Raw genomic sequence first — 57,671 nt, 5'->3', positions numbered from 1 at the left:
GGCAACGTGGACGCGATCGAGGCCCTGGACGACGCGGACAAGCAGTGGCTGCACGAAGTGGTGCGCCGCCACGCCGAGGACACCGGCTCGACGGTCGCCGAGAAGCTGCTCGCCGACTGGGACACGGCCGTGCAGCGGTTCAGCAAGATCATCCCCAGCACGTACAAGGCAGTGCTCGCCGCCAAGGACGCCGCCGAGCGAGCGGGTCTCTCCGAGACCGAGACCCACGAGAAGATGATGGAGGCGGCGATCAATGGCTGACCCGAAGGGCTTCCTGAACCACGGCCGTGAGGTCGCCAAGACCCGTCCCGTCGCCGACCGCGTCAAGGACTGGAACGAGGTCTACGTCCCGGGCTCGCTGCTGCCGATCATCAGCAAGCAGGCCAGCAGGTGCATGGACTGCGGCATCCCGTTCTGCCACAACGGCTGTCCGCTCGGGAACCTGATCCCCGAGTGGAACGACTTCGCCTACCGCGAGGACTGGCCGGCCGCGTCGGAGCGCCTGCACGCCACGAACAACTTCCCGGAGTTCACGGGCCGCCTGTGCCCGGCGCCCTGCGAGTCGGCGTGCGTGCTCGGCATCAACCAGCCGGCCGTCACCATCAAGAACGTCGAGGTCTCCATCATCGACCAGGCGTGGGAGGCCGGGACCGTCGCCCCGCAAGCCCCCGAGCGCCTGTCCGGCAAGACCGTCGCCGTCATCGGCTCGGGCCCCGCGGGCCTGGCCGCCGCCCAGCAGCTGACCCGGGCCGGCCACACCGTCGCCGTCTACGAGCGCGCCGACCGCATCGGCGGCCTGCTCCGCTACGGCATCCCCGAGTTCAAGATGGAGAAGCGGCACATCAACCGCCGTATCGAGCAGATGCGCGCGGAGGGCACCCGCTTCCGTACCGGTATCGAGATCGGCATCGACCTCAAGGCGACCGACCTGAAGAAGCGGTACGACGCGGTCGTCATCGCCGCCGGTGCCACCACCGCCCGTGACCTCCCCGTCCCCGGGCGGGAGCTGAAGGGCGTGTACCAGGCGATGGAGTACCTCCCCCTGGCCAACAAGGTGCAGGAGGGCGACTACGTCACGTCCCCCGTCTCGGCCGAGGGCAAGCACGTGGTCGTGATCGGCGGCGGCGACACCGGCGCGGACTGCGTGGGCACCGCCCACCGCCAGGGCGCGGCCTCCGTCACCCAGCTGGAGATCATGCCCCGTCCGGGCGAGGACCGCGCGCCGAACCAGCCGTGGCCGACCTTCCCGATGCTCTACAAGGTCACCTCGGCGCACGAGGAGGGCGGCGAGCGGGTCTACTCCGTCTCCACCACCCACTTCGAGGGCGACGAGGACGGCAACGTCCAGTGGCTGCACCTCACCGAGGTGGAGTTCGTCGACGGCAAGCTGACCTCGAAGCCGGGCACCGAGCGCAGGATCCCGGCCCAGCTGGTCACCCTCGCCATGGGCTTCACCGGCACCGACCGGGTCAACGGCGTGGTCGAGCAGTTCGGTCTCGACCTCGACGAGCGCGGCAACGTCGCCCGCGACGCCGACTTCCAGACCAACGTCCCCGGTGTCTTCGTCGCCGGTGACGCCGGCCGCGGCCAGTCCCTGATCGTCTGGGCGATCGCCGAGGGCCGCTCGGCCGCCAAGGGCGTCGACCGCTTCCTCACCGGAGCGAGCGACCTCCCGGCCCCGATCCGCCCGACGGACCGCTCGCTGATGGTCTGACCCGTCACCCCACAGAACGTCCCGTACAACGGCGTACGGAACACTGACGGCGCCTGCCCCACAGTCCCCGACCGGACGACTGGGCAGGCGCCGCCGCCTTTCGCCGATCAAGTAACCTCGGCCTCCTGAACCACGGGTGAGGGGGAGCAGGGCATGGCCGCGATCAGTCTCAGCAAGGTGGAGCAGACCGCGCCCGCGCTGGTCGACGCATACAAGTCGGCCGGAATCTCCCTCACCAAGCACGGACTCGACGGACTCCGTGCCGCCGTCTACCTGGTCGTCGACTACTCCGGCTCGATGAAGCCGTACTACGCCGACGGCAGTGTGCAGGCCCTCGCGGACCGGGTGCTGGGGCTCTCCGCGCACCTGGACGACGACGGCCGGGTCCCTGTCGTCTTCTTCAGCACCGACATCGACGCGGTCACCGACATCGAGCTGGCCGGCCACACGGGCCGGATCGAGAAGATCGCGGCCGGGCTCGGGCACATGGGCAAGACCAGCTACCACCTGGCCATGGACGCCGTGATCGACCACTACCTCGACAGCGGCGCGACCGCCCCCGCCCTGGTCGTCTTCCAGACCGACGGCGGCCCGATCAACAAGCTCGCCGCGGAACGCTACCTGTGCAAGGCGGCCAGGCTGCCGCTGTTCTGGCAGTTCGTCGGCTTCGGCGACCCGCACAGCAAACAGTTCGACTTCCTGCGCAAGCTCGACGAACTGGCGGTGCCGGGCAGGCGGGCGGTGGACAACGCGGGCTTCTTCCACGCCGGCTCGGATCCGGCGAAGGTGCCGGACGGCGAGCTGTACGACCGTCTCGTCGGCGAGTTCCCGCAGTGGCTGGCGGCGGCGCGGGCGGCGGGGATCGTCGGGGCGGGCTGACTTTACGCGGCACCGTTGGCTGTAGCGCTCCGGCATGCCACCCTGAGGGGTGATCCGGCGGGGAGGCGACGCGACGTATGGACGACGCGGCACGAACGGTGAACGGTCAGGCACGGGTGGGGAGTTCGGCACAGCGAGCGGAGCCGCCCGGCAAGGGTGAGAAGCTCGCGGACTGGGCCGACAGCCGGCTGGGGATCTACGGCCTGGCCAAGGCGAACATGCGCAAGGTGTTCCCGGACCACTGGTCCTTCATGCTGGGCGAGATCTGCCTCTACAGCTTCCTCATCCTGATCCTCACGGGCATCTACCTCACCCTGTTCTTCGAGCCCAGCGGTGCCGAGGTCGTCTACCACGGCACCTACCAGCCGTTGAACGGCATCATCATGACCAAGGCGTACGAGTCGACGCTGCACATCAGCTTCGACGTGCGCGGCGGCCTGCTGATCCGGCAGATCCACCACTGGGCGGCGCTGGTCTTCGTGGCCGGCATGCTCGTCCACATGATGCGGGTGTTCTTCACCGGCGCCTTCCGCAAGCCCCGCGAGGTCAACTGGCTGTTCGGCTGGCTCCTGCTGTTCCTGGCCATCCTCACCGGCCTGACCGGCTACTCGCTCCCCGACGACCTGCTCTCCGGCACCGGCGTCCGGTTCGCCGACGGCGCGATCCTGTCGATCCCGATCGTCGGCTCGTACATCTCGATGTTCCTGTTCGGCGGGGAGTTCCCGGGCCACGACATCATCTCGCGGTTCTTCCCGATCCACGTGCTGCTGCTGCCCGGGATCATGCTGGGCCTGGTGGTCGCCCACCTGATCCTGGTCTTCTACCACAAGCACACCCAGTACCCGGCGCCCGGACGCGACCAGAAGAGCGTGGTCGGCATGCCCTTCCTGCCGGTCTACATGGCCAAGGCCGGCGGCTTCTTCTTCCTCGTCTTCGGCATCCTCGCGTTCATCGGCGGCATCGCCACCATCAACCCGGTGTGGGCCTTCGGCCCCTACCGCCCCGACCTGGTGACCACCGGTGCCCAGCCCGACTGGTACCTGGGCTTCTCCGAGGGCCTGATCCGCGTCATGCCCGGCTGGGAGATCAACGCCTGGGGCCACACCCTGGAACTGGGCGTCTTCATCCCCTTCTCGGTCTTCCCGCTGTTCCTGCTCGCCATCGGCGTCTACCCGTTCATCGAGGCGTGGATCACCGGCGACAAACGCGAGCACCACATCCTCGACCGCCCGCGCAACGCCCCCGTCCGCACCGCCCTCGGCGTGGCCTGGCTCAGCCTCTACTTCGTCCTCCTGATCGGCGGCGGCAACGACGTCGTGGCCACCCATCTCCATCTCTCCATCAACTCGATCACCTGGTTCGTCCGGATCTCCGTCTTCGTCGTCCCCGTCCTCGCCTTCATCGCCACCAAACGGATCTGCCTCGGCCTGCAGCGCCGGGACCGCGACAAGGTCCTGCACGGCAGGGAGACCGGCCTCATCAAGCTGCTCCCGCACGGCGAGTACATCGAGGTCCACGAACCCCTCAGCCAGGGAAGCCTGTTCGTCCTGACCCAGCACGAACAGAACCCGCCCTACGAGATAGGGCCGCTGGAGGACGCGAACGGCGTACGGCGCAAGGTCACCGTCGCACAGCGGGTACGGGCGAGCCTGGCGAAGGGGATGTTCGGTCCCGACACCCACATCCCGAAGCCGACGAAGGAGGAGTACCGGGAGATCACGAGCGGGGACCACCACTAGAACGCCCCGAGGGCAGGCGCCCCGGAAGGGGCGCGGGGAACTGCGCGACCAGCCCCCACCGGCCCGCAGCCTAACGACGACCGAGAACCGTCTCTCGGCACTCCTCCGGCGTCCCCCAGGCACCCCGCAACGTCCGCGCCTTGGTCACCCACAACGACAGGTCGTACTCCGCCGTGTAACCGATCGCCCCGTGCAGTTGCAGCGCGGCCCGCGCCCCGGCGTACGCCGCCTCGCACGCGCTGAGCTTCGCCGCGGCCACATCCGACGGAGTCATCGTCACCGCCGCCCCGAAGACCAGCGGACGGGCGAACTCCAGCGCGATCCTCACGTCGGCCAGCCGATGCCGGACCGCCTGGAACGACCCGACGGGCACGCCGAACTGAGTCCGCTGCCTCACGTACGCCACCGTTCTGTCGAGCAGGGCCAGCCCCACCCCCAGCGCCTGCGCGGCCGTGGCCAGCCGGGCCCAGGTCAGTGCCTCGGCCCACGGCGGCTCCGTGCTGATCAGGTCACCGACGGGAAAGAGCGGTGTGAGCCGGCGGGCGGGGTCCAGGGACCGGCGTACCGCCCCGGCGCCGGGGGACAGCCGCAGGCCCTCCGGTGTGGCCGCCAGCCGCACATCGGCCGCGTCCCCGTCCAGCCCGAACCCGTACCCGTGCCTCTCGAACGCGACCGTCGCCACCGTCTCTCCCGACGCGATCCCCGGCAGGAACCTCTTGGCGAGGCCCTCGCCGTCATCGAGCAGTACGGCCGCCGCCACCGTCTCCGCCACCGGCCCCGGCACCGCGAACCGCCCCAACTCGGTCAAGGCCACCGCGAGTTCGACAGGCCGGCGGCCCATCCCGCCGTACTCCTCCGGCACCGCCAGCCCGAACACCCCCGCCTCGCCGATACGACCCCACAACGCCCGCCCGCCCGCATGCTCGCCCCGGCTCCACTCGCGTACCACCCTCGGCGTGTCCGCTGCCGTCAGCAGCCCCCGCAGGGCGTCGGCGAAGTCCCGCTGCTCGGTGTCGAGGAGGAAACGCATGTCAGCGGCGTCCCTTCGGCAGGCCGAGCAGCCGCTCGGCGATGATGTCGCGCTGGATCTCGTTGGTGCCCGCGTAGATCGGGCCGGCGAGGGAGAAGACGTAGCCCTCCGACCACGGCGTGTCCGCCAGCTCGCCCTCGGCGCCCAGCAGATCGAGCGCCGTCTCGTGCAGCGCCAGGTCCAGCTCCGACCAGAACACCTTGTTCAGACTCGACTCCGGGCCGAGCGACTCGCCGTCCAGGAAGCGGGCCGCGGCCGCATAGGTGAACAGCTGGTACGCGCGGGCGCCGACGACCGCGTCGGCCACCCGGGCCGCGGCGGACTCCGGTTCGCCCCGGGCCTGCCAGAGGTCCCGCAACCGGTCGGCGGCGGCCAGGAACCGTCCCGGCGACCGCAGGGTCAGCCCCCGCTCGTTCCCCGCCGTCGACATCGCGATCCGCCAGCCCTGGCCCGGCTCGCCGATCACGTCCTCGTCGGGCACGAACACCTCGTCCAGGAACAGCTCCGCGAACGCCGGTTTCCCGTCCACGCGGCCGATCGGGCGGACGGTCACCCCCGGCGCGCGCAGATCGAACATCAGGTAGGTGAGCCCCTGATGCGGCTTGGGCAGGTGCGGCTCGCTGCGGAAGAGGCCGAACGCGCGGTCGGCGAAGGCCGCCCGTGACGACCAGGTCTTCTGGCCGGTCAGCAGCCAGCCGCCGTCCGTCCGCACGGCCCTGGAGGTGAGGGAGGCAAGGTCGGAACCGGCCCCGGGCTCGGACCACGCCTGCGCCCAGACCACCTCCCCGGTGGCCATCTGCGGCAGCACCCGCGCCCGCTGCTCCTCGGTCCCGTGCTCGAACAGGGTCGGGGCGAGCAGGCTGACGCCGTTCTGCCCTACTCGGCCCGGCGCGCCCGCCGCCCAGTACTCCTCCTCGAAGACCAGCCACCGCAGCAGCCCGGCGGCCCGGCCGCCGTACTCCTCGGGCCAGGACACCACCGACCAGCGGTCCACGGCCAGTTCGGCCTCCCAGGCGCGGTGCGCCGCGAAGCCCTCGGCCGTCTCCAGGGAGGGGAGCGGACCGCGCGGCACATGCGCCCGGAGCCAGCTGCGGGCCTCGGCGCGGAACTCCTCGTCCGCCGGGCTGTGGGTCAGGTCCACGGTCGCCGTCACCGTCCTTCCCTAACAAGTGTTTGGTAGGTTAGCGTGGGCCCATGACAGGCGTCGAGAGGCCGGAGTACGTGCCCGGGCACGGGCTGCTCAAGGGGCGCACCGCCGTCATCACGGCCGCGGCCGGGGCGGGGATCGGCGGGGCGACCGCGCGCCGTTTCCTGGAGGAGGGCGCCCGCGTGCTGATCAGTGACGCACACGCGCGGCGGCTGAAGGAGTACGAGGCCGAGCTGGCCGGCCGCCATCCGGGAGCCGTGACCGCCCTGCCCTGCGACGTCACCGACGAGACCCAGGTGCAGGCCCTGTTCGACACCGCCGTGCGGGCGCACGGACGGTTGGACATCGTCGTCAACAACGCCGGCCTCGGCGGGACCTCGGCGCTCGTCGACATGGGCGACGAACAATGGTCGCGGGTGCTCGACGTCACCCTCAACGGCACCTTCCGGTGCGTGCGCGCCGCCCTGCGGCTCTTCCGCGAGAGCGGGCACGGCGGGGTGATCGTCAACAACTCCTCCGTCGTCGGCTGGCGGGCCCAGGCCGGACAGGCCCACTACGCCGCCGCCAAGGCCGGGGTGATGGCGCTGACCCGGTGCGCGGCGATCGAGGCGGCCGGGTACGGCGTGCGGGTCAACGCCGTGGCACCGAGCCTCGCCATGCACCCGCACCTGGTGAAGGTGACGTCGGCCGAGCTGCTGGAGGAGCTCACCGCCCGCGAGGCCTTCGGGCGGTACGCCGAGCCGTGGGAGGTGGCCAACGCCATCGTCTTCCTGGCGTCCGGCTACTCCTCCTACCTCACCGGAGAGGTCCTCTCCGTCAGCAGCCAGCATCCGTAGGACGAGAATGTGCCCGTGCCGACCAAGAAGAAGCCCCAGGTGACCGCCGCGAGAAGGCCCGCGGCCGCCGCCGCTCAGGCTCGACGCCGCGAACTCCTCGAAACCGCCGCCGAGGTCTTCGCCGAGCAGGGCTACAACGCCACCACCGTACGCAAGATCGCGGACCACGCGGGCATGCTCGCGGGCAGCCTCTACTACCACTTCGACTCCAAGGAGTCGATGCTGGAGGAGATCCTGCGGACCTTCCTCGACGAGCTCTGGAACGGCTACGACACCGTCCTGGACGCCGGACTCGGTCCCCGCGAGACCCTCGAAGCCCTGGTCACCGAGTCCTTCCGGGAGATCGACCGGCACCGCGCCGCCGTCGCCATCTACCAGAAGGAGAGCAAGCAGCTGGTCGCGCAGGAGCGGTTCGGCTTCCTCGCCGAGTCGCAGCGCAGGTTCGAGAAGGCATGGCTGTCGACGCTGGAGCGCGGGGTCGCCGCGCACGTCTTCCGCGCCGACCTCGACGTCCGCCTCACCTACCGGTTCGTGCGCGACACGGTGTGGGTCGCCGCCTCCTGGTACCGGCCCGGCGGGCAGCACAGCCCGGAGGAGATCGCCCGGCAGTACCTGTCGATGGTGCTGGACGGGATCGCCGTCCGTGAGTAGCTCATCCATTCGTTGAAAGCCCCTTTCTGCCGAGGGAGTTGCTGACATGGCCGAGGCCTACATCGTCGAAGCGGTGCGCACGCCGGTCGGGCGGCGCAAGGGCGGACTGAGCGGGGTCCACCCGGCCGATCTGGGCGCCCATGTGCTGACCGCCCTGGTGGCACGGTCGGGCGTGGACCCGGCCGCCGTCGAGGACGTCGTCTTCGGCTGCCTCGACGCCGTGGGGCCGCAGGCCGGTGACATCGCCCGGACCTGCTGGCTCGCGGCCGGGCTGCCCGAGGAGGTGCCGGGCGTCACCGTCGACCGCCAGTGCGGCTCCTCGCAGCAGGCCGTGCACTTCGCCGCCCAGGCCGTCCTGTCCGGCACCCAGGACCTGGTGGTCGCCGGCGGTGTCCAGAACATGTCCCAGATCCCCATCGCCTTCGCCTCCCGGCAGGCCGCCGAGCCGCTGGGACTGACCGAGGGCCCCTTCCTGGGCAGCGAGGGCTGGCGGGCCCGGTACGGCAGGCAGCCCGTCAACCAGTTCGCCGGCGCCGAGATGATCGCCGCCAAGTGGGGCATCAGCCGCCGGGACCAGGAGGAGTTCGCCCTGCGCTCCCACCGGCGGGCGCTGCGCGCCATCGACGAGGGCCGCTTCGAGCGGGAGACGGTCCCCTACGGGCCGGTCGCGGTGGACGAGGGGCCGCGCCGGGACACCTCCCTGGAGAAGATGGCCGCCCTGAAACCGGTCCTCGACGGCGGCACCATCACCGCCGCCTGCTCCTCCCAGGTCTCCGACGGCGCCGCCGCCATGCTCCTCGCCTCCGAACGGGCGGTCCGCGAACACGGGCTGCGCCCCCGCGCCCGCGTCCACCACCTCTCCGTCCGCGGCGAGGACCCCATCCGGATGCTCTCCGCCCCGATCCCGGCCACCGCCCACGCCCTGAAGAAGACCGGCCTCACCATCGACGCCATCGACCTGGTCGAGATCAACGAGGCCTTCGCCCCGGTCGTCCTCGCCTGGCTCAAGGAGACCGGCGCCGACCCCGCCAAGGTCAACGTCAACGGCGGCGCGATAGCCCTCGGCCACCCGCTCGGCGCGACCGGCGTCAAGCTGATGACGACCCTCCTGCACGAACTGGAACGCACCGGCGGCCGGTACGGCCTCCAAACCATGTGCGAGGGCGGTGGGCAGGCGAACGTGACGATCATCGAGCGGCTGTGAGTCCTCACTTGAGGGCCATGAGCCGTTCCCGTGTCTCCTCCGCCTCCTTCATGATCCGGTCCACCAGTTCGGCGCACGACGGCAGGTCGTCGATCACCCCGGCGACCTGCCCGGACGCCATCACCCCGAGATCCGTACGGCCGTCCACCATCGCCGACCTGAGCAGCATCGGCGTGTTCGCGGCCAGCAGGACCTGACTCCAGGACAGCTCCTTCCCGTGCCGCAGGGCCAGGCCGTCCTGGACCAGCTGCCGCCAGGTGAGCCCGGACAGCTTCCGGAACCCCGCCGCACGGCGGATCGCGTGCAGCAGGCTCCGGGCCCGGCCCGAACGCTCCAGCCCGGCCACCAGATCGGTCCGCAGCATCCGGTGCGGCAGCCCGTCCACCGCCCTGGTCACCGTGACGTCCTTGACCGTCGCCGCCAGATACCTCGCCTTCACCGCGTCCGGCACCGTCGAGTCCGAGGTGAGCAGGAACCGCGTGCCCATCGCGACCCCCGCCGCCCCGTACGCCAGCGCCGCCACCAGCCCCCGGCCGTCGAAGAACCCCCCGGCGGCCACCACCGGTATCCGCACCGCGTCCACCACCTGCGGCAGCAGCACGCTGGTCGCCACCTCGCCGGTGTGCCCGCCGCCCTCGCCGCCCTGCACGATCACCGCGTCCGCGCCCCACGCCGCCACCTTCTCGGCGTGCCGCCGCGCCCCCACGGACGGGATCACCACCACACCCGCCGCCTTCAGCTCGGCGATCAGCTCGGGGGAGGGGGCGAGCGCGAAGGACGCCACCCGCACACCCCCGTCGATGATCAGCCGGACCCGGTCGCCGGCGTCGGCCGCGTCCGCCCGCAGGTTCACCCCGAACGGGGCCTCCGTACGGCAGCGCACCTCGGCTATCGCGGTACGCAACCGGTCGAGGGTCATCGTGGCGGAGGCCAGGATGCCGAGCGCTCCGGCGTTGGCGGTGGCCGAGACCAGGCGGGGGCCCGCCACCCAGCCCATCCCCGTCTGCACGATCGGATGCCGGACCCCGACCAGCCGGGTCAGTGCGGTGTCCATCAGCCGGCGACCTCCCTCGTCCGCGCACCGGCCGGATCGAGCACCTCGCGGATCAGCCGCAGCTCCGCCGCGCTCGGTTCGCGGGTGTACGGCACCTCGTCCGGGACGGCGAGCTCGAAGTCCGTCGCCTCCCGCACCTGGTCGACGCTCACCCCCGGATGCAGTGCGGCCAGCCGCATCGAGCGGTCGGGGGTCTCGAAGTCGAGGACGCCCAGATCGGTGACGACTCTCGGGATGCGGTGGAAGCGGTCCGTGCCGGGATGCGCGGCGACCCGGTCGTACCCCAGCCCGCACACCATGTCGACCTTCGCCACGAACACCCGCCGGGAGTGCTTCGGGACCCAGTAACTCGTCGGGTTGTTCAGCGTGTTGAGGGTCGCTCCGCGCACCCCGAGCAGTTGGCGGCGGGGCCGGGTCCAGTCGCCGATGCAGGAGATGTTCTGGTTGCCGTACCGGTCGAGCTGGCTCGCGCCCATCATCACGTGCCGCCGCCCGCCGGCCACCAGGGCGAGGTGCTGCCGGTAGGGCAGCCAGCCCTCGGGTGTCCCGTCCGGGCGGACCAGCAGGGCCTCGCCGTCGGTCAGCAGCAGGTCCGGTGTGAAGGTCAGCCGGGCCAGGCGTGCGCCCAGGGAGGGGATCAGGCCCATCGGGCTCGCCAGGATCTCACCGGAACCCCGCCAGGCCTCGGCGCAGGCGATGACGCAGTAGTCGGAGCGCAGTACCTCCATCAGCCCTGTCCCTCCTGCCAGTTCCGCACCGCCGACCGGTACGCCTCCTCGTCCCCGGCCAGGAACCGCCCGGAGAACTCTGCCCACGACGTCGTCGCGTACAGCCGCTGGAACTTCTCGTCCCGTCCGTAGTCGGGAGCGCAGGAGGTGAAGTGAGCGCCGCCCGGCGCCTCCACCACCCCCGTCACGTTCAGCCGCTTGACGAGCAGCGACTGCGGGGCCGCCTCCTTCGTCAGCTCGGCCGTGTCCACGATCCGTTCGCAGGAGACATAGGCTGCGTCCGCCGCCTCGCAGAACAGGTCGTCGAAGTACGGGTCCGGGCCCAGGTACTGGCCGTTGCCCAGCCGGTCGGCGCGGTTGACGTGGACCAGCGCTGCGTCCAGGCGCAGGGCGGGCATCGCCACGAACGTCTCCCCGTCGTCGTACGGCGAAGTGACCGTCCGCAGACCGGGGTTGACCCGCATGACGTCCGAGCCGATCCCGGCGCGCACCGGCAGGAAGGGCAGCCGGTTCGCGGCCGCGTGCAGGCCCCACATGAACATGCCCTCGTCGACCTCCATGAGCTCGAACGCCCCGCGTTCGCGTGCCGCGCGGTAGTGCGGTTCGAGCGGGACGGAGTCGAGGGTGACGAAGGCCGTCACCAGCTTGCGCACCCGGCCGGCGGCGACCAGCATCCCGACGTCCGGGCCGCCGTACGAGACCAGGGTGAGATCGTCGATGCCGCTCCGGAGCACTGCTCTGACCAGGGACATCGGCTTGCGCCGGGAACCCCAGCCGCCGACGCCGAGGGTCATGCCGCTCGCCAGCCCGGAGACGGCCTCGTCGGCGGTCATCGTCTTGTCAGTCACTCCCAGCACCCTCCTTCCCGAAGGTGTCGCGGACCCGGTCGGCCACCCCGCTGAGGGCGGCCTCGAAGGTGAAGCCCTGTTCGAAGCGGTAGCTCCGCCGCACGTCGACGGGGTCGATGCCGTTGATGGCGGCCTTGGCGAGGCGCAGCAGCCGGCCGTCCTTGGCGGCTATCTCCCGCGCCAGCTCCAGTGCCGCGGAGCCGAGGTCCTCGCGGGGCACGACCCGCCAGACCGAGCCGTGCGCATGCAGTTCGGCCGCGGTCGCCGTGCGCGAGGTGTAGTACAGCGTCCGCATCAGATGCGGCGGCACCAGACGGGCCAGATGGGTGGCCGCGCCCAGGGCGCCCCGGTCCAGCTCCGGCAGCCCGAAGACGGCGTCCTCGCTCGCCACGATCGCGTCCGCGTTGCCCACCAGGCCTATCCCGCCGCCCAGACAGAAACCGTGCACCGCGGCCACCACCGGGGTCTCGCACTCGTACACCGCCGCGAAGGCCTCCGCGCAGCCCCGGTTGGCGCCGAGCAGCGCCTCGTGCCCGTCCTGCTGTATCTCCTTGATGTCCACGCCCGCGTTGAAGCCCCGGCCTCGCGCGGTCAGCACGACGCACCGGGTCCCGGGGTCGCGGCCCGCCGCGCGCACCGCGTCCGCCAGCGCGAACCAGCCGTGCACCGGCAGTGCGTTCACCGGCGGGTGGTCGACCGTGACGAGCGCGATTCCCTTTTCCGGACACGAGGTGGAGACACCCATGGACGCATCAGCTACCTTCGCACTCAGCTGCCTTTCCACCAAACATTTGTTAGGTGTGAGGCTTCGAAGCTAGCAGTCGGCGCTGACAAGCGGGAGGCCCTGTGGATAACTCGCAGAGCGGCAGGACTGTCGTCGTCACCGGCGGTACCAGGGGCGTGGGCGCCGGGATCGCACGGGCCTTCGCCGAGGCCGGTGCCCACGTCGTGGCCTGTGCCCGCCGGCCACCCGAACAACACCTCGAAGGCGTCGAGTTCACCCCCCTCGACCTGCGCGACCCACCCGCCGTACGCGCCTTCTTCGACGCCCTGCCCCGGGTCGACGTGCTCGTCAACAACGCGGGCGGCACCCCCTACCGGCGGCTCGCCGACGCGGACCCCGAGCGGCACGCCCGGGTGATCGAGCTGAACCTCGTCACCCCGCTGACCGCCTCCCTCGCCGCGTACGAGCACCTCCGGCGGGCCCGGGGAGCGGTGGTGATGATCAGCAGCGTCAGCGGCGGCCGCCCCTCGCCGGGCTCCGCCGCCTACGGCGCGGCCAAGGCGGGGCTGGAGAACCTCGCCCGGTCCATGGCGGTGGAGTGGGCGCCGGAGGTCCGCGTCAACACCCTCGTGGTCGGCATGGTCCGCACCGAGCTGGCCCACCTCCACTACGGCGGCCCGGACGGTGTCGACGCCGTCTCCCGGACCGTCCCGCTCGGCCGCCTCGCCGCCCCGTCCGACGTCGGTGCCGCCGCCGTCTTCCTCGCCTCCGACGCGGCCGCCTACATCAGCGGGGCGAGTCTGCTCGTGCACGGAGGCGGGGAGCGGCCGCCCTTCCTGGACGCGGCGACTGCCAACAAGCCATCCGACAAGGAGGACTGAGATGAGCGGAATCTGCGCGGGCCGGGTCGTGGTCGTCACCGGCGCCGGGCGCGGGCTCGGCCGGGCCCATGCGCTGGCCTTCGCCGCCGAGGGCGCCCGGGTCGTCGTCAACGACCTCGGCGTCGGCCTCGACGGCGCGCCGGGCGCGGACGGTCCCGCCAGTCCCGCCACCCCTGCCGGCCCCGCCACCCCTGCCAGTCCCGCCGAGGCCGTCGTGGACGAGATCCGGGCGGCCGGCGGCGAGGCGGTGGCACACGGCGGCGACATCGCGACGGCCGCCGGTGCCGAGTCCCTGGTGGCGGCGGCCCTGGACGCGTACGGCCGCCTGGACACCCTCGTCAACAACGCCGGCTTCCTGCGCGACCGGATGCTGGTCAACCTCGCGGAGGACGACTGGGACGCGGTCATGCGGGTGCATCTCAAGGGCCACTTCCTGCCGCTGCGGCACGCGGCCGCGCACTGGCGGGCCGAGGCCAAGGCGGGCCGCACCCCGGTCGCCCGCATCGTCAACACCAGCAGCGGCGCGGGCCTGCTGGGCTCGGTCGGGCAGGGCAACTACAGCGCCGCCAAGGCCGGCATCATCGGTCTCACCCTGGTCGCGGCGGCCGAACTCGCCCGCTACGGCGTCCAGGTCAACGCCATCGCCCCGGCCGCCCGCACCCGGATGACCGAGCGCGCCTTCGCCGAGACCATGGCCGCCCCCGACACCGGCTTCGACGCCATGGCCCCCGGGAACGTCTCCCCGCTCGTCGTCTGGCTCGGCTCCGCCGCGAGCGCCGGCGTCACCGGGCGGGTGTTCGAGACGGAGGGCGGCCGGATCACCGTCATGGAGGGATGGCGGCCCGGCCCGACCGCCGACAAGGGGGCCCGGTGGACCCCGGCGGAGGCGGGGGAGACGGCGCTGAAACTGCTGGCCGGGGCGGGGGTGCCGGGAGCGGTGTACGGGGCGTGAGGCCGGGAGGGAGGGTCTAGGTGTCGCACTCCAGTACCGTCCGGCACAGCGAGCAGCGGGCCCGGACCCGGCCCCGTACCGGCACCCTGATCCGCTGGTGGCAGGTCGGGCACGGGAACGAGACCCGCAGCCGGCCGCCGCTGTCGGGGGTGAAGGCGTAGGAGGCGCCGGGCTGCGGGGGCGGCGCCGCGGGGGCGTGGCGGCGGTCGCGGGCGTAGCGGCGGCGGCCCGCCCAGCCGGCCGAGCTCAGCGGTGGCTGCTCCTCGTCCTGGCGGGCCCGGGCCATGCCCTTCTGGTACGCCGTGTAGGCCTGCGGGCTGGTGAACCACACCGACGGATCCTCGTGGAAGACGAGGGAGCGCTTGGCCAGCACGTAGCCGAACTCCTCCGGGGTGAGGTAGCCGAGCTTCTGGGACGCCTCGCCGTGCTCCCGGTAGGCGTCCAGGAGCAGCCAGCCGGCCCCCAGGTAGGTGGTCGCCGTGTCCGTGAGGATCTCGTTCTCCCGGACGCTCGGGAAGGACAGGTCCAGACGGTGCAGGTAGACGTGCATCACCTCGTGGGCGAGGGCCGCGCCGATGTCCCTGCGGTGGGTGCGGAAACGGTCGTTCAGCTCGACGAAGTACTCGGGGCCCGCGGTCAGTTCGACGTTCGCCGCGTGGGCCATGTCCTTGAAGCCGACGATCATGCGGGCGTCGGGCAGGCGGAAGTGCCGGACCATCTCGCGGGCGACGCGCTGCGAGCCGAGGTGGAGGTCGTCGGTGTCACAGAACGCGACGTCGGCGGGGAGCACGCTGGTGGCGAAGGTCTGGACGGTGTCGTACGAAAGGCGCCGGTACAACGCCGTGATGGCGGCCCGCACGGTGTCCAGGTGCGGGTAGCCGTGCTCTACCGGGCCGCCGTTCGCCACGTCCCTTACCCCCACAGACGCCGCTGGAGCTGTCTTTCACAGTATGCGGGGGATGGGGGAAATTGGGGGGCGGAAGGTTGTTCGGACACCGCGGGCCGGTGGGGGTTGATCGCGCCCACGCGGCGGCAGCCGCAAATCGATACAGCCCCGCGCCCCTAACGGGGCGCTAGCCGTACCGTTGCCTGATTCGATTCCTGGAGTTCCAGGACCCAGACCTCGTTCTCGCCCTCCTTCAGGACCGGGCCCGGTACGTACAGCGACTGCTGCGGGCCCGTCGACCAGTAGCGGCCCAGGTTGAAGCCGTTGATCCAGACGAAGCCCCTCGTCCAGCCGGGCAGTTCCAGGCGGGCGTCACCGGCCCCGCGTACCGTCACCGTGCCTCGGTACAGGCCCGGCGCGCCGTCCCCCGGAAGCGGAGCGAAGGGCACCTCACCCACGCCCCCCTCGAACGCGTCCAGATCGAGCCCCCGCGCGCGTACCCCGTGCAGGAACTGGCGTTCGTGCAGGAGGCCTCCGGTGATGCCCTTCGGCTCGCCGGAGCGGGGACCGTAGTTGACGCGGCCCAGGGACTCCACCCAGAGCTCCACGCGCGCGGGGCCGGCGACCGGCTTCTTGAGCTGGGGTTCCTCCTCGGTGAGGACCCCGGCCCGCTCGCCGTCGACGTACACGACCGCGAGGTCGCGCAGGCCCCGCGCGGTGAGCGGGTACGGCTGGCGCGGGCCCGGTACGTCCACCTCGTAGCGGACCAGGCCGCGGGCGATGTCCAGCTCCTCGAAGGTGGACGGGACCGGGTGGACGCGTTCCGGGGTGCCGAGGGTCTCCAGGACGCCGGCCAGGGATGCCCAGGCGGTCAGCTCCACGTCCGTGGGCGAAGCCAACGGGACGGGTGCCGACGGCGGTTCGGGCAGCGGGTCGGCATGGTATTCGGCGAGCACCTCACGGAAGCGCCAGAACTTCTCCGTGGGGCGGCCGTACTCGTCGATCGGCGCGTCGTAGTCGTACGACGTCACGTCCGCCTCCAGCGGGCCCTCGTGCAGCTCGCCGCCGGGGCGGTTGGCGCCCGCCCAGCCGGCGAAGTTGGTGCCGCCGTGCGCCATGTAGACGTTGACCGACGCCCCGCACTCCAGGATCTCCCGGAGCGCCGCCGCCGCGTCCTCGGCGTCCCGTACGACGTGCTCGCCGCCCCAGTGGTCGAACCAGCCGCACCAGAACTCCATGCACATCAGCGGGCCCCGCGGCTGGTGGCGGCGCAGCGTCTCGAAGGCCACGCGCGCGTGCGAGCCGAAGTTCACCGTCGCGAGCAGCCCGGGGACCGAGCCGCCGGTGAGCATGTGGTCCTCGGGGCCGTCCGAGGTGACCAGCGGCATCGTGACACCCTCGGCCCGCAGCAGGTCGGTGAGGTGGGCCAGGTAGGCGGCGTCGGAGCCGTAGCTGCCGTACTCGTTCTCGACCTGCACCATGATCACCGGGCCGCCCCGGTCCAGCTGCCGGGACGTGATCTCGGGCAGCAGCCGGCGGAACCAGCGGTCCACGTACTCGAGGAAACGCTCGTCACGCGTGCGTGCCCGCGCACCCAGCTCACCCGTCACCCAGTGCGGCAGGCCACCGTTCTCCCACTCCGCGCAGATGTACGGCCCCGGCCGCACGATCGCCCACAGGCCCGCCTCCCGGGCCGCGTCCAGGAACCGGCCGAGGGCCCCGACGTCCCGGAAGGCGCCTGGGTGCGGCTCGTGCAGGTTCCACGGGACGTACGTCTCCACGCAGTTCAGCCCCATGGCGCGCAGCAGCGCCAGCCTGTGGTCCCACTGGTCCTCGTGCACCCGGAAGTAGTGCAGCGCGCCGGACAGCAGCCGTACCGGCCGGCCGTCCAGCTGGAAATCGGTTTCGCCCACCGTGAAGTCGCTCATACGCTCACCTTGGCCTGCTGGCGTGCGCCGAAACCATGGACAAAGATCAGCAGCACTTGGACGGAAGAGACGCATGGAAGGGGCGCGCAGTGCCCGGAGAAGCGCCGATCTTCCGCACCTGGATGCGGTTCTTCACGCCCGGCGCCGTCCACCGTCGGCTCGGTCTCGTCTGCTGGGGCGTCGGCCTCCAGTACGGCGCGGTGCCCGCCGTCGGCCCGCGCCTGCTCGAACATCACGTCGCCGTGGTGATCAGCTCGGGCCGGGGCTGGTACCGCACACCCGACGGGCGCCGCACCACCGTCACCGCCCCCGCGCTGGTGTGGCTCACGCCCGGCGTCCCGCACCACTACGGACCCGACCCGGACACCGGCTGGGACGAGGGCTTCGTGACCTTCACCGGGCCCGACACCGCGACCTACACGGAACTCGGCTACATCGAGCCCGAGCGGCCCGTGGTGCCGCTCGCGGACGCCTCCGGACCCCGGGACGTCATCGCCCGCATCGCCCGGGCCGCCCGGCACGGCAATCCCCTCCTGGAGGTGGAGACCGGCGCCGCCGTGCAGGAGCTCCTGGTCGCCCTGCGTCGCGCGCGTGCCGACCTCGCCCCCGACGGCGACCCGGTGCTGCACGCGCTCGCCCGGGACGCCTGCACCGGGATGACCGTCGCCGACCACGCGGCCCGGCACGGCATGACCCCGGCCGAGCTGCGCATCGCGGTCCGCAGGGTCGCCGGCTGCAGCCCGAAGGACTACCTGATCGGCATCCGGCTCGGCCGCGCCCAGGAACTCCTCGCCACCACCGAACTGTCCGTCGCCGCGGTCGCCCGCCGCGTCGGCTACGACGATCCGGCCTACTTCTCCCGCCTGTTCACCCGCCGGGTAGGTGCCGCCCCGGTGCGCTTCCGGGCCCAGCAGAGCCGGGCCGTGCCCGACGACTGGAACGAAGGCCTCCAGGAGGACGGCGAACCGGGCCCGCCGGTGGCCGAACCCGTCGACGGCCTTTAGGCATCGACAGGCCGCCCCTTTAGGGTTGACGCCCATGACCACCAGCAACACCGGTACCGGTGACGTCGACCTCGCCGTCCGCGAGGAGCTCGGCCGGCTGCGCGACAGCATCGACAACATCGACGCGGCCGTCGTCCACATGCTCGCCGAGCGCTTCAAGGCCACCCAGCAGGTCGGCCGCCTCAAGGCGGTCCACCAGCTGCCCCCGGCGGACCCGGCCCGCGAGGCCCGGCAGATCGCCCGGCTGCGCGCCCTCGCCGAGAACGCCAAGCTCGACCCCGCCTTCGCCGAGAAGTTCCTGAACTTCATCATCGCCGAGGTGATCAGGCACCACGAGTCCATCGCCGAGGACACCGTCAACAACCGGGAGACGGACGGGCACTGATCCGGGAAGCCCGCCGTACGCCTCGAAGAGCCTCCGGCACCGCCGGGCGACCCCCGTGCGGTGACGAGGCGCTCGAACAGGCGCTCCAGCCGCAGGGTGGCGCCCACCAGGTCCGTCTCGTGCGACCCCACAACCCCGGGACGGACATAAGCCGCGTACCGCTCCCGCCCCTGTGCGATGTCAGTGTCATCGGGCAGCATGGCCCGCATGTCCGTACTGACTCGCGACGAAGCGCAGAGCCGCGCCGAGCTCCTCGACGTCCACCGCTACACGATCGACCTCGACCTGACCACCGGGGACGAGACCTTCGACTCCCGTACCGTGATCAGGTTCACGGCTCGATCCGACGGCGACACGTTCGTCGAGATGAAGCCCGTCGAACTGCGCGCCGTCACCCTCGACGGACAGTCCCTCGACCCCGGGACGCTGGACCAGGACCGACTGACCCTGAAGAACCTCACCGCGGGCGAGCACGAGCTGCGCGTCGACGCCACCATGCGCTACTCGCGCACCGGCGAGGGCATGCACCGCTTCACCGACCCCTCGGACGACGCGACGTACGTCTACACCCAGCTCTTCATGGACGACGTGCAGCGCGTCTTCGCCGCCTTCGACCAGCCCGACCTGAAGGCCGTCTTCGAGCTGTCCGTGACCGCCCCCGAGGGCTGGACGGTGCTCGCCAACGGCGTCACCGAGCACCTCGGCGACGGCCGCTGGCGGGCCGCCGCCACCCCGCTGATCTCCACCTACCTGGTCGCCGTCGCCGCCGGGCCCTGGCACTCGGTGCGCACCGAGCACCGCGGACTGCCCTTCGGCATCCACTGCCGCCGCTCCCTCGCACCCCACCTCGACGCCGACGCCGAGGAGATCCTCGACATCACGCGCGCGTGCTACGACCGCTACCACGAGAAGTTCGAGGAGCCCTACCCCTTCGACTCCTACGACCAGGCGTTCGTCCCCGAGTTCAACGCCGGCGCCATGGAGAACCCGGGCCTGGTCACCTTCCGCGACGAGTTCGTCTACCGCTCCGCCGTCACCGACACCGAGCGGCAGACCCGCGCGATGGTCATCGCCCACGAGATGGCCCACATGTGGTTCGGCGACCTCGTCACCCTCAGGTGGTGGGACGACATCTGGCTGAACGAGTCGTTCGCCGAGTACATGGGCTACCAGACCCTCACCGAGGCCACCCGCTTCACCGACACCTGGGTCGACTTCGGGGTGGCCCGCAAGGCCTGGGGCTACGACGCCGACCAGCGCCCCTCCACCCACCCGGTCGCCCCCGAGGCCGTCGACGACACCGCCGCCGCCCTGCTCAACTTCGACGGCATCTCCTACGCCAAGGGCGCCTCCGCGCTGCGCCAGCTGGTCGCCTGGACGGGCGAGAAGGACTTCCTGGCCGGCATCAACATCCACTTCCAGCGGCACCGGTTCGGCAACGCCACCCTCGCGGACTTCATCGACTCCCTCGCCGCCGCCACCGAACGCGACGTGCACGCCTGGGCCGACACCTGGCTGCGCACCACCGGCGTCGACACCCTCACCCCGGTCCTGGCCACCGCCGCCGACGGCACCCGCACCCTCACCGTCGAGCGCACCGGCAGCCGCCCGCACCGCATCTGCGTCGGCGTCTACGACCAGGACCTCGCCGACGAGGGCCGGCTCACCCTGCGCGAGCGCATCGACCTCGACATCCCGCAGACCGCTCCCCAGGCCCTCGGCAAGCGCCCCGCCCTGCTGGTGCTCAACGACGGCGACCTGACCTACGCCAAGGTCCGCTTCGACGCCGAGTCCGCCGAGACCGTCCGGGCCCACCTGGCGGGCCTGCCCGACCCGCTGACCCGCGCGGTGGTCTGGAACGCCCTGCGGGACGCCGTCCGCGACGGGGATCTCCCGCCCGCCGCCTACCTGGAGACCGCCCGCGCCCATCTCCCGCACGAGACCGACCTCGCCCTCGTCCAGGGCGTGCTGGCCTTCACCGCGGTCCACGTCGTCGACCGGTACCTCAGGCCCGAGGAGCGCCCGGCCGCCCTCGCCACCGTCTCCGCCCTGTGCCGCGACTTCATCCGGCGCACCGAGGACGGCGACAACCCCGGGCTGCGCCTGATCGCCGTACGGCACTTCATCCGCGCCGCCGCCCACCCCGACACCATCGCCGCCTGGCTCGCCGAGGGCACCGTGCCCGGCGGGCCCGAGCTCGACCCCGAGCTGCGCTGGCGCATCATGAGCCGGCTCGCCGTCCTGGGCGCCGTCGACGAGGACCGGATCGCCGCCGAACTGGCCCGCGACCCCAGCGCCAGCGGCCAGGAAGGCGCCGCCCGCTGCCGGGCCGCGCTGCCCGACCCCGAGGCCAAGCGCACCGCCTGGGAGGCCATGTTCGGCGGCGACGACCTGTCCAACTACCTGTTCTCGGCCACCGCCCAGGGCTTCTGGCACCCCGAACAGGCCGACCTGGTCCGGGAGTACGTGCCCCGCTACTACCAGGACGCGGTCACCGTCGCCGCCCGGCGCGGCCCCGCCATCGCCACGGTCGCCGGCCGCGAGGCCTTCCCCGCCCACGCCGTCGACGCCGAGAACCTCGCCCTCGGCCGGGCCTGCCTGGAGGACGCCGGCCCGGTCACGGCCCTGCGCCGCCGCCTGATCGACGAACTGGACGACCTGGAAAGGGCGTTGCGGGTCCGCGAGGCGTAGGACGGCGGACGTAGGACGACACGGGCGCGGCTGGTCCCCGACGACGATGCGGGGACCGGCCGCCGCTCCTAGGCTCGGTGCCCAAGAAGCACCAGAACCCCAGGGAGAAACCCGTGATCCCCGTGATCGTAGTCACCGGTGCCACCGGCAACGTCGGCCGTGCCCTCGTCACACGTCTCGTCGCCGACGGACGGGCCGTGCGGGCGCTCACCCGTGCCCCGGAGACGGCCGGCCTGCCCGATAAGGCCGAGGTGGTGGGGTTCCGGCCCGACGACCCGGCCCCGCTGTTCGAGGGGGCGACCAAGCTCTTCCTGTACGTCCAGGGGGCCGGCGGGCGGCTGCCCGAGCTCCTGGACGCGGCCCGCACGGCCGGGGTGCGCCATGTCGTCCTGCTCTCCTCCGGGATCATCCGGGAGGGCGCCGACGAGACCCACCCGATCCACGTCATGCACGCCACCGCCGAGCGGCAGATCCGCGACAGCGGGCTCGCCTGGACGTTCCTGCGCCCCAACGCGTTCGCCACCAACGCCCTCCAGTGGGCGCCCCAGATCCGCGTCGGCGACACCGTGCGGGGCGTCTTCGCGGGCATGCTCACGGCACCCATCCACGAGGACGACATCGCCGCGGTCGCCGAACGAGCCCTCCTGGACGACGGCCACGAGGGCACCGTCCACCACCTCACCGGCCCCGCCGCCACCACCAACACCGATCAGGTCGCGGCGATCGGGCGGGCCGTCGGCCGCGAGCTGACCTTCGTCGAGGTGGCGCCGGAGGAGGCGGCCCCGCTGTTCCCGGGGACCCCGCCGGAGTTCCTCCAGGGCCTGCTGAAGACCTTCGCGGCCACCGTGGGCGTGCCACCGGAGATCACCACCACGGTCGAGGAGATCACCGGCGGCCCGGCCCGCACCTTCGGGCAGTGGGCCACCGACCACGCGGCCGACTTCCGCCCCTGACCGTCCGGCCCCTCCCCGTGCGGGCGTCGGGCCGGTCAGCCTGGCGCCGGCCGCAGCTCGGCCCGGCGCACCCCGCCCTCCCGCGGCCCCGCGCGCCGGTTGCCCACCTCGGCCGTCCTCGGCACCTCCGCGCCCAGCGTGAAGCCCAGGCGCTCCAGGAAGCACTCCCCGGAGCGCCAGCCCGGCGGCACCGACGCCGTCACCAGGGACACCCCCTCGGCATGCGCGAGCAGCGACTCGGCCAGCGCCCGCCCGAGGCCCCGGCCGCGCGCCCAGGGCGCCAGCAGGAACAGCCCCACCGCGACCGCGCCGGGCGCCGGATGGTTCCGTACTGCGTCCACCAGGCCCGAGACGACCCCGTCCCGCTCCAGCACCAGGAGCACCTTGTCGCCGGGGTCGGCGCCCTCGGGCAGCCCGTAGAACAGGGACTGCACGTCGCCCGGCCCCGACGGCAGCCCGGTCGCCGCCACGAACCAGTCCTCGCAGGCCTCGAAGAGGTCCAGCAGCGGTACCTCGTCCGCGGGCCGCGGCTCCCGCACCAGCACCCGCTCACCGGGCACGTCGATCATCCACGCGTCAACCACGCGACCGACGTTAACCCCGGTCAGCCGCGGTCTCAACGCCCTTTCACCGCTTGCTCCGACGCGCCCGGGGCGCACCGCCCCGACAGGTTTTCCCCGCACGGCAGTACCCACTTTCGGGTTCCGATCGTTGGGCTTTGGGGACGCGCAGACCCAATCCCGTACAAGCTGGAACTCCCCCTGCGGACAACCCCCTTCGGCCAGCGCCCCGAGGAGAGCCCATGAGTACGCCGCCCCTCGCATCCGGACCCCAGGGCCCCGACGCCCTGCGGCCTCTGCTGGACACCGTGCTCGACGCGTTGCGCGAGGGCGGCCGGGCGCGCGGCGGGCCGCTGCCCGCGGGCGGTCCGGAGACGGTGGCCGAGCGGATCGCGGACGCCGTGGGGGACGTACTCCCGGACGACGGCGACCCCGACGCCCTGCGCACCCTGGTGACCGCCCTGGCCGAGGGCGCCGCCGACCCCGCCGACCCGCTGTGCGCGGCGCATCTGCACTGCCCGCCGCTCGCCGTCGCCACCGCCGCCGACCTCGCCGCGAGCGCCCTCAACCCCTCCCTGGACTCCTGGGACCAGGCCCCGGCCGCCTCCGCCCTGGAAGCGCTGGTCACCCGCACCCTCGCGCACACCATCGGCCTCTCCGACGCGGTGGTCACCACCGGCGGCACCGAGTCCAACCAGCTGGCCCTGCTGCTGGCCCGCGAGGCCTCCGGCGGCGGCGTCCGGCTGGTCTGCGGGGCCAACGCCCACCACTCGCTGCCCCGCGCCGCCTGGCTGCTCGGCCTGCCCGACCCCGTCGTGGTCCCCGCCCCGAACGGCACCCTCGACCCGGCCGCCCTCCACGACGCCCTCACCCGCCTGCCCCGGCCCCTGCTGGTCGCCGCCACGGCCGGCACCACCGACGCCGGGCTCATCGACCCGCTCCCCGAGATCGCCGGGCTCTGCGCCGCCCACGGCGCCCGGCTGCACGTCGACGCCGCCTACGGGGGCGGCCTCGCCTTCAGCGACCGGCACCGGGACAAGCTCGCCGGCCTGGAGCGCGCCCACAGCGTCACCCTCGACCTGCACAAACTCGGCTGGCAGCCGGTCGCCGCCGGTCTCCTCGCCGTCGCCCGCCCGGCCGAGCTCGGCGTCCTCCACCAGCACGCCGACTACCTCAACGCCGACGACGACACCGAGGCCGGTTACCCCGACCTGCTCGGCCGCTCGCTGCGCACCACCCGGCGCCCCGACGTCCTCAAGATCGCGGTCACCCTCAAGACCCTGGGCCGCACCGGACTCGGCGCGCTGGTCGACCAGGTGTGCGCACGAGCACGGGAGTTCGCCGCCCTGGTCGGCGAGCACCCCGGCTTCGAGCTCTACGACCGGCCGAACATCAGCACGGTGCTGTTCCGCCCCACCGGAGCCACCGACGACGACGTCGCCGGCGTACGGCGCAGGCTGCTGCACGAGGGGCGGGCGGTACTCGGCCGGGCCCGGCTCGACGGCCGGCTCTGGCTCAAGGCGACCCTGCTCAACCCCCACACCCGGCCGGACGAACTGGCCCTCCTCCTGAAACTCGTGGAAGGAACCGCCCCCAGATGACCAACCCCCCACACCACGAGCCCGAAGCACCCCGCGACCTGGTCGGCGTGGGCATCGGACCGTTCAACCTCTCCCTCGCCGCACTCGCCCAACCGCTCGCCGAACTCGACGCGGTCTTCTACGAGCAGCGCCCGGGTTTCGACTGGCATCCCGGGCTGCTGATCGACGACGCCACCATCCAGGTCCCGTTCCTCGCCGACCTGGTGACCCTCGCCGACCCCGCCAGCCCCTGGTCGTTCCTCAACTACCTCAAGGCACGCGACCGGCTCTTCCCCTTCTACTTCGCCGAGCGCTTCCACATCCGGCGTGCCGAGTACGACGCGTACTGCCGCTGGGTCGCCGAGAGCCTGCCCGGACTGCGCTTCTCCCACCAGGTCGACGCCGTCCGCTGGAACTCCGAACGCGATCTCTTCGAGGTCGACTTCACCCGGCTCGACGCGGAGGGCGAGGCCGAGTCGCTCGGCCGTACGTACACGAAGAACGTCGTGCTCGGGGTCGGGACCGTCCCGTATGTGCCCGATCCGCTCAAGCCCCTCGTGGAGTCCGCGGGCGTCCCGGTCATCCACGCGGCCGACTACCTCGACCACCGCGCGGCCTTCCTCGCCGCCGAGCACGTCACCGTCGTGGGCTCCGGGCAGTCCGGCGCCGAGGTCTTCCTCGACCTGCTGCGCCACCGGCCCGCCGGCCGGGAGAAGGTGCACTGGATCGGGCGCGGCGAGGCGTTCGCGCCCATGGAGTACTCCAAGCTCGGCCTGGAGCACTTCACCCCCGACTACACCCGCTACTTCCACGCCCTCGCGGAGCCCGTCCGGGACCGGGTCGTCTCCTCCCAGTGGCAGCTGCACAGGGGTATCGACGCCGACACCATCGCCGCCATCCACGACGAGCTGTACCGCCGTACGCTGCACGGCGGCTGGCCCGAGGCCGTCCTCACCCCCGGCGTCCAGGTCCGCACCGCCGGACGGGTCGCCACCACCAAGGTCGAGCTCCACCTCGAACACGTCCAGCAGGGCACCCGCTCCCGGCTCACCACCGACGCCGTCGTCCTGGCCACCGGCTACCGCGAACGCCCTCTCGGCCGTCTGCTCGCCGGACTCGACCCCTATCTGCGCCGGGACAACAGCGAACGCCCGCGCGTGGACGAGCGGTTCCGGCTCGTCCTCGACTCGTCGGTGACCGGAAAGGCGTACGTCCAGAACGCCGAACGCCACACCCACGGCGTCGGCGCGCCGGACCTGGGCCTGGCCGCCTGGCGCAGTGCCACCATCCTCAACTCCCTGACCGGCAAGGACCCCTACCCACTGCCCGCACGCACCGCCTTCACCAGCTTCGGCCTGGAGCGGCCGGAGGAGCGGGTCCCGGCGCAGCAGCAGCCGAGGCAGCTCACGCCGCTGGTCGACTGAGCGCGTCGCCGACTGATCGAGAGGGCGCCGGTCCCCGGCCCGGCGCCCTTCGGGACCGCTCAGAACACCGGCGTGCCGTCGCGGGTCAGCTTCCAGTCCACCGACGCGAAGTCCTTCGGGTCCAGGACACCCTTGGCGGTCACCCACTCCGCGATCCGGGTGCGGATCTCCGTCGACTCCGACCACAGCTCCTTGGCCGAGGCGACGTACGGGAACGCGCCGCCGCCGTTGGCGCGGTAGTTGTTCACCGCCAGCACGAACTGCCGGGTGTCGTCCAGGGCGGCACCGTCGTAGGTCAGGTTCTTGATCCGGGACCCGGCCGCCTGCGCGATGTCGATCTCGTACCGGAGGCCCGAGACGTAGTCGTAGTTGTAGTCCGGGCGGCTGTTGGCGTTGGTCAGCTTCTCCACGTCGACGGTGGCGTCGGCGGCCGTCCGGACGAAGTACTCCGCCGAGTACTCCAGGTACGCCCGGATCTGCGCGCCGGTCATCAGCTTGGCGACCAGGGTGTTGTCGTAGACGTAGAGGCTGGACAGGTCCCGGATGGTCACCTTGCCGGCCGGGATCTCGGAGGTCCGCGAGAACGGCGAGGCCTGTGCGATCACCGGCAGCGACGCGTACTCGGTGCCCGCCAGGGCCGCCTTGACCACGTCCTCCTGGACCTTGGTGATCAGGTCGATGATCGGGGCGTCCTGGTAACGGGCGTCGACCGTGGTCAGGGTCTCGGTCGCGGTGCCGACGACCTGGTTGACGTACGCGACGACCTTGGCGTGCTCGTCCGTCAGGAGACGGGTGATCTTCGGGTCGTCGGCGACCGTGTTGGAGTTCAGCAGCGAGGCGGCCACCGACTCGACCTCCCACCTGCCCTTGCCGAACACCAGCTCGATGTCGAAGAGGGTGAGGCGCTCGGCGTAGCAGAGCGGCTCGGAGAGGACGACCGTCCTGCCGGTGGCCTCGTTGACGACCTTCAGCTCCGGGATCTCCACGTGCGCGTGGCCGACCAGGATCGCGTCGATGCCCGGCACCTGCCTGGCGACGTTCGCGGCCGCGTTCTCGACGTACGGCACCTGGTCGCCGTAGGAGGAGGTGCCGGAGGAACCGGAGTGGGCCGAGACCACGACCACGTCCGCGCCCATCGCCTTCAGCTTCGGCACCCACTTCGCGGCCTGCTCCTCCAGGCCCGGGAAGGCGAGCCTGCCCTGGACGTAGGCCTTGTCCCAGATCGCGATGCCCGGGTTGGTCAGGCCGAGCACGGCGACCTTGACCGGGGGAGCGCCCGGGACGTGGAACTTCTTGATGACGTACGGCGGGAAGGCCGGCTTCAGGGTCTTCGCGTCGACCGCGTTGGCGCCGAGCAGCGGGAAGCGCAGCTGGTCCTCGAACTTGCGCAGGGTCTCGATGCCGTAGTTGAACTCGTGGTTGCCGAGCGCCGCCGCGTCGTACCCGATCGCGTTCATGGCCTGCGCCATCGGGTGCACCGGGCCGCCCTTGGCGGTGATCGGGTCGACCTTGGCGTAGTAGTACGCCAGCGGGGTGCCCTGGATGGTGTCACCGGCGTCAAGCAGCAGGGTGTTGCAGCGGCCCTTCTCCTTGCGTACCTGCTCGACCAGGGTCGAGATACGCGCCAGGCCCATCGCGTTGCCGGCCTTGTCGGAGTACTCCGTGTCCTTGAAGTAGTCCCAGTTGAAGACGTGCCCGTGCAGGTCGGTGGTGCCCATGACGGTGAGGGAGTACCGCTTGGGCTGCTTGGCGTGGGTCGCGGAAGCCTGCGCGGCCTGTGCCGGGGCCGCCGCCGCGCCGGCGATCGCCACTCCCGCTCCGGTCACGGCGGACTTCTTCAGGAACTTCCGGCGGTTCAAGGGCATGTTTTGATCTCCTCGGGATTCGGTCAACGACGCGCGTAGATTCTGTCCTGGGCATGACTGACGGCAACAGGTCCGGGAGGTTTCGATCTGGTGACCTGGACTGTGAACTCCGGGGCGCACAAGCGGGGATGGCATGACAGAGTGGGGCGTATGACCTCACCCTCGACCTCGCCCGGGGAGCACCGGGCGGCCGGCACGCCCGACGCCCCGCTCCTCGTCGTGCAAGGCGAGGCCGAGCTGGAGGTCGAGCCCGAACTGGCCCGGATCGGCGTCCTCGTCAGCGCCCGGGGCCGGGACCGCCGTTCGACCCTGGACGATCTCACCCGCCGCAACGCCGCCGCCCTGGACCTGATCAAGTCGTACGGCGAGGCGGTGGCCCGGCTGTCGACGGGGGCCTTCTCCATCGCCCCCGAACTCGCCGAGCGCGGCCGGGGCGAGCGCGTCCGCAGCTACCAGGGACGGGTCCAGCTCACCGCCGAATTCACCGACTTCACCGTCCTCGGCGAACTCACCACCCAGCTGGCGGACTTGGAGCTGACCCGGGTCGACGGCCCCTGGTGGTCGCTGCGCCCCGACTCGGCGGTGCACGGCGAGGCCCGGCGGCAGGCGGTCGCCGACGCGGTGCAGCGCGCCCGGGAGTACGCGAGCGCCCTCGGTACCTCCCTCGCCGCCTTGATCGAGCTCGCCGACACCGGCACCGAGGGGGCGCGGCCCTACCGGGCGAGCTTCGACCGCGGGGTCCGCCGGATGGCGGCCGCCGCCGATATCGCGGAGGCCGCCGAACCCCTCGATCTGGAACCTCCGCGACTGCGCGTCACCGCTCAGGTCGGTGCGCGCTTCACGATGGCGCCGCCGACACTGTGACTCCGGGAAAACGCGTTCGGAATGCCGAACGGGCGACGTTGGTCACGCTGTATTCAACAAGTGCGAGATGCTCATAGGAGCGGGGTGCCGCACAATTCAACACTTGTCAATAGGCCTTCACGCAAAGGTTGTTGGGTCGTCATGTACGACCAATTCTCTACCCGCCGGTAAGGCCTAGGCTCGAAGCATGCGCCGAGCAAAGATCGTTTGTACTCTGGGGCCCGCCACCGACTCGTACGACCAGATCAAGGCCCTGGTCGAGGCCGGAATGGACGTCGCCCGATTCAACCTCAGCCACGGCACCCACGCCGAGCACGAGGAGCGCTACCAGCGTGTCCGCAAGGCCTCCGACGAGTCCGGTCGCAGCGTCGGGATCCTCGCCGACCTTCAAGGCCCGAAGATCCGGCTCGGCCGCTTCACCGAAGGCCCCGTACTCCTCGAACGCGGTGACACCTTCGTCATCACGGTGGAGGAGGGTGCCGAGGGCGACCGGCACCAGTGCGGGACGACGTACACAGGGCTGGCCGGTGACGTCACCCCCGGTGAGCGCGTCCTCGTCGACGACGGCAAGGTCTGCCTGGAGGTCACCCACGTCGACGGCCCCCGCGTACACACCACGGTGGTCGAGGGCGGCATGGTCTCCGACCACAAGGGCCTCAACCTCCCCGGGGTCGCGGTCTCCGTCCCGGCCCTGTCCGACAAGGACGAGGCCGACCTGCGCTGGGCGCTGCGCAGCGGCGTCGACGTGATCGCCCTGTCGTTCGTGCGCAGCGGCCGGGACATCGAGGACGTCCACCGCATCATGGACGAGGAGGGCCGCCGCCTCCCCGTGATCGCCAAGGTCGAGAAGCCGCAGGCCGTCGAGAACATCGACGGCATCGTGGCCGCCTTCGACGGCATCATGGTCGCCCGCGGCGACCTGGGCGTGGAGATGCCGCTGGAGCAGGTGCCGATCGTCCAGAAGCGCGCGATCAAGCTCGCCAAGCGCAACGCCAAGCCGGTCATCGTCGCCACCCAGATGCTCGACTCGATGATCGAGAACTCCCGCCCCACCCGCGCAGAGGCCTCCGACGTCGCCAACGCGGTCATCGACGGCACGGACGCGGTGATGCTCTCCGGCGAGACCAGCGTCGGCAAGTACCCGATCGAGACCGTCCGCACCATGGCGAAGATCGTCGAGGCGGCCGAGGAGGACATCCTCGCCAAGGGCCTGCCGCCGCTGACCGAGAGCAACAAGCCCCGCACCCAGGGCGGCGCGGTCGCCCGGGCCGCCGCCGAGATGGGCGACTTCCTGAACGCGAAGTTCCTCGTCGCGTTCACCGAGTCGGGAGACACGGTCCGCCGGCTGTCCCGCTACCGCTCGCCGATCCCGCTGCTCGCCTTCACCCCGGAACCGGCCACCCGCTCCCAGCTCAACCTCACCTGGGGCGTCGAGACCTTCCTCGGCCCGCACGTCGACTCGACGGACAAGATGGTCGACCAGGTGGACGAGCTGCTGCTGAAGTACGGCCGCTGCCAGAAGGGCGACATCGTGGTCATCACGGCGGGCTCCCCGCCCGGTGTCTCCGGCTCCACCAACATGGTCCGGGTGCACCACATCGGTGAGGACGACAGCCCCAGGTGACGTGCGAAGGGCCCCTCCGCGGTGCGGAGGGGCCCTTCAGCCACACAATTACGCGACCTTGGAATCCAAGGAAAAGTGCCCCGGGTCGGACTCGAACCGACACTGTACGGGTTTTGAATCCGTTGCCTGCTGCCAATTGGGCTACCGGGGCTCGAAGAATCAAAGGTGATCCCCGACCCTCCGCGCGTCCACCATACCGTAGCTAGGTAGGCTCTTGTCAGCAGTACCCCTGCCCTGAACGAGGAGCCCCCGTGACCGCCGCCGAGTCGCCCCAGCCAGTCGACGCACCCGACGACAAGTCGCACGTGCCTCCGCTGACGACCCGTGTCGTCATCGCCGAGGACGAGGCCCTGATCCGGCTCGACCTGAAAGAGATGCTGGAGGAGGAGGGGTACACGGTCGTCGGCGAGGCCGGTGACGGCGAGCAGGCCGTCGAGCTGGCCCGCGAGCACCGCCCCGATCTGGTCATCCTCGACGTCAAGATGCCCAAGCTGGACGGCATCTCGGCGGCCGAGAAGATCGCCGAGGAGTCCATCGCCCCGGTTCTGATGCTCACCGCCTTCTCGCAGCGCGACCTGGTCGAGCGGGCCCGGGACGCCGGCGCGATGGCGTACCTGGTCAAGCCGTTCAGCAAGAGCGACGTCGTCCCGGCGATCGAGATGGCCGTCTCCCGCTTCACCGAGCTGAAGCAGCTGGAGCAGGAGGTCGCCGACCTCACCCTGCGCCTGGAGACCCGCAAGCTGGTCGACCGCGCGAAGTCCATCCTCCAGACCGAGTACGGCCTGACCGAGCCGGCCGCGTTCCGCTGGATCCAGAAGACGTCGATGGACCGCCGCATGTCGATGCAGCAGGTCGCCGAGGCCGTCATCACGGACAGCGAGGAGAAGAAGTCCAGCAAGGGCTGACCCGCACACGTACGAACGCCAAGGCCCGTGCTCCGGAGAAGGGAGCACGGGCCTTTGTAGCGCCGCTTGGGGGCAGCGCCCCGTCAGGGGCGCGGGGAACTGCGCGACCAGCCACCACCGGCCCGCAGCGACCCGACTACCTAGTCCTCGCCCAAATAGGCCTTCCGCACCGACTCATCGGTCAGCAGATCCTGCCCGCTGCCCGACAGCACGATGTTGCCGACCTCCATCACATGCCCCTGGTCGGCAAGCGAAAGAGCCGCCTGCGCGTTCTGCTCGACCAGCAGAATCGTCGTACCCTGCGACTTCAGCTCGGCGATCGTCGCCATGATCTTCTGCATCATGATCGGCGACAGCCCCATCGACGGCTCGTCCAGCATCAGCAGCTTCGGCTGGGACATCAGCGCGCGCCCCATCGCCAGCATCTGCTGCTCACCGCCCGAGAGGGTGCCCGCGGCCTGCTTGCGCCGCTCGCCCAGGATCGGGAAGAGGTCGTAGGCCCGCTGGATGTCCTTCTCGATGCCCGGCTTGTCGCTGCGCAGGAACGCACCGAGGCGCAGGTTGTCCTCGATGGTCATGCGCGGGAAGATGTGCCGCCCCTCGGGGGAGTGGGCGAGGCCCAGCGAGACCACCTGGTGCGCCGGGACCTTCTTCAGCGACTTGCCGTTGAACCGGATCTGCCCGCCGACCGGCTTGAGCAGCCCGGACAGCGTACGCAGGGTCGTCGTCTTGCCGGCGCCGTTGGTGCCGATCAGGGTGACGACCTGGCCGGCCTCGACCTTGAAGGAGATGCCCTTGACGGCCTCGATCTTGCCGTAGGCGACCCGCAGGTCCTCTACTTCGAGCAGTGCGGTCATCGGTCGTTCTCCTTGCCGGGCACGGCGTCGGACGTGTTGTCGGCTTCGGGCTCGGCCGCCGCTTCCGCCGCCTCGACCTCGGCGGCCTCCTCGTCGCCTGGCGCGTTCTCGAACGGCTCGCCCAGGTACGCGGCGATGACCCGCTCGTCGCCCTGCACGGTCGCGCTGTCGCCCTCGATGAGCTTCTCGCCCTGTACCAGGACGGCGACGCGGTCGCAGAGGTTGAAGATGAAGCGCATGTCGTGCTCGATGACGAGCACGGCGATGCCCTTGTCGCGGATCGCGAAGACCAGTTCCTCGGTGGTGCGGGTCTCCTGCGGGTTCATACCGGCCGTCGGCTCGTCGAGGAGCAGCAGCCCCGGCTCGCTCGCCAGCGCGCGGGCGATCTCCAGCTTGCGCTGTTCGCCGTAGGGCAGGTTGCGGGCGAGGTGCTCGGCCTTCTTGTCCAGGCCCACGAACTCCAGGAGTTCCATGGCACGGGCCCGGGAGGCCGCCTCGGCGCGGTGGAAGCCGGGGCCCCGCAGCAGGGCCGACCAGAGGCCCTCCTTGGTGCGGGTGTGGCGGCCGACCAGGACGTTCTCCAGGACCGTCATGTTGGCGAACAGCCGGATGTTCTGGAAGGTACGGGCGATGCCGGCCGCCGTGACCTTGAAGGACTTCGGCGGCAGGACCTGGCCCTTGTAGCGGACCTCGCCCTCGGTGGGGATGTAGAGGCCGGTCAGGCAGTTGAAGAAGGTCGTCTTGCCGGCTCCGTTGGGGCCGATCAGGCCGACGATCTCGCCGCTGCGGACGGTGAAGTCGACATTGCGTACGGCGGTCAGACCGCCGAAGCGCATGGTCACACCGCGGGCGTCGAGCACGACCTCGCCGGGGGCGGCGGGGGCGGCGTCCGTGATGGGGGTTTCCGTGGTCATCGTGGTCAGGCCCCTGCCTTGGTGAGGACGGCGGGCGCTTCGGCCTCTTCGTGGAACTCGAGCTGGCGGCGCCGGTTGGGGATGAGGCCCTCAGGGCGGAAGCGCATCAGCAGGATGAGCGTGACGCCGAAGGCGAAGAGCTGGTAGTCGCCGAGGAACTGGAGCTTGGCCGGGATCAGGTACAGCAGGGAGGCACCGACGAGCGGGCCGGAGATGGTGCCCATGCCGCCGAGGACCACCGCGGCCAGCAGGAACGCCGAGTTGGGCGGTACGACGTAGGCGAACTGGTACTGCTCCGGGGTCACCGTGTAGGTGACGTGGGCCTGGACCGAGCCGGAGAGGCCGGCCAGGCAGGCGCCCAGGGCGAAGGCGATGAGCTTGACCCGGAAGCCGTTGATGCCCATGGCGAGTGCGGCGGTCTCGTCCTCGCGGATGGCGACCCAGGCGCGGCCGATCCGGGAGTCGCTGCTGCGCCGGAAGACGATGACCACGATGAGCGTGATGATCAGCATCAGCAGCAGGTAGTTGGCGAACCGGCCGATGGTGGAGCCGAGGATCTGGTGCTCGGCGCCGAAGTCGAAGCCGAGGATGTCCAGGTTCGGGATCGACGAGATGCCGTTGGAGCCGTTGGTGACGTCCGGGCCCGAGGTGCCGTCCAGGTTGAGGACGGTGATACGGAAGATCTCACCGAAGCCGAGCGTCACGATGGCCAGGTAGTCGCCGCGCAGTCGCAGCGTCGGCGCGCCGATCACGACACCGAAGATCATCGCGACCACCGCACCGAGCAGCGCCGACGCCCAGAACGGCCACTGCACGTGCAGCGGCGACGACGGCGATCCGGAGACCAGGGCCGCGGTGTAGGCGCCGACACCGAGGAAGGCGACGTAACCGAGGTCGAGGAGGCCGGCGAGGCCGACGACGATGTTCAGGCCGAGCGCGACCGTCGCGAAGATCAGGATGTAGACGCCGATCGTCGCGTACTGGTCGTTGGACTGGGTGAACGGGAAGGCCGCGGCGGCGAGGAAGGCGCCGGTCATGGTGATGTTCCGGTGCTTCGTGGTGATCGCCGAGACCCGGGCCACGATCCCGGCCTTGGAGATGGCGGCGAAACCGAAGCCGGCCGTGATCAGGAAGCCGATGAACAGTTCGTCGTACGAGGTGCCGATGCCGTAGCTGAAGACGATCAGGCCCACGGCCATGGCCGCGACGATGACGAGGACCTCGGCCCAGGACGGCAGCGGACGCGCCGGCTCCGGAGCCTTGGCGGCGAAGGCCGCGCGGAACGTGTTCATGTTCTGCCGGGAGTTGTGCCTGAACAGCTCCCAGCCGGTGTCGTCCGGGTCGACCGGGTCGGGCTCCGGCCGCTCGAACGGCAGGGCCAGTACGCCGATCACGGCGGCCAGGGTGGCGATCGCGACGACGAAGCCGCCCGGGTCCAGGTTGACCACACCGCCGAGCTCGTCGCTGATGGCGATGACGGTGTACCAGGCGGTGCCGAAGGTACCCAGCGCGGCCATCTTCAGCGCGCTGTCGGCGCTGCCCGGCGTCAGTGCGCCCAGGCCCCTGACGCCGTAGGAGGCGAGGCCGAACAGGGTGGTGAGGATGCCGCCGATCAGCACCAGGACCTGCAGGCCGCCCGGGTAGCCGTAGACGGTGAGGTCGCCGGGGAAGGCGGACGTCCAGGTCCACGACATGAACGTGGAGACGACGGCGAGGATGCCGCCGCCGGTGGCGAGGGCGCGGCCGAGCGGGGCCGGCAGTCCGATCAGACCGGACGCGGCGGGCGCCGGGGCGCTCGCGGTCTCCGGGGTCTCGGGAGTCTCGGATGCGGTGGTCTCTGTGGTCATCGGTGTCACGCCCTGTCCGCGACGCGTTCGCCGAGCAGACCCTGTGGTCTGAACAGCAGTACGAGGATGAGGAGTACGAACGCCCAGACGTCGGCCCAGGACTGGCTGCCGAACTGCCCCATGCCGGGGATGTTCGAGATATAGGCGGTCGACAGGGCCTCGGCGACGCCGAGGACGAGGCCGCCGAGCATGGCGCCGTAGATGTTGCCGATACCGCCGAGGACGGCCGCGGTGAAGGCCTTCAGACCGAGCAGGAAGCCCATCTTGAAGTCGATCTGGCCGTACTTGAGGCCGTAGGAGACACCGCCGATGGCGGCGAAGGCGGCACCGAGGGCGAACGCGATCACGATGATGCGGTCGGTGTTGACGCCCATCAGCTTCGCGGTGTCCGGATCCTGGGCGGTGGCCTGCATGCCGCGGCCGGTGCGGGTGCGCATCACGAAGTAGGCGAGGAAGGCCATGCTGAGCGGGGCCACGACCACCAGGAAGATGTCACCGGTCTGGATCGTGACGTTGCCGATGTTGAAGGGACCGCCCGGGATGGTCGGGAAGGTACGGGCGGACTTGGCCTCGGGGTACCAGGCCCACACCGCCTGCTGCAGGGCCAGGGAGAGGCCGATGGCGGTGATGAGGGGGGCGAGACGCGGGGCGGTGCGCAGGGGGCGGTAGGCGAACCGTTCCGCTCCGACGGCGACCAGGACGGCGACGATGATCGCGCCCACCAGCATCAGCGGGAGAGCTATCCACATCGAGGTGCCGTCGGGCAGTACATACGCGTAGACCGTGAGCGCGCCGAAGGCACCGGTCATGAAGATCTCGCCGTGGGCGAAGTTGATGAGCTGGACAATGCCATAGACCATCGTGTAGCCGATGGCGACCAGCCCGTACATGGATCCCAGTAGCAGGCCGTTGACCAGCTGCTGCGGCAGTTCGTTCACCGCATGTCCTCCGAGACGTTCGGAAAGTTCGACGGATGAGGCCGGATGCGAGTCCGCGCGGGGCGCCAGTGGAACAGCGCCCCGCGCGGCTCGGTGATACGTGCGGGTGTGGGTCAGCTGCTCGGCGTGTACGTGCCCGAGGTGGCTGCCTTCCAAGCCCCGCCGTCGACCTTGTAGACGGTGAGCTGCTTGTTGGTCGCGTCACCGTACTCGTCGAAGGAGACCTTGCCGGTCACACCGTCGAAGGAGACGTTCTGCACCGCGGCGGTGATCTTCGCGCGGGCGTCGGACGGCAGCTTGCCGCCGTTGTCGTCGACGACCTTCTTCACGGCCTCGATGATCGCCCAGGCGGAGTCGTAGGAGTAGCCGCCGTAGGCGCCGTACGCCTCCGAGTAGCCGCCCGCCTTGTAGTTGTCGACGAACTCCTTGGCGGAGTCGAGGGTCTCGACCGGTGCGCCGACCGAGGTGGCCATGTCACCGGCGGCCGCGGTGCCCGCCAGCTTGATGTAGTCGTCGGCGTAGATGCCGTCGCCGCCGACCAGCGGGATCTTGGCGCCCGCGGCCTTGAGCTGCTTGCTCAGCGGACCGGCCTGCGGGTACTCACCGCCGTAGTAGACCACGGTGGCGCCCGAGTTCTTCACCTTGGTGACGACCGCGGAGTAGTCCTTGGAGTCGGGGTTGATGTGCTCGGTGCCGACCACCTTGCCGCCGAGCTTCTTGAACTCCCCGGTGAACGTGGCGGCGAGGCCGGCGCCGTAGGTCTTCTTGTCGTCGATGATGAAGGCCTTGGTCAGCTTCGCCGTGTTGTACACGTACTGCGCGGCGTACGGGCCCTGGATGGCATCCGTGGTCGCGGTACGGAAGTACGACTTGTACGGCCGCGACTTCGACGTCTGCCAGTTGTCGCCCTGGGTCAGCGCCGGGTTGGTGTTGGCCGGGGAGACCTCGACCAGCTTGGCGTCGTCGAAGACCTTCTGCATCGACTGCGCGACCGAGGAGTTCAGCGGGCCGACCACACCGTAGACGCTGCTGTCGCCGACGAACGCGGTGGCGTTCGCCTGGCCGGAGGAGGGCTGGGCCTGGTCGTCCTTGGCCTCGATCTTGAACGTGACGCCGGAGACGTACTTCTTCTTGTTGGCCTGCTTGACCGCCAGGTCAACCGAGTTCTTGATACCCAGGCCGAGCGCGGACAGGTCGCCGGTCAGCGGAGCGTCGACGCCGATGGTGACGGTGGTGCCGCCACTGCCGGAGTCGGAGCCCTTGTCGCCGCTGTCTCGCGAACCGCAGGCCGTGAGGGTGAGTGCTCCCGCTGCCAGCGCGGCGGTGATGGCGATGAGCGAACGTTGACGCACGATCAGTCCTTTCCCCTGAACAACCGCATCCCCGTGGAAGCGGTCGAGCCACGCCCCCCGGTGGCGGAGAGAATCCGTCGGTGTCGTGACTGGCCGTGACTCTAGGCGGGTGGGGGGAATGTGGAGGAGGGTCTGACCCATGCTGTGACGCTCTTGTTATGACACGAGGTAATGCAGAGCGGTACACGGTGCGGAGAAGAGTGGAATTCAGGCCGATTCGCCCTGTCCGCATCGTGAGAACCCGCAGGACCGGCGGTCATCGGATCAGGTGTCTCGGGTGTTTTGGTGATTACCGGGAATGGTTGCTAACTGTTGCTACAGGCGACTTTCAGGGCGTGTGAGAGGTGCTGTGCGTAGCGGGGCCCCAGGATGAAACTCTGCACCTGTATTGCGCGGGTATTACGCAGGGTTACGTCCAGGAAAGGAAGTCCGGCATCCTTCGGAACTGTTCTGCAATCGGTCACATGCATCGTGATCGTGATCTCACGGGATGAGCCCGCTTCTGTCCGAAAGGGGGCAGGCGGCGACTCGGTCAGCGTGAGGCCCGCGTAGGGCTGGGTCACCCTGGGTACGGTGACCGGCGGCCCGTCCGTCACGGTCATCCGTACCGCGAAGCTGAAGCTGCGGGGCGGGGCACCGGCGGGAGTTGCCCGGCCGTCCAGGAAGGCGAACGCCACCGTCTGTGCGGGGTACGGGACTTCGGCGGGTGCCGGCGCCGGGGGATGGGGGCGGGTCGCCACGAGATAGCCGCCGCCCGCGGCGAGGACGGTCGCGGCGGCGAGGGCGAGGGCCATGCGGCGGCGGGCGAGGTGCGGGGGAGGGGCGGCCGTCTCAAGGGTGTCCCGCACCTCCCGTGTACGGGTGCCCTCACCCGGTTCGACGGGGCCGATGCCGCTCGTTCCGCTCACTGCCAGGGGCCTCCCGTCGGCACGCCGTGGCGGTACCGCTCGGTGCAGGCGGCGTGTGACCGGCGGTCGATCAGCTGGTCGGCGGCGGCGGCCCCCTGGCTGCGTTTCGCGGCCCGCGCGGCGTCCACGACGTCCCGGAGGATCTCGTACTGTCCGTTGGACAGTCCCATCGACTGATAGTCGCCATAGGTGCCGCTGTCCAGGACCTCGCGCGACCAGTGCGCGACGATCGTGGCGCACAGCTCGGCGGCGGAGGTCGCCGACGGGGACGCGGAACTCGCCGCGGCGCGCTCGGCGGCGCCGGGGGCGCCGCAGCCCGTCAGCAGAGCGAGACCGATCCCCACTGCGCTCAGCCCCGGTAGGGTGCCTCCTCGCCGTCCCATGCACCGACGTTACGGGCGCGGACGGCGGGGGAGCAATGGGTGCGCCACCGGGTGGCCCTCAGCCCTGGACGGCGGAGGCCATCGTCGTGCCGTCCAGGTCCCGCAGCAGGCAGGTGAGGCGGGCCGTGCACACCCGCCGGCCCTCCTCGTCGCTGATCACGATCTCGTACGTCGCCGTCGAACGCCCCCGGTGGACGGGCGTGGCCACACCGGTGACCAGGCCGGAGCGGGCCCCGCGGTGATGCGTGCAGTTCAGGTCGACACCCACCGCGATCTTCGAACTGCCGCCGTGCAGCATCGAACCGACCGAGCCCAGGGTCTCCGCCAGCACCGCGCTCGCACCGCCGTGCAGCAGCCCGTACGGCTGGGTGTTGCCTTCCACCGGCATGGTGCCGACGACCCGCTCCGCGGAGGCCTCCACGATCTGTACGCCCATGCGGTTGCCGAGGTGGCCCGCCGAGAACAGGGCCCGCAGGTCGACACCCAGTGCGGCGTACTCGTCGATGACCTCCTGCGGGAACTTCACGTGCTGCTGCTCGCCCATGGCCGGCTCCGTTCGTCGTGCGGCTGTCTCTCCCGGCTGAGCAAACGCTCAGTCGGCCGCCGATTCTTCCAGACGAACTGAGCGGGCGCTCAGACGGCAGCCCTCGGGTGCGGCACACCGGCCTCCAGACGGATCACCACGGACTTGCTGGCCGGCGTGTTGCTGGTGTCCGCGGTCGCGTCGAGCGGCACCAGCACGTTGGTCTCCGGGTAGTACGCGGCCGCGCAGCCCCGGGCGGTCGGGTAGTGCACCACCCGGAAGCCCGGTGCCCGGCGCTCCACGCCGTCCTTCCACTCGCCGACCAGGTCCACGTACGCCCCGTCGGCGACGCCCAGCAGCCGGGCGTCCTCCGGGTTCACCAGGACCACCCGACGCCCGTTCCTGATGCCCCGGTAGCGGTCGTCCAGGCCGTAGATCGTGGTGTTGTACTGGTCGTGCGAGCGCAGTGTCTGCAACAGCAGCCGGCCCTCGGGCAGTTCGGGGTACTCCACCGGGGCCGCCGTGAAGTTCGCCTTGCCGGTGGCCGTCGGGAACCGGCGCTCGTCGCGCGGCGCGTGCGGGAGCGCGAAGCCGCCCGGGTGCGCCACGCGCGCGTTGAAGTCCGTGAAGCCGGGGATCACGCGCGCGATGCGGTCGCGGACCGTCGCGTAGTCCTTCTCGAACTCCTCCCACGGCGTACGGCTGTTCTCGCCGAGCACCCGGCGGGCCAGCCGGCACACGATCGCCGGCTCCGACAGCAGGTGCGGGCTCGCGGGCTCCAGGCGGCCGCGTGAGGCGTGCACCATGCCCATGGAGTCCTCGACGGTGACGAACTGCTCGCCGCTGCCCTGGAGATCGCGCTCGGTCCGGCCGAGGGTCGGCAGGATCAGCGCACGCGCGCCGGTGACGACGTGCGAGCGGTTGAGCTTCGTCGACACGTGCACGGTCAGCCGCGCGCGCCGCATCGCCGCCTCGGTGACCTCCGTGTCGGGGGTGGCCCCGACGAAGTTGCCGCCCATCGCGAAGAAGACCTTCGCCTCGCCGTCGCGCAGCGCCTCGATGGCCCGGACGACGTCGAAGCCGTGCTCGCGCGGGGGCGCGAAGCCGAACTCCTTCTCCAGGGCGTCCAGGAAGGCCGGGGCAGGACGCTCGAAGATGCCCATCGTGCGGTCGCCCTGCACGTTCGAGTGGCCGCGCACCGGACAGACGCCCGCGCCGGTGCGGCCGATGTTGCCGCGCAGCAGCAGGAAGTTGACTACCTCTCGGATGGTCGGCACCGAGTGCTTGTGCTGGGTGAGCCCCATGGCCCAGCAGACGATGGTGCGCTCCGAGGCGAGCACCATCCCGAGGGTCTTCTCGATCTCCTCGCGCGTGAGTCCGGTGGCGGTGAGCGTCTCGTGCCAGTCGGCGGCGCGGGCGGCCTCGGCGAACTCCTCGTACCCGTGCGTGTGTTCGCGCACGAACTCCTCGTCGACCGCGCCGTCCGTCTCGAGGACGAGCTTGTTGAGGAGCCGGAACAGGGCCTGGTCGCCGCCGATGCGGATCTGCAGGAACAGGTCGGTCAGCGCGGCGCCCTTGAGCATGCCCTGAGGGGTCTGCGGGTTCTTGAACCGCTCCAGGCCGGCTTCCGGGAGCGGATTGACGCTGATGATCCTCGCGCCGTTGGCCTTGGCCTTCTCCAGGGCGGAGAGCATCCGGGGGTGGTTGGTCCCCGGGTTCTGCCCGGCGACGATGATCAGATCGGCCTTGTACAGGTCCTCCAGCAGGACGCTGCCCTTGCCGATGCCGATCGTCTCGGTCAGCGCCGAGCCCGAGGACTCGTGGCACATGTTGGAGCAGTCCGGCAGGTTGTTGGTGCCCAGTTCGCGTGCGAACAGCTGGTACAGGAACGCGGCCTCGTTGCTGGTCCGCCCCGAGGTGTAGAAGACCGCCTCGTCGGGGGAGGCGAGGGCCGCGATCTCCTCGCCGATGATGTCGAAGGCGCGCTCCCAGCCGACCGGCTCGTAGTGCTCGGCGCCCTCGGCGAGATACATGGGGTGGGTGAGTCGCCCCTGCTGGCCGAGCCAGTAACCGCTGCGGTGGTGCAGGTCGGCCACGGAGTGCGTCGCGAAGAACTCGGGCGTCACCCGACGGAGGGTGGCCTCCTCGGCGACCGCCTTGGCGCCGTTCTCGCAGAACTCGGCCGTGTGCCGGTGATCGGGCTCCGGCCAGGCGCAGCCGGGGCAGTCGAAGCCGTTCTTCTGGTTGACGCGCAGCAGCGTCAGCGCGGTGCGCTTCACGCCCATCTGCTGCTGGGCGATGCGCAGCGTGTGCCCGATGGCGGGCAGCCCCGCGGCAGCGTGCTTCGGCTCCGCGACCTGCGGCGCGTCCTGGACCGGATCCCCCTTGGGCGGCTTCGTCGCCATCGCACGCTCTCCCTGCTACACCTGCACCACTGCGCTGGACACCCGATCCTCGCACGCGCCACCGACAACGATCGAGCACGGTCTGCCGAGCGGAACGGAACCAATGCTTGACGAGGCCGGGCCCCTCGGCCCACCCCGCCCGGATCCGCGTACCCGCCGGCCGGCTCGCAGCCGCCGGTCCGCTGATCCCCGCGCGCCTGCTCCTCTCCGGTCTCCGCCGCTCCCGAGATCTTTCCGCCGCAACGGCGAACAGCCACGACGGTGCTGGGCGGCGGCGCCGATGTCACCGCAACCCGAACCGTCGGCCCTCACTGTCAGTGCGGCGTGGCAGGATCGGGGGCGTGGCAGAGACAGCATCGAAGCAGACCGACAAGACCCCCGGCGGATCCCGTCCCCGGCTGATGCTCATGGACGGGCACTCGCTGGCCTACCGCGCGTTCTTCGCGCTGCCCGCGGAGAACTTCACGACCGCGACGGGCCAGCCGACGAACGCGATCTACGGCTTCGCGTCGATGCTGGCCAACACCCTGCGTGACGAGGCGCCCACGCACTTCGCGGTGGCGTTCGACGTCTCCCGCAAGACCTGGCGCTCCGAGGAGTTCACCGAGTACAAGGCGAACCGCTCCAAGACCCCGGACGAGTTCAAGGGCCAGGTCGAGCTGATCGGCGAGCTGCTCGACGCCATGCACGCGCAGCGCTTCGCCGTCGCGGGCTTCGAGGCCGACGACATCATCGCCACCCTCGCCACCCAGGCCGAGGCCGCGGGCTTCGAGGTCCTGATCGTCACCGGCGACCGTGACTCCTTCCAGCTGGTCACCGAGCACACCACGGTCCTCTACCCGACGAAGGGCGTCTCCGAGCTGACCAGGTTCACCCCGGAGAAGGTTTTCGAGAAGTACGGCTTGACGCCCGCCCAGTACCCCGACTTCGCGGCCCTGCGGGGTGACCCGTCCGACAACCTCCCCGGCATTCCGGGCGTCGGCGAGAAGACAGCCGCGAAGTGGATCAACCAGTTCGGCTCCTTCACCGAGCTGGTGGAGCGCGTCGACGAGGTCAAGGGCAAGGCCGGCCAGAACCTCCGCGACCACCTGGAGTCCGTCAAGCTGAACCGCCGGCTCACCGAGCTGGAGCGCGGCGTGGAGCTGCCGAAGACGGTCGCCGACCTGGAGCGCGCGCCGTACGACCGCAAGAGCGTCGCGATGATCCTGGACACCCTGGAGATCCGCAATCCGTCGCTGCGCGAGCGGCTCTACGCCGTCGACCCGGGCGCCGAGGAGGCCGAGTCCACGCCGGTCGCCGAGGCGGGCGTGGAAGTCGACGCCACGGTCCTGGGCACCGGCGAGCTGGCCGGCTGGCTCGCCGGGCACGGCACGGCGCCACTGGGCATCGCCACCGTCGACACCTGGGCGCTCGGCACCGGCTCGGTCGCCGAGGTCGCCCTCGCCACGGCCGACGGCCCGGCCGCCTGGTTCGACCCCGCCGAGCTGGACGAGGCCGACGAGAACGCGTGGGCGGCCTGGCTGGCCGACGCCGCGCGGCCCAAGGTCTTCCACAACGTCAAGGGCGCCATGCGGGTCTTCGCCGAGCACGGCTGGACCATCGAGGGCGTCACCATGGACACCGCGCTCGCCGCGTACCTGGTCAAGCCCGGCCGCCGCTCCTTCGACCTGGACGCGCTGTCCATGGAGTACCTGCACCGCGAGCTGGCCCCGGCCGCCGCGGCCGACGGCCAGCTGGCGTTCGGCGCGGACGACGGCGCCGAGGCCGAGGCGCTGATGATCCAGGCCCGCGCGATCCTCGACCTCGGCGAGGCCTTCGGGGAGCGGCTCCAGGAGGTCGGCGCGGCGGATCTGCTCCGTGACATGGAACTGCCCACGTCGGTCCTGCTCGCCCGCATGGAGCGGCACGGCATCGCGGCCGACCGCGCGCACCTGGAAGCGATGGAGCAGATGTTCGCGGGCGCGGTGCAGCAGGCCGTGAAGGAGGCGCACGCGGCGGCCGGCCACGAGTTCAACCTGGGCTCGCCCAAGCAGCTCCAGGAAGTCCTCTTCGGCGAGCTGGCCCTCCCCAAGACGAAGAAGACCAAGACCGGTTACACCACCGACGCCGACGCGCTCGCCTGGCTCGCCGGCCAGACCGAGAACGAACTGCCGGTGATCATGCTCCGGCACCGCGAGCAGGCCAAGCTCAGGGTCACGGTCGAGGGCCTGATCAAGACCGTCGCCGCCGACGACCGTATCCACACCACCTTCAACCAGACCGTCGCCGCGACCGGCCGGCTCTCCTCCACCGACCCCAACCTCCAGAACATCCCGGTCCGCACCGACGAGGGCCGGGCGATCCGCCGGGGCTTCGTCGTGGGCGAGGGCTTCGAGTCGCTCATGACCGCGGACTACAGCCAGATCGAGCTGCGCGTGATGGCCCATCTCTCCGAGGACGAGGGCCTGATCGAGGCGTTCACCTCCGGGGAGGACCTGCACAACACGGTCGCCTCCCAGGTGTTCGACGTCGACCGGTCGGCCGTCGACGCGGAGATGCGCCGCAAGATCAAGGCTATGTCGTACGGCCTCGCGTACGGCCTGTCGGCCTTCGGCCTCTCCCAGCAGCTGAACATCGACGCGGGCGAGGCCCGGGCCCTGATGGACACGTACTTCGAGCGCTTCGGCGGGGTCCGCGACTACCTGCACCGGGTTGTCGACGAGGCCCGTGCCACCGGGTACACGGCGACACTCTTCGGCCGCCGCCGCTACCTCCCCGACCTCAACAGCGACAACCGCCAGCGCCGGGAGGCGGCCGAGCGGATGGCGCTCAACGCGCCCATCCAGGGCACGGCGGCGGACATCGTCAAGATCGCCATGCTGAGGGTGGACGCCGCACTCCGCGAGTCGGAGCTGAAGTCCCGCATGCTCCTCCAGGTCCACGACGAAATCGTCCTGGAGATCGCCCCCGGCGAGCGGGACCGGGTCGAATCCCTCCTCCGCGACCAGATGTCCGACGCGGTCCACCTCAGGGCCCCCCTGGACGTCTCGGTGGGCGTGGGCCCGGACTGGGAATCGGCAGCGCACTGACGCCTCCGGCGAGAGCCGACAGAGCACGCGTGCCGAGCCGAGCCGAGCCACAGAGGCCGACATGGGGCGCGTCTCAAACGGAGGTCGACGGGGGGCGTGTCTCCAACGGAGGTCGACGGGGGGCGTGTCTCCAACGGAGGTCGACGGGGGGTGCGTCTCCAACGGAGGTCGACGGGGGGTGCGTCTCCAACGGAGGTCGACGGGGGGTGCGTCTCCAACGGAGGCCGGCAGGGGGCGCGTCTCAAGGAGGCCGGCGGAGGGTGCCGCTGCCCGATTCCGTTGGCGGCGCGCCCTCCTTCCCTCCCTCCCCTCTCTCCTGCCTCTCCCTCTCCGCCGTCCCCTCTCCTTTCTCCGTCGCCCCCCCTTTTCTCCGCCGCAACGGCGAGCAGCCACAGCGGAGCTTTCCGGCGGTGCCGAACCCACGGGGTGCGCCCGGTTCGGCACCGCCGGAAGCCACCGTCGTGGCTGAGCACCGTTGCGGCGGAGAAAGAAGACGGGTCGGCGAAGGAAGAAGACGGGCGGCGGAGGCAAGGAGAGGGGCGGCGGAGAAAGGAGACGGGGCGGCGGAGAAAGGATGAGGGGGCGGCGGGGAAAGGAGGGCGGCGCCTCGTCACTCGCGTGGACCCCGTCAGAACGCCCCGGCCTCCGCCACCGGCAAGGATGCGGCCATGGGTATACGTATGGTTCACCGCCGGACGCCCCAGAGCAGGCCTCCGGCCAAGGCCCGTTCCGCCTCCGCCTCCGCTCAGGTCACGGCGTCCCCGTCGGCCCCGGCCCTGGCGGCCGGTGCCAGCACAGCCCGCATCCCCACCGACCTCGCGATCACCGTGCGCCGGACGGTCACCCGCCTCCGGCGCAGACTGCGCGCCCGCCCCGACCTGCGCCAGTGGCTCGACCTCGCCCGCAGCTACCTCGCGCTGTTCCTCACCGCGCTCCCCGGCCCCCGCCGCCCCCGGACCATGACGGTGTTCGTGGCGAGCCTCACCGAACGGCCGACGGACTCAGCCGCACGTCGTCGGCCACCGGAGCCGGACGCCACACCCTGACCGCCACGGCGTACCCCAGCACCCCGAGCAACAGCCCCGCGCCCGCTCCGAAGAGCACCGTGGGGAGCAGCTCCCAGGGCTTCGCCGTAGCCCCCCGGTACTCCCACCACCGCACCGCCCGCTGCACCGCCGCGAGCAGGGCGCAGCCGGCGATCGCGGCGCCCGCCCAGCACCGGTCCCGTACCGACAGCAGCGGCACCCCCACCGGCTCCGCCGCCGGCGCCCGCCGTACCGCGCGGACCGCGAACACGGCGAGCACGGCCGCGCCCACCGCCGAACTGCCGTACTGGAGCAGGGTGTACAGCGGCATGCCCGCGACGTTCCGGCCGATCGCCGGGATCAGGCGCGTCCCCCAGCGGTCGTGGTGCGTGAACGCGTCCCAGACGACGTGCGTGAGCCCGCCGAGCACGGCCGAGACGTACCACCACGCGGTCACCGAGAGCCCCGCACGCGCGCGTGGCGCCCCGCAGCGCAGCAGCGCGGCCACCCGACCCTGCCGGGCGCGGGGCGCGAGGGCCACCACCGGTTCCCGGACCAGCAGCCACAGCGCCACCAGCGCCCAGGAGAACAGCACGTCGACGGTGAGGACACCGGTGAAGGAGTGCGTGACCGTACCGAACTCCATCGCGTCCGGCACCGCGCTCGCCGCGTAGTAGGTGAGGTCGGGCGCGAAGGACCCCGCGACGAGCACCGCCGGCACCAGCCGCCCGCGCCCGGTCCCGTCGCCGCGCACGGCGGGCAGCACGGCGGCGGCATGGCTGAGAGTGAACGGCACCCGGGCCCCCTGGAAGAGTCGTCGGCCGGAGCGCCGAACAAGTGATCGCGTACGGCAAGTATCCGCGACACCACCATCGTTCAACGGAGAATGGCCAACTGGTGAAAATCGGGCACCGCCGGGTGTCCGTGGAAAGGAAGTTGTCGTAGGGTCGCCTGGGTCGCCGCCCCGGCGTGCACGGCCGGATGCGCTACCTCACCACGCGAAAGAGGTAACAGGGGGCAACCACAGCACCGGGTCGACCGTCACACCAGAGGCGAGCGGACAGACGGAGACGGACGCTCAGAAGGCGTCCAGGGGAGGGGTTCACCTTATGGCGGCGCAATTCGGCAGTCGGCTGCGCAAGGGAGCGGCGACGACCGCCGCGGCCGCGTTGGCGGTAGCGGCACTGTCCGCTTCCCAGGCTCCGGGCGCCACGACCGGAGACACGGGCAGACAGGCCAACGCCGGCGCCAGCACCTCCGCGCCCGACGGAGCCGGGGCGGCCGACGGCGCCACCGGCAACTCGCCGTACTACACGGACCTGCCGCCGCTCAACAGCCCGAACCCCAGCGCGAGCCCCACGGCCTCCTCGCCGAGCATCGGCACCGCCGTCTCCCGGGGCGAGGCCGAGGCCGGCATACCCGCCACCGTCCTCGACGCCTACAAGAAGGCCGAGGCCGAGCTGCGCAGCTCCAAGCCCGGCTGCAACCTGCCCTGGCAGTTGCTCGCGGCCATCGGCAAGGTCGAGTCCGGCCAGGCCCGCGGCGGCGACGTCGACGCCGAGGGCAACACCCTGCACCGCATCCTCGGCCCCGAGCTCGACGGCAACGGCTTCGCGCTCATCCAGGACACCGACGGCGGCAAGTACGACGGCAACAGCCAGTACGACCAGGCCGTCGGCCCCATGCAGTTCATCCCCTCGACCTGGGCGTGGGCGGGCCGTGACGGCAACGGCGACGGCGTCAAGGACCCCAACAACGTCTACGACGCGGCGCTCGCCGCCGGCCACTACCTGTGCCGCTACGGCTGGGACCTGTCCGTCCAGGCCGACATGAACAGCGCGATCCTCAGCTACAACAACTCGCAGGCCTATCTCAACCTGGTCCTGTCCTGGTACGAGTTCTACCGCAAGGGCACCCACTCGGTCCCGAACGGCACGGGAACCCTGCCCTCGCACCGCAGCGACGGCTCGACCGGTTCCGATTCCGGCTCCGGCTCTGGTTCCGACGGCTCCACGACGAAGCCGACCGAGACCATGCCCAAGCCCGACGAGCCCACGCCGAGCACCCCGAGCACGCCCACCCTGCCGCCCACGGCCACCGACTCCGTGGACCACCTGGAGGACGCGGGCACCGCCACGCTCACGGCGATGGCCGGCGACGCGTTCGACAAGCAGATCAGCACGCGCGCGGAGACCAAGGCAGGCCGGACCGTCGCCAAGATCCGGGTCCGCTTCACCATCGTCGGGGACACGGACGCGACCTTCGCCGGCGGCGAGACCGTCGCCACGGTCGTCACCGACAGCAAGGGCGTCGCCGTCGCCCCGGCGCTCCAGGCGGGCGAGGAGACGGGCGACTTCACGGTCCACGCCACCGTGGTCGGCCGCACGGTCAAGGGCGTCGACTACGACGCGACCGTCACCGCGCGCGCCGCCGACACCCTCGCCCTCGCCAACACCACCGCGCCGACCTGCACCCCGGGCGGCGAGTTCACCGACCAGGTGCAGGTGAAGGCCACCTACCAGGGCGCCGTCGCCGACAAGGTCGCCGCCACCGCCACGCTCATCAAGTCGGCCGACGACACGAGCACGAACGACAAGGGCCCGTACTTCAAGGACGCGAACGGCAACCCCGTCCGCACCCTCACGGACCTTCAGACGGACGCGAACGGCCTGCTCACGCTGCCCAAGCTGTACGCGGACGACACCACCGGCACGTTCCTGCTCCGCATCACCACCACCGGCGGCGCCACGCTCACCGTCGAGCTGACGGTCGCGGCGGCCGACCCCTCGTCGAGCCCGTCGCCGAGCGCCTCGCCCAGCGCGTCCGCTTCCGCCTCGGCCTCCGCCTCCGCCTCGCCGAGCGCGTCCGCCACCTCCTGACCCACCGTCGTCCGACACCCAGGGCGCCCTCCCGCCGACGCGGGACGGCGCCCTCGTCGTCGTACGACCTGTTCTCATCTCACCCTCCCGTTGCTACGGTGCCCGGACCTGACGATCCATCAGGAAGCCGTCGGCCGTAGGGAGGTCCCGCATGCGTGCCCTGATCGCCGCTGCGACCGGTCTCGCCCTCGCGTTCGCCCTGGTCGTGACCGTCGGCGCCCTCGGGTCGCCGGCCGGGAGGACGTCCCCGAAGCCGCTGCTCACGACGGTGCCCTCACACCCGTAACCGCCGCCCCGGGAGGCCGAGATGCGCCGCAAGGCCAGTCTGGTCCTGCTCGCCTTTGCCGTGTTCTTCGCGGCGCTGTCCCCGCTGCTGCGCTGGTACGCCTTCCCGCGGCTCGCCAAGATCCCGGCGAACCAGTACCAGGACATGGTCCTGGTGGCGAAGAACGCCACGCTCCTCGACTACGGCACCATGAAGGCGAAGAAGGTCCCCCAGGTCACCATCGTGCAGACCCTCAAGGGCAACGTGGCGGCCGCGAAGAAGATCGAGAAGACGGCGGGCCGGGACGTCGTCGTCTGGGACGGCCTGTCCTACGTCCAGGGACCCGACGGCAAGATGGTCTCCGAGATCCCCGAGCGCTACATCTTCGACGCTCACAGCCAGGAACCCGTGCACGCCACCGGCGAGATGGTCGACGGCGACCCGGTGGCACGGGACGGCATCGAGTTCAAGTTCCCGTTCCTGACCGAGAAGCGGGACTACGAGTACTTCGACGCGCAGACCCGCACCACCAACCCCATCCACTACAAGGGGACGCAGACCTTCCGGGGCGTCAAGGTCTACTACTTCGAGCAGACCATCCCCTGGACCAAGGTCCCCATGCCCAAGAAGCTGCCGGTGCAGGGCATCACCGCCGAGTCCGTCGCCAAGACCGGCACGACCCGCTGGTACACCACGGTCCGCAAGTTCTGGGTCGAGCCGGCCACCGGGGCGCCCGTCTACGGCGAGGAGATCCACAAGGAGGAGCTGCGCGGCGGCACGCTGCTGGGCGGCCGCGCCAAGGTGACGGCCTTCGCCGGCGACGTGAAGATGCGCGAGGACTACATCGAGCACACCGTCGCCCTGGTCAAGCACAACCGCACCCTCGTCCTGATGCTGACCTCCTACCTCCCCTGGGGGTTCCTGTCCCTCGGCATCGCGCTGCTCGCCCTCTCCCTCTACCTGGAGGCCCGCGGCCGCCGCCCCGCCGACCCGGCGCCCGTCGATACCTCGGTGCCGGAACCGGTCAGCGCCTGAGCCGCGCGTTGGTGTGCCGGGTGGGCTCGGCGGTGGCGGGATCCTCGGGCCAGGGATGCTTCGGATACCGGCCGCGCAGCTCGGCCCGTACGCCCTTGTAGCCGTCCCTCCAGAACGAGGCGAGGTCGGCCGTGACGGCGGCGGGCCGCCCGGCCGGCGACAGCAGATGCACCAGTACCGGCACCCCGGCCACCGCGGGCGACTCCTGCAACCCGAACATCTCCTGCAACTTCACGGCGAGCACCGGCTGGTCGGGATTCCCGTAGTCGACCCGGATCCGCGACCCGCTCGGCACGAGGATCCGCTCCGGCGCCAGCTCGTCCAGCCGGCCCGCCTCCCCGCCGGCCCACGGCAGCAGCCGCCGCAGCGCCTCCCCGGCGTCGATCCGCCCGAGATCGGCCCGCCGCCGGGCCCGGCCGAGCTCCGGCTCCAGCCATTCGTCCACGCGCGCGTGCAGCGCGTCGTCGGACACGTCCGGCCAGGGCTCGCCCAGACGCAGCCGGAGGAAGGCGAGCCGCTGCCGCAGCACGGCGGCGTCGGGCGTCCACCGCAACAGGCCGAGCCCTTCGCGCCGCAGCCCGTCGAGCAGCGCATCGCGGACGAGGGCCGGGTCGGCGTCCCGCAACGGCCGCACCGCGAGCTCGATGGCCCCGAGCCGCTCCACCCGCCGCGCGACGACGTCCCCGTCGGCCCAGCGGACCTCCTGGTCCTCCGCGTACAGCGACGCGGCCGCCGACCTGGCCGTGTCCTCGTCCACCACCGCGGCGAGCCGCACGCGCGCGTGTCCGCTGCCGACGGGACGGTCCGCGACGGCCACCGCGATCCACGGCGCACCGCGCAGCGGGCTGCCGTCACCGAGCTCGGCCCGGGTGCCGGAGGCCATCAGGTACGACCCTCCGTCGGCCTTGGCGACCCGCTCGGGGAAGGCGAGGGCGGCGACGCGTCCCACGGTGCGGTCGTCCACGCCGGACGCCGACGCGCCCTCGCCGTCCGCCTTCAGCCGCCGCACCTCCGCGAGCCAGCGCCCGGCATAGGCGTCACCGCCCCGCCGGGCGGCGCGCAGCGCGGCCGCCAGGTCGTCCCCGTACTCCCGCGGAGCCTCCTCGCTCAGCAGTGCGACCACCTCGGCACCGCCGCCCGGGGTGTCCAGCAGCGCCCGTCCCAGCCGTGGATGCACCCCCAGCCGGGCCAGCCGCACCCCCCGTTCCGTCGCCCGGCCGGCGGAGTCGACCGCACCGATCGCCGTCAGCACCTCCCGCGCCGCCGCCATCGCCCCGGCCGGCGGAGGGTCCAGCAGCGCCAGTCCCGAGGCCTCCGGATCCCCCCAGCAGGCCGCCTGGAGGGCGAACGCGGTCAGGTCGGCCACCCTGATCTCCGGGGCCGGAAAGGCCGTCAGACGGGTGTCCTCGGCCTCGGACCAGCAGCGGTACACGGCCCCCGGCGCCTCACGCCCGGCCCGCCCCGCCCGCTGCCGCCCGGCCGCGCGGGACGCCCGTACCGTCGCCAGCGCGCTCAGTCCGCGCGCGTGGTCCACCCGCGGCTCCCGGGCGAGCCCCGCGTCGACGACCACCCGTACCCCGGGGACGGTGAGCGAGGACTCGGCGACCGCGGTCGCCAGCACCACCCGGCGCCGGGCCCCGGGCGCCAGCACCGCGTCCTGGACGGAGGCCGGTGCCCTGCCGTGCACCTGGAGCACATCCACGGCCCCGAGGTCGCCCAGCCGGCCGGCCACGCGCGCGATCTCGCCCACGCCCGGCAGGAAGCACAGCACGTCCCCCTCCCGCTCGGCCAGGGCCCGCCGCACCACCGAGACCACGTGCGCCAGCAGCGCCGGGTCGACGCGCATCCCGTGCGGCGGCCGTACCGGACGTGGCGGCGGCGCCCACACCGTCTCCACGGGGTACGAGACACCGGCCGCCTCGACCACCGGCGCCCCGCCCAGCAGCCGGGCCCACCCCTGCGCGTCCGTCGTCGCCGACGCGGCCACCAGGCGCAGCTCCGGCCGCAGGGTCTCCCGTACGTCCCAGAGGAAGGCCGCCACCGTGTCGGCGTCCAGATGGCGTTCGTGGCACTCGTCCAGGATCACGACGTCCACGCCGGACAGTTCCTGGTCGCGTTGCAGACGCTGCAACAGCACACCGGTCGTGACGACCTCCACGCGCGCGTGCCGTCCCACGACCCGTTCGCCGCGCACGGTGTAGCCGACGCTCCGCCCGACCTGCTCGCCGAGCAGCCAGGCCATCCGGCGGGCCGCCGCGCGGGCGGCGATCCGGCGCGGCTCGGCCACCACCACCCGCCGCGCGGGCCCCTCGCCCAGCAGCCCGGCCAGCACCAGCGGCACCAGCGTCGTCTTGCCGGTGCCGGGCGGTGCCACCAGGACGGCGGTGCCGTGTCCCTCCAGGGCGTCGCGCAGACCGGGCAGGGCCTGCCGCACGGGCAGCGCGTCCAGGGCGTCGTAACGGATCACGCACCCAGTGTCGTACGCCCCCGGAAACGCCCCTCACGCGCGCGTGCCTTTTCTCGGACGCCCAGTCGCGCTCGCAAGACGCTCAGTCCCGCTCGCACACGAAGATCGCCGTCCCGGGGATGAGGTTGCCCCGCAGCGGGGACCAGCCGCCCCATTCGGACGTGTTCCAGGCCGGCCACTCCGGCTCCACCAGGTCGACGAGCCGGAAACCCGAGGAGGCGATGTCCCGGACCCGGTCGCCGAGCGTCCGGTGGTGCTCGACGTACACCGCGCGGCCGTCCTCGTCCTGCTCGACGTACGGCGTCCGGTCGAAGTAGGAGGCGGAGACCGAGAGCCCTTCGGGGCCGGGCTCGTCGGGGAACGCCCAGCGGATCGGGTGCGTCACCGAGAAGACGAACCGCCCGCCCGGCCGCAGCACCCGCCGCGCCTCGCGCAGCACCAGGCGCGGATCGGCGACGAAGGGAAGCGCGCCGTACGCCGAGCACACCAGGTCGAAGGAGGCGTCCGCGAAGGGCAGCGCGCCCGCGTCCGCGCAGACCAGGGGAAACGATCCGCCGATGCGCAGCGCGTGCTGGAGCTGGCGGTGCGAGAGGTCCAGGGCGACCGGGCGGGCTCCCTGGGCGGCCAGCCAGCGCGAGCACTGGGCCGCGCCGGCGCCGATCTCCAGGACGTCCTTGCCCTTCAGCGCCTCCGGCGGGCCGAGCAGCTCCGCCTCCACCTCGTCGAGGCCCTCGGGGCCCCAGACGAAACGGTCGTCGCCGAGGAACGTGCCGTGCTCGACCTGGTACTCGTCGGCGTTGCGGTCCCACCAGCCCCGGTTGGCCCGGCTGCTCTCCGCGACCCCGGCGGCACGCCGGGTGGCTTCGGGTTCGGCCTCCGCGAGGTCGAACGAATCGGGCTCTTGGATGATCGGCTCCCTCGTCGTACTCTTCCGTGCAACCCGTCAGGGGGTGTGTCACGGAGGGGGTCCCTCAGGTGTGCGTGGCCTGGTGGGACGTTTCTTGTGCCGGGTATGCGGCGATCCGCCCCGGGTGTGCGCCTTCGCGCATTGACCCTGCCCGGCTGCCCCCGTATGCTACAAGTTGCGCTGCGGGCCTGCGCACCTCAGACGTAGCAGGCTGCGCTCGCATCTGTATGTATGTCCCCTCGGTTGTCGAGGCGTCACCAGTGTTTCGGGTGGCGCTTCCCAGGCTGTCCGGCTTCTGCAGAGCGAAACAGGCTCCCGGCGTAAGCAGTACCTACGACTTCAATGTCCGTACCGGAGCCCTTTCTCACATGACGAGCAGCACCGAGACCACCGCCACCACCCCGCAGGTAGCGGTCAACGACATCGGTAACGAGGAAGCCTTCCTCGCCGCGATCGACGAGACGATCAAGTACTTCAACGACGGCGACATCGTCGACGGCGTCATCGTGAAGGTCGACCGGGACGAGGTCCTGCTCGACATCGGTTACAAGACCGAAGGTGTCATCCCGAGCCGCGAGCTCTCGATCAAGCACGACGTCGACCCGAACGAGGTCGTCAAGGTCGGCGACGAGATCGAAGCCCTTGTTCTCCAGAAGGAGGACAAGGAAGGCCGCCTGATCCTCTCGAAGAAGCGCGCCCAGTACGAGCGCGCGTGGGGCACCATCGAGAAGATCAAGGAAGAGGACGGCATCGTCACCGGTACCGTCATCGAGGTCGTCAAGGGTGGTCTCATCCTCGACATCGGCCTCCGCGGCTTCCTCCCGGCCTCCCTGGTCGAGATGCGCCGTGTTCGCGACCTCCAGCCCTACGTGGGCAAGGAGCTCGAGGCCAAGATCATCGAGCTGGACAAGAACCGCAACAACGTGGTCCTGTCCCGCCGTGCCTGGCTGGAGCAGACCCAGTCCGAGGTCCGCCAGACGTTCCTCACGACCCTCCAGAAGGGTCAGGTCCGCTCCGGTGTGGTCTCCTCGATCGTCAACTTCGGTGCCTTCGTGGACCTGGGTGGCGTCGACGGTCTGGTCCACGTCTCCGAGCTGTCCTGGAAGCACATCGACCACCCCTCCGAGGTTGTCGAGGTCGGCCAGGAGGTCACCGTCGAGGTCCTCGACGTCGACATGGACCGCGAGCGCGTCTCCCTGTCGCTGAAGGCGACCCAGGAAGACCCGTGGCAGCAGTTCGCCCGCACCCACCAGATCGGCCAGGTCGTGCCCGGCAAGGTCACGAAGCTGGTTCCGTTCGGTGCGTTCGTCCGCGTGGACGAGGGCATCGAGGGTCTGGTCCACATCTCCGAGCTGGCCGAGCGCCACGTGGAGATCCCGGAGCAGGTCGTCCAGGTCAACGACGAGATCTTCGTCAAGGTCATCGACATCGACCTCGAGCGCCGCCGCATCAGCCTCTCGCTGAAGCAGGCCAACGAGGCCTTCGGTGCCGACCCGGCCACGGTCGAGTTCGACCCGACCCTGTACGGCATGGCCGCGTCCTACGACGACCAGGGCAACTACATCTACCCCGAGGGCTTCGACCCCGAGACCAACGACTGGCTCGAGGGCTACGAGACCCAGCGCGAGGCGTGGGAGCACCAGTACGCCGAGGCGCAGACCCGCTTCGAGCAGCACCAGCAGCAGGTCATCAAGAGCCGCGAGGCCGACGCCGCTGCCGCTGCCGAGGGCGGCGACGTCGCGGGTGCGGCTCCGGCCGCGGGTGGCGGTTCGTACTCCTCCGAGGGCGCCGACACCTCCGGCGCGCTGGCCTCGGACGAGGCGCTGGCCGCGCTGCGCGAGAAGCTGGCCGGCGGCCAGAGCTGATCGCTAGCCGCTGGGCTTAGCCGATAACTGAGGGGCCGTACCTTTCGAGGTACGGCCCCTCAGTGTTTTGTCGCGGGTGCGCGTGTGTGCGCATGCGCGGACCTGCTGTGGCTGATCGCGCAGTTCCTCCCCCAGCCTTCGGCCGGGGGTACCCACAGCGCCGCTGAGGGGGTTGCTCTGTTGTTTCTTGATAGGTTATGTGTGCCACTGAGCGTATTGCTGTGTCACTTCGGGTTCGTGGGCGCAGAAACGTGTGAGATACACGAATAGCCGCTGGGCCGTAACGCGGCGCTGGGACGCTTCCCCGGTCTTCGTTCAAGATCGGAAGGGGAGTCGCGTCATGACACAGCCTCAGTACAGGTCGGGGACGAGTCGGCGGTCGTTTCTGAGGAACGTCGGTCTCACCGGCGGCGCCGGCACCATGTTCGCCACCATGGGAGCCCTCGGCCTCGCCCCCACCGCCCAGGCCGCCCAGCGCGAACAGCCCTTCCGGGCGCTCAGCGCGAGCGACTTCACCCTCACCGGGCGCGCCGCGGCCAGGGTCGTCATCCTCGGCGGCGGCATCGCCGGTCTCGCGACCGCCTACGAACTGGGCAAGGCCGGCTACGACTGTACGATCCTGGAGGCCAGGGACCGTACCGGCGGACGCAACTTCACCGTGCGCGGCGGTGACTCGACCACCGACCTCTACGGCAACACGCAGACCGCGCGGTTCGCCGACGGCCACTACATGAACGCCGGACCGGCCCGGATCCCGCAGTGGATGATCACCCTCGACTACTGCCGTGAACTCGGCGTCCCCATCCAGGTGTTCACGAACATCAACGCCGACGCCTACATCTACAACGAGTCCGCCGGCATGACGAAGCCGGAGCGGTACCGCACCGCCAAGGCCGACGTGTACGGCTACGTCTCGGAGTTGCTCGCCAAAGCCACGAACAAGGGTGCGCTGGACAAGGAGTTGACGGCCACCGACCAGGAGCGGCTCGTCGAGTTCCTCAAGGACTGGGGCGAACTCGGCGACACGCTGACGTACGAGGGCGGTGAGCGGCGCGGATACACGACCGTACCGGCCGCCGCCGGCACCCCCGGTGTGCTCCTCGGCGACGTCCCGACCGCCTCCGCGGTGCTCGCGAGCGGTGTCGGACGCTACTTCTCCTTCGAGTTCGGCTTCGACCAGGCCATGCTGATGTTCCAGCCGGTCGGCGGCATGGACCAGATACCCAAGGCGCTCACCCGGGCGGTCGGCGCCCATCGCATCCGTACCGGAGCCGCCGTCTCCAAGATCACCGACACGGGGCACGGCGTCACCGTGACGTACGCCCAGGGCGGCCGTACCAAGGTCGTCGAGGCCGACTACTGCGTGGCCGCCATGCCGCCCAACATCCTCGCCAAGGTGCCGCACAACCTGGGCTCCGGAGTGCAGAGCGCCCTCGAGGCCATCACCCCGTCGTCGGCGGCAAAGATCGGCCTTGAGTACCGCTCCCGCTGGTGGGAGCTGGACCACAACATCTACGGCGGCATCACCGAGACCGACCAGGACGTCACCCACATCTGGCATCCCTCGTACGGCTTCCACGGTGAACGGGGCGTCCTCATCGGCTACTACAACTACGACGACGACGCCGACTCCTATGCCAAGCTCACCCCGGCCCAGCGCGAACAGCGCGCGGTCGCCGCCGGCGTGAAGATCTACGGCGACAAGTACCGCACCGAACTGGTCTCCTCCTTCTCCCACCACTGGCGCCAGACACCCCACCTGGAGGCCGCCTGGCACGACACCCCCGGCGGCCCCGACGACGCGCGCTACAAGCCCCTGAACGAGCCCACCGGCCGGGTATGGTTCGCCGGCGACTGGCTCAGCTACATGGACGCCTGGCAGCACGGCGCGTTCAGTTCGGCGCGCAAGGCGGTGACGGCGCTCCACGCGCGCGTGATGTCGGCCTGACCCCGGCACGCGCGCGTGACCGCGTCCGGTGCGGACGCACGCACGCGCGCGTGCACCCTTTCCCGGCATGAGAAGGCAGTGAGAGGCGCCTGTTCGGGGCGCCGGCGGGAATGCCTGTGGTCAGTGCCGCGTTGACCCGTACGAACACGAGGAGGAGCGGTCACAGTGCTTGATCCGCAGGGTTTGTACGCATGGGAGCCGAAGGGGCTGGCAGTCGTCGACATGGCGCTGGCCCAGGAGTCGGCCGGTCTTGTCATGCTCTACCACTTCGACGGATACATCGACGCGGGTGAGACCGGCGACCAGATCGTCGACCGGCTCCTCGACTCGCTGCCTCACCAGGTCGTCGCCCGCTTCGACCACGACCGGCTCGTGGACTACCGGGCGCGCCGCCCGCTGCTGACCTTCAAGCGGGACCGCTGGACCGACTACGAGGAGCCCGGCATCGAGGTCCGGCTCGTCCAGGACGCCACCGGCGCGCCGTTCCTGCTGCTGTCCGGCCCCGAGCCCGACGTCGAGTGGGAGCGCTTCGCCGCTGCCGTACAGCAGATCGTGGAGCGGCTCGGCGTCCGCCTGTCCGTGAACTTCCACGGCATCCCGATGGGCGTCCCGCACACCCGCCCGGTGGGCCTCACCCCGCACGGCAACCGCACCGACCTCGTCCCCGGACACCGCAGCCCCTTCGACGAGGCCCAGGTGCCCGGCAGCGCCGAGTCGCTGCTCGAGTTCCGCCTCATGGAGGCCGGCCACGACGTCCTGGGCGTCGCCGCGCACGTGCCGCACTACATCGCCCGCTCGCCCTACCCGGACGCCGCCCTGACCGTCCTGGAGGCCGTCACGGGCGCCACCGGCCTGGTGCTCCCCGGTATCGCGCACGCCCTGCGCACGGACGCGTACCGCACGCAGACGGAGATCGACAGCCAGATCCAGGAGGGCGACGAGGAGCTCACCGCCCTGGTGCAGGGACTTGAGCACCAGTACGACGCGGCCGCGGGCGCCGAGACCCGGGGCAACATGCTCGCCGAGCCG

The 57,671-nt window shown here is 71.2% G+C and carries 48 protein-coding genes and 1 tRNA gene (2 of these 49 running past the window's edge); 26 read left to right on the top strand and 23 right to left on the bottom strand.

Translation table 11 applies throughout. From position 1 onward, the window contains the following. The 4 genes from gltB to KVT45_RS01415 form a co-directional block, all read left to right on the top strand. Nucleotides 1-261, top strand: partial view of a glutamate synthase large subunit gene (gene gltB, locus KVT45_RS01430; protein WP_254646131.1) — the 3' portion only. 4,278 nt of this gene lie to the left of the window's left edge; only the last 261 of its 4,539 coding nucleotides appear in the window; its start codon lies beyond the left edge, outside the window; the stop codon is at nt 259-261. Continuing rightward, nucleotides 254-1,714, top strand: a complete 1,461-nt coding sequence (locus KVT45_RS01425) for a glutamate synthase subunit beta (RefSeq protein ID WP_217544462.1) — start codon at nt 254-256, stop codon at nt 1,712-1,714. Before gltB ends, KVT45_RS01425 begins: the two co-directional genes overlap by 8 nt. Nucleotides 1,715-1,867: 153 nt before the next feature. Further along, nucleotides 1,868-2,593 (top strand): VWA domain-containing protein, encoded by a 726-nt coding sequence (locus KVT45_RS01420; RefSeq protein WP_217544460.1) that lies wholly within the window; start codon nt 1,868-1,870, stop codon nt 2,591-2,593. A gap of 77 nt (nt 2,594-2,670) precedes the next feature. Continuing rightward, nucleotides 2,671-4,332: a cytochrome bc complex cytochrome b subunit gene (locus KVT45_RS01415; RefSeq protein WP_217544458.1), complete on the top strand. Its 1,662-nt coding sequence runs from the start codon at nt 2,671-2,673 to the stop codon at nt 4,330-4,332. Nucleotides 4,333-4,402: 70 nt separating this feature from the next. On the opposite strand, the gene KVT45_RS01410 is transcribed toward KVT45_RS01415, so the two are convergent. Then, nucleotides 4,403-5,362 carry an acyl-CoA dehydrogenase family protein gene (locus KVT45_RS01410; protein WP_217544456.1) on the bottom strand — a complete coding sequence of 320 codons (960 nt, stop codon included), beginning with the start codon at nt 5,360-5,362 and terminating at the stop codon, nt 4,403-4,405. A 1-nt stretch (nt 5,363) separates the two neighbouring features. Continuing rightward, the gene (locus KVT45_RS01405; RefSeq protein WP_217544862.1) at nt 5,364-6,503 is read right to left on the bottom strand and encodes an acyl-CoA dehydrogenase family protein; all 1,140 of its coding nucleotides are present in this window, start codon (nt 6,501-6,503) and stop codon (nt 5,364-5,366) included. A gap of 53 nt (nt 6,504-6,556) precedes the next feature. Here KVT45_RS01405 and KVT45_RS01400 point away from each other — a divergent pair, with 53 nt between their 5' ends. Genes KVT45_RS01400 through KVT45_RS01390 form a run of 3 tightly spaced genes read left to right on the top strand, consistent with a single transcriptional unit; the run spans nt 6,557 to nt 9,200 of the window. After that, nucleotides 6,557-7,345 carry an SDR family oxidoreductase gene (locus KVT45_RS01400; protein ID WP_217544454.1) on the top strand — a complete coding sequence of 263 codons (789 nt, stop codon included), beginning with the start codon at nt 6,557-6,559 and terminating at the stop codon, nt 7,343-7,345. 15 nt (nt 7,346-7,360) lie between these two features. Continuing rightward, the gene (locus KVT45_RS01395) at nt 7,361-7,996 is read left to right on the top strand and encodes a TetR/AcrR family transcriptional regulator (RefSeq protein WP_217544453.1); all 636 of its coding nucleotides are present in this window, start codon (nt 7,361-7,363) and stop codon (nt 7,994-7,996) included. Nucleotides 7,997-8,042: 46 nt separating this feature from the next. Beyond that, nucleotides 8,043-9,200 carry an acetyl-CoA C-acetyltransferase gene (locus KVT45_RS01390; protein ID WP_217544451.1) on the top strand — a complete coding sequence of 386 codons (1,158 nt, stop codon included), beginning with the start codon at nt 8,043-8,045 and terminating at the stop codon, nt 9,198-9,200. A 4-nt stretch (nt 9,201-9,204) separates the two neighbouring features. On the opposite strand, the gene KVT45_RS01385 is transcribed toward KVT45_RS01390, so the two are convergent. From KVT45_RS01385 to KVT45_RS01370, 4 genes are read right to left on the bottom strand one after another with little or no spacing between them, the layout of a single operon-like run. After that, nucleotides 9,205-10,254 (bottom strand): nitronate monooxygenase family protein, encoded by a 1,050-nt coding sequence (locus tag KVT45_RS01385; RefSeq protein WP_217544449.1) that lies wholly within the window; start codon nt 10,252-10,254, stop codon nt 9,205-9,207. Continuing rightward, on the bottom strand, nt 10,254-10,982 hold the full coding sequence (locus KVT45_RS01380; protein WP_217544447.1) for a CoA-transferase subunit beta: 729 nt from the start codon (nt 10,980-10,982) through the stop codon (nt 10,254-10,256). Before KVT45_RS01380 ends, KVT45_RS01385 begins: the two co-directional genes overlap by 1 nt. Next, entirely contained in the window at nt 10,982-11,830 is an 849-nt protein-coding gene (locus KVT45_RS01375; protein WP_217544446.1) for a CoA transferase subunit A, read from the bottom strand. Before KVT45_RS01375 ends, KVT45_RS01380 begins: the two co-directional genes overlap by 1 nt. Continuing rightward, nucleotides 11,823-12,575 carry an enoyl-CoA hydratase family protein gene (locus KVT45_RS01370; protein ID WP_217544444.1) on the bottom strand — a complete coding sequence of 251 codons (753 nt, stop codon included), beginning with the start codon at nt 12,573-12,575 and terminating at the stop codon, nt 11,823-11,825. Before KVT45_RS01370 ends, KVT45_RS01375 begins: the two co-directional genes overlap by 8 nt. A 101-nt stretch (nt 12,576-12,676) precedes the next feature. On the opposite strand from KVT45_RS01370, the gene KVT45_RS01365 reads away from it, so the two are divergent. Both KVT45_RS01365 and KVT45_RS01360 read left to right on the top strand, forming a co-directional pair. After that, nucleotides 12,677-13,435: an SDR family oxidoreductase gene (locus KVT45_RS01365; RefSeq protein ID WP_217544442.1), complete on the top strand. Its 759-nt coding sequence runs from the start codon at nt 12,677-12,679 to the stop codon at nt 13,433-13,435. A gap of 1 nt (nt 13,436) precedes the next feature. Beyond that, nucleotides 13,437-14,387, top strand: coding sequence for an SDR family oxidoreductase (locus KVT45_RS01360; RefSeq protein WP_217544440.1), 951 nt, complete (start codon nt 13,437-13,439; stop codon nt 14,385-14,387). 16 nt (nt 14,388-14,403) lie between these two features. On the opposite strand, the gene KVT45_RS01355 is transcribed toward KVT45_RS01360, so the two are convergent. Then, the gene (locus tag KVT45_RS01355; protein ID WP_217544438.1) at nt 14,404-15,294 is read right to left on the bottom strand and encodes a hypothetical protein; all 891 of its coding nucleotides are present in this window, start codon (nt 15,292-15,294) and stop codon (nt 14,404-14,406) included. Between the two features lie 155 nt (nt 15,295-15,449). Further along, nucleotides 15,450-17,201, bottom strand: coding sequence for a beta-galactosidase (locus tag KVT45_RS01350; protein ID WP_217544437.1), 1,752 nt, complete (start codon nt 17,199-17,201; stop codon nt 15,450-15,452). A gap of 107 nt (nt 17,202-17,308) precedes the next feature. Here KVT45_RS01350 and KVT45_RS01345 point away from each other — a divergent pair, with 107 nt between their 5' ends. The 4 genes from KVT45_RS01345 (at nt 17,309) to KVT45_RS01330 (ending at nt 22,234) form a co-directional block, all read left to right on the top strand. Further along, nucleotides 17,309-18,205 (top strand): AraC family transcriptional regulator, encoded by an 897-nt coding sequence (locus tag KVT45_RS01345; RefSeq protein WP_217544861.1) that lies wholly within the window; start codon nt 17,309-17,311, stop codon nt 18,203-18,205. A 34-nt stretch (nt 18,206-18,239) separates the two neighbouring features. Beyond that, complete coding sequence (locus KVT45_RS01340) at nt 18,240-18,590, top strand: chorismate mutase (RefSeq protein WP_217544435.1); 351 nt, start codon at nt 18,240-18,242, stop codon at nt 18,588-18,590. Between the two features lie 207 nt (nt 18,591-18,797). After that, a complete protein-coding gene (gene pepN, locus KVT45_RS01335) occupies nt 18,798-21,281 on the top strand; it encodes an aminopeptidase N (RefSeq protein WP_217544434.1) in 2,484 nt (827 codons plus the stop codon). 122 nt (nt 21,282-21,403) lie between these two features. After that, complete coding sequence (locus KVT45_RS01330) at nt 21,404-22,234, top strand: NAD(P)H-binding protein (protein ID WP_217544860.1); 831 nt, start codon at nt 21,404-21,406, stop codon at nt 22,232-22,234. Between the two features lie 35 nt (nt 22,235-22,269). Here the strand turns inward: KVT45_RS01330 and KVT45_RS01325 are convergent, their stop codons facing one another. Continuing rightward, nucleotides 22,270-22,818: a GNAT family N-acetyltransferase gene (locus KVT45_RS01325; RefSeq protein ID WP_308310611.1), complete on the bottom strand. Its 549-nt coding sequence runs from the start codon at nt 22,816-22,818 to the stop codon at nt 22,270-22,272. 218 nt (nt 22,819-23,036) lie between these two features. Between KVT45_RS01325 and KVT45_RS01320 the strand changes: the two genes are divergently transcribed. Next, a complete protein-coding gene (locus KVT45_RS01320; RefSeq protein WP_217544432.1) occupies nt 23,037-24,395 on the top strand; it encodes an aminotransferase class V-fold PLP-dependent enzyme in 1,359 nt (452 codons plus the stop codon). Next, nucleotides 24,392-25,798, top strand: a complete 1,407-nt coding sequence (locus KVT45_RS01315; protein ID WP_217544430.1) for a lysine N(6)-hydroxylase/L-ornithine N(5)-oxygenase family protein — start codon at nt 24,392-24,394, stop codon at nt 25,796-25,798. Before KVT45_RS01320 ends, KVT45_RS01315 begins: the two co-directional genes overlap by 4 nt. Before the next feature lie 59 nt (nt 25,799-25,857). Here the strand turns inward: KVT45_RS01315 and KVT45_RS01310 are convergent, their stop codons facing one another. After that, nucleotides 25,858-27,663 (bottom strand): bifunctional UDP-sugar hydrolase/5'-nucleotidase, encoded by a 1,806-nt coding sequence (locus KVT45_RS01310; RefSeq protein WP_217544427.1) that lies wholly within the window; start codon nt 27,661-27,663, stop codon nt 25,858-25,860. A 150-nt stretch (nt 27,664-27,813) separates the two neighbouring features. Between KVT45_RS01310 and KVT45_RS01305 the strand changes: the two genes are divergently transcribed. Next, the gene (locus tag KVT45_RS01305; protein ID WP_217544425.1) at nt 27,814-28,527 is read left to right on the top strand and encodes an SIMPL domain-containing protein; all 714 of its coding nucleotides are present in this window, start codon (nt 27,814-27,816) and stop codon (nt 28,525-28,527) included. 187 nt (nt 28,528-28,714) lie between these two features. After that, nucleotides 28,715-30,151 (top strand): pyruvate kinase, encoded by a 1,437-nt coding sequence (gene pyk / locus KVT45_RS01300; protein WP_217544423.1) that lies wholly within the window; start codon nt 28,715-28,717, stop codon nt 30,149-30,151. 76 nt (nt 30,152-30,227) lie between these two features. Here pyk and KVT45_RS01295 read toward each other — a convergent pair. Next, nucleotides 30,228-30,302: transfer RNA gene (locus tag KVT45_RS01295), tRNA-Leu, on the bottom strand. Between the two features lie 100 nt (nt 30,303-30,402). Between KVT45_RS01295 and KVT45_RS01290 the strand changes: the two genes are divergently transcribed. Further along, nucleotides 30,403-31,056 (top strand): ANTAR domain-containing response regulator, encoded by a 654-nt coding sequence (locus tag KVT45_RS01290; protein WP_217544421.1) that lies wholly within the window; start codon nt 30,403-30,405, stop codon nt 31,054-31,056. Nucleotides 31,057-31,196: 140 nt separating this feature from the next. Here the strand turns inward: KVT45_RS01290 and KVT45_RS01285 are convergent, their stop codons facing one another. The 9 genes from KVT45_RS01285 to KVT45_RS01245 form a co-directional block, all read right to left on the bottom strand. Further along, on the bottom strand, nt 31,197-31,913 hold the full coding sequence (locus KVT45_RS01285; protein WP_217544419.1) for an ABC transporter ATP-binding protein: 717 nt from the start codon (nt 31,911-31,913) through the stop codon (nt 31,197-31,199). Further along, entirely contained in the window at nt 31,910-32,827 is a 918-nt protein-coding gene (locus KVT45_RS01280; RefSeq protein WP_217544417.1) for an ABC transporter ATP-binding protein, read from the bottom strand. Before KVT45_RS01280 ends, KVT45_RS01285 begins: the two co-directional genes overlap by 4 nt. 5 nt (nt 32,828-32,832) lie before the next feature. After that, nucleotides 32,833-34,674 (bottom strand): branched-chain amino acid ABC transporter permease, encoded by a 1,842-nt coding sequence (locus tag KVT45_RS01275; RefSeq protein ID WP_217544415.1) that lies wholly within the window; start codon nt 34,672-34,674, stop codon nt 32,833-32,835. 5 nt (nt 34,675-34,679) lie between these two features. Beyond that, complete coding sequence (locus tag KVT45_RS01270; protein ID WP_217544413.1) at nt 34,680-35,612, bottom strand: branched-chain amino acid ABC transporter permease; 933 nt, start codon at nt 35,610-35,612, stop codon at nt 34,680-34,682. A 113-nt stretch (nt 35,613-35,725) separates the two neighbouring features. Continuing rightward, complete coding sequence (locus KVT45_RS01265; RefSeq protein WP_217544411.1) at nt 35,726-36,964, bottom strand: branched-chain amino acid ABC transporter substrate-binding protein; 1,239 nt, start codon at nt 36,962-36,964, stop codon at nt 35,726-35,728. Between the two features lie 305 nt (nt 36,965-37,269). Then, the gene (locus KVT45_RS01260) at nt 37,270-37,812 is read right to left on the bottom strand and encodes a Tat pathway signal sequence domain protein (RefSeq protein WP_308310626.1); all 543 of its coding nucleotides are present in this window, start codon (nt 37,810-37,812) and stop codon (nt 37,270-37,272) included. Between the two features lie 56 nt (nt 37,813-37,868). Then, a complete protein-coding gene (locus tag KVT45_RS01255; protein ID WP_217544410.1) occupies nt 37,869-38,255 on the bottom strand; it encodes a hypothetical protein in 387 nt (128 codons plus the stop codon). 58 nt (nt 38,256-38,313) lie between these two features. Then, on the bottom strand, nt 38,314-38,799 hold the full coding sequence (locus KVT45_RS01250) for a PaaI family thioesterase (protein WP_217544408.1): 486 nt from the start codon (nt 38,797-38,799) through the stop codon (nt 38,314-38,316). 89 nt (nt 38,800-38,888) lie between these two features. After that, nucleotides 38,889-41,183, bottom strand: a complete 2,295-nt coding sequence (locus KVT45_RS01245; protein ID WP_217544406.1) for an FdhF/YdeP family oxidoreductase — start codon at nt 41,181-41,183, stop codon at nt 38,889-38,891. A gap of 341 nt (nt 41,184-41,524) precedes the next feature. On the opposite strand from KVT45_RS01245, the gene polA reads away from it, so the two are divergent. Continuing rightward, nucleotides 41,525-44,251 (top strand): DNA polymerase I, encoded by a 2,727-nt coding sequence (polA, locus tag KVT45_RS01240; RefSeq protein WP_217544404.1) that lies wholly within the window; start codon nt 41,525-41,527, stop codon nt 44,249-44,251. Between the two features lie 668 nt (nt 44,252-44,919). Continuing rightward, a complete protein-coding gene (locus tag KVT45_RS01235) occupies nt 44,920-45,297 on the top strand; it encodes a hypothetical protein (protein WP_217544402.1) in 378 nt (125 codons plus the stop codon). Here KVT45_RS01235 and KVT45_RS01230 read toward each other — a convergent pair. After that, nucleotides 45,233-46,072: a DUF4184 family protein gene (locus KVT45_RS01230; RefSeq protein WP_217544400.1), complete on the bottom strand. Its 840-nt coding sequence runs from the start codon at nt 46,070-46,072 to the stop codon at nt 45,233-45,235. The two genes, KVT45_RS01235 and KVT45_RS01230, sit on opposite strands and share 65 nt — an antisense overlap. 313 nt (nt 46,073-46,385) lie before the next feature. On the opposite strand from KVT45_RS01230, the gene KVT45_RS01225 reads away from it, so the two are divergent. The 3 genes from KVT45_RS01225 (at nt 46,386) to KVT45_RS01215 (ending at nt 49,455) form a co-directional block, all read left to right on the top strand. Beyond that, a complete protein-coding gene (locus KVT45_RS01225; protein WP_217544395.1) occupies nt 46,386-48,155 on the top strand; it encodes a lytic transglycosylase domain-containing protein in 1,770 nt (589 codons plus the stop codon). Nucleotides 48,156-48,306: 151 nt separating this feature from the next. Then, nucleotides 48,307-48,441, top strand: coding sequence for an SPW_0924 family protein (locus tag KVT45_RS01220; protein ID WP_217544393.1), 135 nt, complete (start codon nt 48,307-48,309; stop codon nt 48,439-48,441). A 21-nt stretch (nt 48,442-48,462) separates the two neighbouring features. After that, nucleotides 48,463-49,455: a DUF3068 domain-containing protein gene (locus KVT45_RS01215; RefSeq protein ID WP_217544391.1), complete on the top strand. Its 993-nt coding sequence runs from the start codon at nt 48,463-48,465 to the stop codon at nt 49,453-49,455. Here KVT45_RS01215 and hrpB read toward each other — a convergent pair. Together hrpB and KVT45_RS01205 are read right to left on the bottom strand one after the other, a co-directional pair. Further along, a complete protein-coding gene (hrpB, locus tag KVT45_RS01210; protein ID WP_217544389.1) occupies nt 49,445-51,922 on the bottom strand; it encodes an ATP-dependent helicase HrpB in 2,478 nt (825 codons plus the stop codon). The genes KVT45_RS01215 and hrpB overlap by 11 nt on opposite strands. Nucleotides 51,923-52,004: 82 nt before the next feature. Next, nucleotides 52,005-52,832 (bottom strand): class I SAM-dependent methyltransferase, encoded by an 828-nt coding sequence (locus tag KVT45_RS01205; RefSeq protein ID WP_217544857.1) that lies wholly within the window; start codon nt 52,830-52,832, stop codon nt 52,005-52,007. A gap of 365 nt (nt 52,833-53,197) precedes the next feature. Between KVT45_RS01205 and rpsA the strand changes: the two genes are divergently transcribed. From rpsA to KVT45_RS01190, 3 genes are all read left to right on the top strand, one after another. Then, nucleotides 53,198-54,694, top strand: coding sequence for a 30S ribosomal protein S1 (gene rpsA / locus KVT45_RS01200; RefSeq protein ID WP_217544387.1), 1,497 nt, complete (start codon nt 53,198-53,200; stop codon nt 54,692-54,694). A gap of 340 nt (nt 54,695-55,034) precedes the next feature. Next, nucleotides 55,035-56,642 carry a flavin monoamine oxidase family protein gene (locus tag KVT45_RS01195; protein WP_254646130.1) on the top strand — a complete coding sequence of 536 codons (1,608 nt, stop codon included), beginning with the start codon at nt 55,035-55,037 and terminating at the stop codon, nt 56,640-56,642. A 165-nt stretch (nt 56,643-56,807) separates the two neighbouring features. Further along, nucleotides 56,808-57,671: the 5' portion of a PAC2 family protein gene (locus KVT45_RS01190; RefSeq protein ID WP_217544385.1), read on the top strand. The gene runs 75 nt beyond the window's last position; the window shows 864 of its 939 coding nt (coding positions 1-864); the start codon lies at nt 56,808-56,810; its stop codon lies beyond the right edge, outside the window.

It is taken from the genome of Streptomyces sp. GbtcB6 (assembly GCF_019091475.1).
In the GTDB taxonomy this organism is placed as follows: domain Bacteria; phylum Actinomycetota; class Actinomycetes; order Streptomycetales; family Streptomycetaceae; genus Streptomyces; species Streptomyces hyaluromycini.
This window is presented reverse-complemented; position numbering and strand designations above follow the sequence as displayed.

Excerpts from the sequence above, each read along its gene's own strand:
- KVT45_RS01425 (WP_217544462.1), top strand. The coding sequence starts at position 254 with ATGGCTGACCCGAAGGGCTTCCTGAACCACGGCCGTGAGGTCGCCAAG.
- KVT45_RS01420 (WP_217544460.1), top strand. The coding sequence starts at position 1,868 with ATGGCCGCGATCAGTCTCAGCAAGGTGGAGCAGACCGCGCCCGCGCTG.
- KVT45_RS01415 (WP_217544458.1), top strand. The coding sequence starts at position 2,671 with ATGGACGACGCGGCACGAACGGTGAACGGTCAGGCACGGGTGGGGAGT.
- KVT45_RS01410 (WP_217544456.1), bottom strand. The coding sequence starts at position 5,362 with ATGCGTTTCCTCCTCGACACCGAGCAGCGGGACTTCGCCGACGCCCTG.
- KVT45_RS01400 (WP_217544454.1), top strand. The coding sequence starts at position 6,557 with ATGACAGGCGTCGAGAGGCCGGAGTACGTGCCCGGGCACGGGCTGCTC.
- KVT45_RS01390 (WP_217544451.1), top strand. The coding sequence starts at position 8,043 with ATGGCCGAGGCCTACATCGTCGAAGCGGTGCGCACGCCGGTCGGGCGG.
- KVT45_RS01385 (WP_217544449.1), bottom strand. The coding sequence starts at position 10,254 with ATGGACACCGCACTGACCCGGCTGGTCGGGGTCCGGCATCCGATCGTG.
- KVT45_RS01380 (WP_217544447.1), bottom strand. The coding sequence starts at position 10,982 with ATGGAGGTACTGCGCTCCGACTACTGCGTCATCGCCTGCGCCGAGGCC.
- KVT45_RS01370 (WP_217544444.1), bottom strand. The coding sequence starts at position 12,575 with ATGGGTGTCTCCACCTCGTGTCCGGAAAAGGGAATCGCGCTCGTCACG.
- KVT45_RS01360 (WP_217544440.1), top strand. The coding sequence starts at position 13,437 with ATGAGCGGAATCTGCGCGGGCCGGGTCGTGGTCGTCACCGGCGCCGGG.
- KVT45_RS01350 (WP_217544437.1), bottom strand. The coding sequence starts at position 17,201 with ATGAGCGACTTCACGGTGGGCGAAACCGATTTCCAGCTGGACGGCCGG.
- KVT45_RS01340 (WP_217544435.1), top strand. The coding sequence starts at position 18,240 with ATGACCACCAGCAACACCGGTACCGGTGACGTCGACCTCGCCGTCCGC.
- pepN (WP_217544434.1), top strand. The coding sequence starts at position 18,798 with ATGTCCGTACTGACTCGCGACGAAGCGCAGAGCCGCGCCGAGCTCCTC.
- KVT45_RS01320 (WP_217544432.1), top strand. The coding sequence starts at position 23,037 with ATGAGTACGCCGCCCCTCGCATCCGGACCCCAGGGCCCCGACGCCCTG.
- KVT45_RS01315 (WP_217544430.1), top strand. The coding sequence starts at position 24,392 with ATGACCAACCCCCCACACCACGAGCCCGAAGCACCCCGCGACCTGGTC.
- KVT45_RS01310 (WP_217544427.1), bottom strand. The coding sequence starts at position 27,663 with ATGCCCTTGAACCGCCGGAAGTTCCTGAAGAAGTCCGCCGTGACCGGA.
- KVT45_RS01305 (WP_217544425.1), top strand. The coding sequence starts at position 27,814 with ATGACCTCACCCTCGACCTCGCCCGGGGAGCACCGGGCGGCCGGCACG.
- pyk (WP_217544423.1), top strand. The coding sequence starts at position 28,715 with ATGCGCCGAGCAAAGATCGTTTGTACTCTGGGGCCCGCCACCGACTCG.
- KVT45_RS01285 (WP_217544419.1), bottom strand. The coding sequence starts at position 31,913 with ATGACCGCACTGCTCGAAGTAGAGGACCTGCGGGTCGCCTACGGCAAG.
- KVT45_RS01280 (WP_217544417.1), bottom strand. The coding sequence starts at position 32,827 with ATGACCACGGAAACCCCCATCACGGACGCCGCCCCCGCCGCCCCCGGC.
- KVT45_RS01275 (WP_217544415.1), bottom strand. The coding sequence starts at position 34,674 with ATGACCACAGAGACCACCGCATCCGAGACTCCCGAGACCCCGGAGACC.
- KVT45_RS01255 (WP_217544410.1), bottom strand. The coding sequence starts at position 38,255 with ATGGGACGGCGAGGAGGCACCCTACCGGGGCTGAGCGCAGTGGGGATC.
- KVT45_RS01250 (WP_217544408.1), bottom strand. The coding sequence starts at position 38,799 with ATGGGCGAGCAGCAGCACGTGAAGTTCCCGCAGGAGGTCATCGACGAG.
- KVT45_RS01245 (WP_217544406.1), bottom strand. The coding sequence starts at position 41,183 with ATGGCGACGAAGCCGCCCAAGGGGGATCCGGTCCAGGACGCGCCGCAG.
- KVT45_RS01235 (WP_217544402.1), top strand. The coding sequence starts at position 44,920 with ATGGGTATACGTATGGTTCACCGCCGGACGCCCCAGAGCAGGCCTCCG.
- KVT45_RS01225 (WP_217544395.1), top strand. The coding sequence starts at position 46,386 with ATGGCGGCGCAATTCGGCAGTCGGCTGCGCAAGGGAGCGGCGACGACC.
- KVT45_RS01220 (WP_217544393.1), top strand. The coding sequence starts at position 48,307 with ATGCGTGCCCTGATCGCCGCTGCGACCGGTCTCGCCCTCGCGTTCGCC.
- KVT45_RS01215 (WP_217544391.1), top strand. The coding sequence starts at position 48,463 with ATGCGCCGCAAGGCCAGTCTGGTCCTGCTCGCCTTTGCCGTGTTCTTC.
- rpsA (WP_217544387.1), top strand. The coding sequence starts at position 53,198 with ATGACGAGCAGCACCGAGACCACCGCCACCACCCCGCAGGTAGCGGTC.
- KVT45_RS01195 (WP_254646130.1), top strand. The coding sequence starts at position 55,035 with ATGACACAGCCTCAGTACAGGTCGGGGACGAGTCGGCGGTCGTTTCTG.